Source organism: uncultured Mailhella sp. (genome assembly GCF_963931295.1).
Lineage (GTDB): Bacteria > Desulfobacterota > Desulfovibrionia > Desulfovibrionales > Desulfovibrionaceae > Mailhella.
Map to the genome: position 1 here is coordinate 284,855 of NZ_OZ007001.1, position 57,671 is coordinate 342,525.

The 57,671-nt window shown below is 58.0% G+C and carries 33 protein-coding genes and 1 tRNA gene (2 of these 34 running past the window's edge); 15 read left to right on the forward strand and 19 right to left on the reverse strand.

What is annotated here, in order from left to right:
• From ABGT79_RS01275 to ABGT79_RS01330, 12 genes are all read right to left on the reverse strand, one after another.
• Positions 1-207, reverse strand: the 5' end (the start) of a protein-coding gene (locus tag ABGT79_RS01275; RefSeq protein ID WP_346664643.1) for a DUF3737 family protein. 678 nt of this gene lie to the left of the window's left edge; only the first 207 of its 885 coding nucleotides appear in the window; its start codon is at positions 205-207; the stop codon falls past the left edge of the window.
• A 386-nt stretch (positions 208-593) separates the two neighbouring features.
• Positions 594-1,751, reverse strand: a complete 1,158-nt coding sequence (locus ABGT79_RS01280) for a glycosyltransferase (RefSeq protein ID WP_346664644.1) — start codon at positions 1,749-1,751, stop codon at positions 594-596.
• 514 nt (positions 1,752-2,265) lie between these two features.
• A complete protein-coding gene (locus tag ABGT79_RS01285; protein ID WP_346664645.1) occupies positions 2,266-14,349 on the reverse strand; it encodes a VCBS domain-containing protein in 12,084 nt (4,027 codons plus the stop codon).
• Between the two features lie 1,380 nt (positions 14,350-15,729).
• On the reverse strand, positions 15,730-16,761 hold the full coding sequence (locus ABGT79_RS01290; RefSeq protein ID WP_346664646.1) for a hypothetical protein: 1,032 nt from the start codon (positions 16,759-16,761) through the stop codon (positions 15,730-15,732).
• Positions 16,754-19,219, reverse strand: a complete 2,466-nt coding sequence (locus tag ABGT79_RS01295) for a glycosyltransferase family 4 protein (RefSeq protein WP_346664647.1) — start codon at positions 19,217-19,219, stop codon at positions 16,754-16,756. Before ABGT79_RS01295 ends, ABGT79_RS01290 begins: the two co-directional genes overlap by 8 nt.
• Before the next feature lie 11 nt (positions 19,220-19,230).
• Positions 19,231-19,557, reverse strand: a complete 327-nt coding sequence (locus ABGT79_RS01300) for a hypothetical protein (protein WP_346664648.1) — start codon at positions 19,555-19,557, stop codon at positions 19,231-19,233.
• 9 nt (positions 19,558-19,566) lie between these two features.
• The gene (locus ABGT79_RS01305) at positions 19,567-20,601 is read right to left on the reverse strand and encodes a WavE lipopolysaccharide synthesis family protein (protein ID WP_346664649.1); all 1,035 of its coding nucleotides are present in this window, start codon (positions 20,599-20,601) and stop codon (positions 19,567-19,569) included.
• The gene (locus tag ABGT79_RS01310) at positions 20,601-21,335 is read right to left on the reverse strand and encodes a sugar phosphate nucleotidyltransferase (protein WP_346664650.1); all 735 of its coding nucleotides are present in this window, start codon (positions 21,333-21,335) and stop codon (positions 20,601-20,603) included. The genes ABGT79_RS01305 and ABGT79_RS01310 overlap by 1 nt, the downstream gene beginning before the upstream one ends.
• Positions 21,332-21,964, reverse strand: a complete 633-nt coding sequence (locus ABGT79_RS01315; protein WP_346664651.1) for an HAD-IA family hydrolase — start codon at positions 21,962-21,964, stop codon at positions 21,332-21,334. The genes ABGT79_RS01310 and ABGT79_RS01315 overlap by 4 nt, the downstream gene beginning before the upstream one ends.
• Positions 21,961-22,581 carry a hypothetical protein gene (locus ABGT79_RS01320; protein WP_346664652.1) on the reverse strand — a complete coding sequence of 207 codons (621 nt, stop codon included), beginning with the start codon at positions 22,579-22,581 and terminating at the stop codon, positions 21,961-21,963. Before ABGT79_RS01320 ends, ABGT79_RS01315 begins: the two co-directional genes overlap by 4 nt.
• Positions 22,578-23,327 carry a glycosyltransferase family 2 protein gene (locus ABGT79_RS01325; RefSeq protein ID WP_346664653.1) on the reverse strand — a complete coding sequence of 250 codons (750 nt, stop codon included), beginning with the start codon at positions 23,325-23,327 and terminating at the stop codon, positions 22,578-22,580. The genes ABGT79_RS01320 and ABGT79_RS01325 overlap by 4 nt, the downstream gene beginning before the upstream one ends.
• 250 nt (positions 23,328-23,577) lie before the next feature.
• Positions 23,578-24,144 carry a hypothetical protein gene (locus ABGT79_RS01330; RefSeq protein WP_346664654.1) on the reverse strand — a complete coding sequence of 189 codons (567 nt, stop codon included), beginning with the start codon at positions 24,142-24,144 and terminating at the stop codon, positions 23,578-23,580.
• A 437-nt stretch (positions 24,145-24,581) separates the two neighbouring features.
• Here ABGT79_RS01330 and ABGT79_RS01335 point away from each other — a divergent pair, with 437 nt between their 5' ends.
• The 8 genes from ABGT79_RS01335 (at position 24,582) to ABGT79_RS01370 (ending at position 36,965) form a co-directional block, all read left to right on the forward strand.
• Positions 24,582-24,836: a hypothetical protein gene (locus ABGT79_RS01335; protein WP_346664655.1), complete on the forward strand. Its 255-nt coding sequence runs from the start codon at positions 24,582-24,584 to the stop codon at positions 24,834-24,836.
• Between the two features lie 349 nt (positions 24,837-25,185).
• Entirely contained in the window at positions 25,186-25,623 is a 438-nt protein-coding gene (locus ABGT79_RS01340) for a hypothetical protein (protein WP_346664656.1), read from the forward strand.
• 25 nt (positions 25,624-25,648) lie between these two features.
• Positions 25,649-26,686 carry a hypothetical protein gene (locus ABGT79_RS01345; protein ID WP_346664657.1) on the forward strand — a complete coding sequence of 346 codons (1,038 nt, stop codon included), beginning with the start codon at positions 25,649-25,651 and terminating at the stop codon, positions 26,684-26,686.
• 181 nt (positions 26,687-26,867) lie between these two features.
• A complete protein-coding gene (locus tag ABGT79_RS01350) occupies positions 26,868-27,302 on the forward strand; it encodes a hypothetical protein (protein ID WP_346664658.1) in 435 nt (144 codons plus the stop codon).
• 15 nt (positions 27,303-27,317) lie between these two features.
• Positions 27,318-28,847: a hypothetical protein gene (locus ABGT79_RS01355; protein ID WP_346664659.1), complete on the forward strand. Its 1,530-nt coding sequence runs from the start codon at positions 27,318-27,320 to the stop codon at positions 28,845-28,847.
• A 121-nt stretch (positions 28,848-28,968) separates the two neighbouring features.
• The gene (locus ABGT79_RS01360; RefSeq protein ID WP_346664660.1) at positions 28,969-29,937 is read left to right on the forward strand and encodes a hypothetical protein; all 969 of its coding nucleotides are present in this window, start codon (positions 28,969-28,971) and stop codon (positions 29,935-29,937) included.
• 11 nt (positions 29,938-29,948) lie between these two features.
• The gene (locus tag ABGT79_RS01365; RefSeq protein ID WP_346664661.1) at positions 29,949-32,918 is read left to right on the forward strand and encodes a DEAD/DEAH box helicase; all 2,970 of its coding nucleotides are present in this window, start codon (positions 29,949-29,951) and stop codon (positions 32,916-32,918) included.
• 9 nt (positions 32,919-32,927) lie between these two features.
• Positions 32,928-36,965, forward strand: coding sequence for a DEAD/DEAH box helicase (locus tag ABGT79_RS01370; protein WP_346664662.1), 4,038 nt, complete (start codon positions 32,928-32,930; stop codon positions 36,963-36,965).
• Between the two features lie 205 nt (positions 36,966-37,170).
• On the opposite strand, the gene tnpA is transcribed toward ABGT79_RS01370, so the two are convergent.
• The 3 genes from tnpA to ABGT79_RS01385 all read right to left on the reverse strand — a co-directional run bounded on the left by tnpA (position 37,171) and on the right by ABGT79_RS01385 (position 40,089).
• Positions 37,171-37,641 carry an IS200/IS605 family transposase gene (gene tnpA, locus ABGT79_RS01375; protein WP_346664663.1) on the reverse strand — a complete coding sequence of 157 codons (471 nt, stop codon included), beginning with the start codon at positions 37,639-37,641 and terminating at the stop codon, positions 37,171-37,173.
• Positions 37,642-37,838: 197 nt separating this feature from the next.
• A tRNA-Asn gene (locus ABGT79_RS01380) sits at positions 37,839-37,914 on the reverse strand.
• A 1,506-nt stretch (positions 37,915-39,420) separates the two neighbouring features.
• Complete coding sequence (locus tag ABGT79_RS01385; protein ID WP_346664664.1) at positions 39,421-40,089, reverse strand: 4Fe-4S binding protein; 669 nt, start codon at positions 40,087-40,089, stop codon at positions 39,421-39,423.
• Positions 40,090-40,554: 465 nt separating this feature from the next.
• Here ABGT79_RS01385 and ABGT79_RS01390 point away from each other — a divergent pair, with 465 nt between their 5' ends.
• Positions 40,555-41,055 (forward strand): HD domain-containing protein, encoded by a 501-nt coding sequence (locus ABGT79_RS01390; RefSeq protein WP_346664665.1) that lies wholly within the window; start codon positions 40,555-40,557, stop codon positions 41,053-41,055.
• 800 nt (positions 41,056-41,855) lie between these two features.
• Here the strand turns inward: ABGT79_RS01390 and ABGT79_RS01395 are convergent.
• The gene (locus tag ABGT79_RS01395; RefSeq protein WP_346664666.1) at positions 41,856-42,050 is read right to left on the reverse strand and encodes a hypothetical protein; all 195 of its coding nucleotides are present in this window, start codon (positions 42,048-42,050) and stop codon (positions 41,856-41,858) included.
• A gap of 134 nt (positions 42,051-42,184) precedes the next feature.
• Between ABGT79_RS01395 and dctP the strand changes: the two genes are divergently transcribed.
• From dctP to ABGT79_RS01425, 6 genes are all read left to right on the forward strand, one after another.
• A complete protein-coding gene (dctP, locus tag ABGT79_RS01400) occupies positions 42,185-43,276 on the forward strand; it encodes a TRAP transporter substrate-binding protein DctP (protein ID WP_346664667.1) in 1,092 nt (363 codons plus the stop codon).
• 196 nt (positions 43,277-43,472) lie between these two features.
• Complete coding sequence (locus tag ABGT79_RS01405; protein ID WP_346664668.1) at positions 43,473-44,087, forward strand: TRAP transporter small permease; 615 nt, start codon at positions 43,473-43,475, stop codon at positions 44,085-44,087.
• Between the two features lie 10 nt (positions 44,088-44,097).
• Complete coding sequence (locus ABGT79_RS01410; protein WP_346664669.1) at positions 44,098-45,375, forward strand: TRAP transporter large permease; 1,278 nt, start codon at positions 44,098-44,100, stop codon at positions 45,373-45,375.
• 117 nt (positions 45,376-45,492) lie between these two features.
• On the forward strand, positions 45,493-46,656 hold the full coding sequence (locus ABGT79_RS01415; RefSeq protein WP_346664670.1) for a pyridoxal phosphate-dependent aminotransferase: 1,164 nt from the start codon (positions 45,493-45,495) through the stop codon (positions 46,654-46,656).
• An 18-nt stretch (positions 46,657-46,674) separates the two neighbouring features.
• Positions 46,675-48,051, forward strand: a complete 1,377-nt coding sequence (locus ABGT79_RS01420) for an FAD-linked oxidase C-terminal domain-containing protein (protein WP_346664671.1) — start codon at positions 46,675-46,677, stop codon at positions 48,049-48,051.
• Between the two features lie 2 nt (positions 48,052-48,053).
• Complete coding sequence (locus ABGT79_RS01425; protein WP_346664672.1) at positions 48,054-49,325, forward strand: (Fe-S)-binding protein; 1,272 nt, start codon at positions 48,054-48,056, stop codon at positions 49,323-49,325.
• 717 nt (positions 49,326-50,042) lie between these two features.
• Here the strand turns inward: ABGT79_RS01425 and ABGT79_RS01430 are convergent.
• The 3 genes from ABGT79_RS01430 to ABGT79_RS01440 form a co-directional block, all read right to left on the reverse strand.
• A complete protein-coding gene (locus tag ABGT79_RS01430; RefSeq protein ID WP_346664673.1) occupies positions 50,043-52,046 on the reverse strand; it encodes an alpha-amylase family glycosyl hydrolase in 2,004 nt (667 codons plus the stop codon).
• 1,228 nt (positions 52,047-53,274) lie between these two features.
• Positions 53,275-56,091: a CBS domain-containing protein gene (locus ABGT79_RS01435; protein WP_346664674.1), complete on the reverse strand. Its 2,817-nt coding sequence runs from the start codon at positions 56,089-56,091 to the stop codon at positions 53,275-53,277.
• On the reverse strand, positions 56,081-57,671 hold the 3' portion of the coding sequence (locus ABGT79_RS01440; RefSeq protein WP_346664675.1) for a site-specific tyrosine recombinase. Its footprint extends 8 nt past the window's final position; only the last 1,591 of its 1,599 coding nucleotides appear in the window; its start codon lies off the right edge, out of view; its stop codon occupies positions 56,081-56,083. Before ABGT79_RS01440 ends, ABGT79_RS01435 begins: the two co-directional genes overlap by 11 nt.

Genomic DNA, 57,671 nt, shown 5'->3' on the forward strand with positions numbered 1-57,671 from the left:
GTCGCAGTCGCGTATGGTCAGGCCGCGCACATGCCAGAACGGATAGCGCAGATTGCACAGGCAGCGCTCCGCCACAATGTCTTCGCATTCCTTCACCGCGCTTTCGCCGTCCGCCGGGCCGGTGAACGAGCAATCCCTGATGCGCGCGTGGCAAAGGCCGTACAGCGCCCTTTCTTCGTCAAACGTCTTGCCTTGTATTGTTTCCATATCGGCGATTCTCCCAGAATGTTTCGTTGCCTGCAAAATATCGTCTTCTGCGGCAAAAGAGCAAATACCTATGCATTATAGCTGCCATGCCTGAAAGGCATGACAGGAGCCTTCCGTGTAGGAGCCATGCTCTGCGGGATGCCTGCGCCGCGCACGGCCCGAGGCGCAGAAGCGCGGCAGACAGGACTCCCGCCGCTTCGGAAACGACGCGCCGGACAAGGCCCGCCTTGCGGAAAGATGTGACGCGTCGAGAAAAACGCCGCCCCCGCGACGTCGCGATCCGGAAAAGGCCGAGCAGGAGAAAAAGCACGCTCCCGCACAATCGCTTGCCGCGCCCACGCGGAGAGCCTGCGCCGCCAATCCCTGCGCCGCGCGCATCCGCCGCTCTAGGCTTGCCGCGTCCGCGCAAAGGCCGCAAGCACGAAACGCAGATGCTCATCCAGCACCGAGGCCTCGTTGCAGCGGCGCTCCATGACGCTCCTGCCGCGCCTGCGTATGCGCAGACTCTCTTCCCGCCCGTCCAGCGCGGCGGCGATACGCCGGGCGCGTTCCTCCATGGAGGCGTCCGCGGGAAAGGTCTCCACGGTCTCGCCCGGAACAAACAACGGATTCCGCCCGCCTTCCGGCGTCATGAGCAGGGTTTCGCAGCTCATGGTTTCCAGCATTTCCTGGAGCGGCGGATCTTCGTTTTCGGGGAAAACATGCACGTCGGCGGCGCACAGCAGCGCGCGATAGTCGTTCTTGTCCAGACCGCCGACAAAAAGGAGCCGCTGCCGCAACCGCTCCGGGAGCGCCGCGCCGCGCTCCCGCCAGAGATCGCGCGCCCTCTCGTTGCCGAACGCCAGCGCCGCGCAGCACGAAGGACGGCCTGCCAGCAGCGCAAGCGCGGTCTGCGCGCCTTCGGCCGCGGCGCGCGACGCCCCCTTCATGTGAAACACCACGAGCTCGCGCGCGTTTTCATCGGGAAAGAACTCGCGCAGCTCCCCGTGCCCGGGCGAAAAAAACGTCGTATCCACAAAGGGCGGCAGCACGTGCAGCCGCGGCTGCAGCGGCGCGGCAAAACGCGCCTTCTGCGCCTCGCTGCGCACAAAGCACAGATCGCTCTGCAGCGCCTGATGATTCTGCACGTCGGCGAGCGCGTCGAGGCGGGAGGCAACATCGGCGTCCCGCACGCGCAGCGCGCCGAAATACGAGGTCACGAACGCCTCGGGAAACGCGCGGCGCACAAACAGCGCCGGCCCGTCGAAAAACGTGATGAAGATCATGTCCGGCACGAAGCCGGAGTCGCGGATGTGGCAGAACGTGCGGAACGCCTGCCTGCCGAGCCGGAATGCCTTGCCCCAGGCCGCGAAAAAGGGATCGGATTCCTGCGCGTTTTCCGTTCTGTCGAGCCGGAAGCGGGCATGGGCCACGTTGTCGTCCGCGCCGCCGCTCCTCGCGTGATACGAAAGAAACATGACCCTGTTTTCAGGATCGGCCGCCAGGCGCGCAGGCAGATGACCGAACCTGCCGGGATACATGTTGTCGCAGAACAGAAATCGCATATTTTCTCGCCTTTGCGCCTCGGAACCCGCGCTCCGCGCATCATGCGCCGTTTCGGATTCTTTTTCCAGCGCTTTTGTGCGCCGTCCGGCCCGCATTCTTTTCCGGCTGTTGCGAACAGGCGGGCCCCGGAGCCGCCCGCACGAACGGGGCCGACTCCTCTTCGGTGATGCCGGGATGCTTCATTGTGGAGCCTTCCGCACAGGCGAGGGGCCGGCGTTCGCAGGCAGTGCCGAGCCCGCTCTGCGGCTTCGTCAGGGCCGGATGCGCGCCCGCTCAAGCGCCCGGGCATTCGGAACGCCTCGCCCCGGGAATCGGACGCCGGGCAGAAGGCCCAACGCCGCACGCCCGGAGCCGGAATGCGCCGAAACGCCCCGCGCCGACAACATTCGCGCCGAAACGCCCCGCGCCGTGCCTGCGCCACGCAAAACTTTGCGGAGAGCCGGACGACAACGCGCCGCCTCCCCGCGCAAAAGCCGACCGCCCCTGAACCGGAGCGGTCGGCACGAAGCAGGGCTAGCCCTGCGTATTCTGGAGAATGAACACCTGCTGCTGCACGGCGGCGTCGGCAGCGTCGTCATGCGTCACAGGCGTGAGGCTGGTTTCCAAGGTGAGATCAACGTCCGGCTTGCCGACGTAGTCGAAACTGCCGTCGCCGTTGGCGTGCCACTGATCGGCATTGAGCGTGAGCGTTTCGTTGCCCTGCGCATCGCGGTCAATGGTGACGCCGTAATCCTTCGAGAGCTGATCCATGCTGGTGAGGCTGAGCGCGTCATCGCCCTTGATGAGCACTTCCACGCCGTTCACCATCGGCCCGTCGTGGCCGTCGCGGCCGCTTTCGGTGAGCAGCTCATGCAGCGACAGGGAGTTGTCGTCCGACACGATGAAGTCGATGCCCGACCCGCCGTCGATGAGGTAGTCGCTGGCGTCGTACACCACAATGTCGTTGCCGTCGCCGGCCATCACGGCATCGGAGCCTTCGCCGCCCGCCATATAGTCGTTGCCGTCGCTGCCGGAGAACACGTCGCCCTCGGGAGCGCTGAACAGGAAGCCGTGCTCCGGCGCGCCGGGATCGTTGTCCGCGAGGAGCGAAATCAGGTCCGGCGCGTCGCTCGAAGCATCGTCCGCAGGCGAGGCATCGGGAGCAGCCGCAGCGCTCTCATGCATGGTCGCCTCGGGGATTACCGGATCGGCATGGAGGGAGAACATCTGCGGCGCAGCGTGTTCCGCCGAAGCGTCGGCCACGGCAAAGGCCGGGGCGTCGGGCGTGTTCGGCAGAACGAGGCTGTCGGCGGCGAACGTGTCCTGCCCTTCCGGAACGTCGGGCGCATCCGTCTGCGCGTCGAAGAGCGGCGCATCGAAGGAGGCGTCGAGAACGCCGTTCAGGCCGGAAACCACCATGGCGGCCGTGAGCAGTCCGTTTTCCTGCTCCACGCGGGCCTGTTCCTGTTCGCTGTCGCTGTCGTCGCCGGAGCCTTCCGACTCTTCCGGCAATTCTTCCACGGGCTTATTGAAGGTCACATTCACCGTCGGGGCGAGCTCCGTCTCCGTTTCATGTCCGTCGCTCACGGAAAGCTCAACGGAAAAATCTTCCGTCAGATCTTCGGCAGGCGTGAACGTGTAGGAGAGCGTATTCGTATCGTTTTCTCCCTTGGTGAACGTGAAGACCATCGTGCCTATCTTCACGCCTTCCGCGTTGTACACTTCAACGGGAGAAGAGTTTTCCGACAGCGTCGCCGTATTCACACTCAGGGTCTTGAGGCTTTCTCCCTTGAAGGTCACGGTGTGCGTGTCGGTCACGTCCGCGTCGCTGAACACGAGCGAACCCGTATAAGCGCCGTCTTCGTTCGGAGTCAGGGAAGAAGAAGTCCCTTCCGTATTGATGCTCACCACGTCGTTTTCATTGGTAAGGCCAACAATGTACTCCGTATTCAACGAAGTCGCAGATCCGTTTCCATCATCTACCGACACCGTGAACTTCACGCTGTGGTCACCGACGGGCAGACTGTTCGGATCTACGGGCGTGAACGTGTAGGAGAGCTCGTTATTCTGATTGTTGCTGCCTTCGACAAAGTCGAACTCCATCATGCCTATCAGCACACCTTCCCCGTCGTACACGGGAACGGGCCCGGTCGGCATGGAATCCGCCGCCGTGTTCACACTCAGCGCAGTGCCGTTTTCCGCTCCGTACAGCCCCTCGAAGGTCACGGTGTGCGTGTCGGTCACGTCCGCGTCGCTGAACACGAGCGACCCCGTATAGACGCCGTCTTCGTTCGGAGTCGTGCTGAAGTTGTCCGAGCTGATGTTCACCGCGTCGTTGCTGCCCTTGAGCGTGACGGAAACTGACGTCGTCTTTTCCGAGTCGTTGCCGTCGCTCACCGTGAACGTCAGGTCAAGCTGTGTCGCCTCATCCTTGCCGAGACTTGTGAGGTACTCGCTGCTCGGCTTGAAGGTGTAGGACACCTTGCCGGGCTCTCCGCCGGTGGAGTCATTATTATGAGTAACCTCAAGCGTGCCCAGAACGGTTCCATCTTCCAGCGTGACCTCGCCGTTTTCCACCGTTGCGTCAGCTGTTTTTCCGTCCGGCAGCTTAACCTGCACGGAGGACGACACGGTGTGCGTGTCTTTCACGTCCTTGTCGGTAAAGGTGAACGAGCCTCCGGCCGACTCATCAGCGGAGTCAATGGTAACGTCGGCAAGCTGGCCATCCGCTATCATCACCTCGTCGTTGGCATTGGTGATGGTGAAGTGCTTGTTGCTGTCGTCGCTGTCTCTCCCCGTCGTTTTGGCACTGTCCGTTACCGTCAGGTTAAACGACACATCAACACTCGTTCCCACCTCAAGGCTGTTTTCATACGCATCGTTGAGCATGAACGTGTAGGTGAACTTGTTCCCCTGATTGTTGCCGCCTTCGACAAAGCCGAACTGCATCGTGCCTACCAGAACACCATTCTCGTTGTACACGTCAACGGGCCCGGTCGGCATGGCACCCTCCGCCGTGTTCACACTCAGCGCAGCACCCTCTTTTCCAGCCTCAGAGGCGTACAGATCATCGAAGGTCACGGTGTGCGTGTCGTTGGCGTCGATATCGGAGAACGTGAGTGTGCCGATGTTGCCGGAAACCGCGTTCGAGCTGATTTCCGGCTCCTGATTGGTGCCGGTTATGATGACGGAAAGGGAGGTCTCTACCGTTTTGCCCGTGCTGTCCGTCACGGTCACGGTAAAGAAATCCTTCTGCTCTTCGCCTTCGCTCAGGGTCTGCACATTGCCGGAAGGCTCATAGCGGTACTCGCCCGTTTCGGGATTGAGGTACAGCGTGCCTTTGGGCGTAGTCGCCACGCGCCAGACCTTGCCCCCCATGGTAACCGGGTGAGAACCGTCAAGAGCATAGCTCAGGGTGTCGGTATCGGGATGCTCAGGGTCGGGCCCGGCGTCCCAGCCGGTGGCCTGAATCTTGCCGATAAAACCATCACTTCCACCCCAGCCTTCTCCCACGGGCGCTCCGGTATCCGTCCAGTTGGGCTTGACGCTGCCTTCCACCGTCACTTCCGGCGCGGTTTCGCTGCCGGAAACATGCACGGTGAGCGTTTGTTCCACGGAATTTTCTCTGCCGTTGGAAACCACCACTGTGGCAAGCACATCCTTAACGTCCGTGGGGCGCAGATTCTTGACCGCTTCACTATCGTTGTCGATGGTAAAGGAATACTCGCCCGTCTGGGTGTTGATTCTGAAGGTGCCGTAGTCAGTTTCCAGCACGCTGTAGGTGTTTCCGCCTTCATCGGTCTCTGTCAAGCTACCGCCATCGAAGGAATAGCTCAGCTTGCCTTGATCCACCTTATCCGCGTCCGTCGCTGTGGCCTTGCCTTCCACGGCATTCTCAGCGCCTTCCTTCACGGTAAGCACCGGGGCATCGAGCGAGAGCACGGGAGCGTCATCCGTGCCGTTGATGGTTACCGTGACAGGCGTCGGAACCACTTCGCCGTCGGCATCCGTCACATAAATGGTAAAGGTCTCCGTAAGAGTCTTGCCGCTTTCCAGCTCCTGCACGGCCTGAAGCTGGTTGTTGAGCTGATAGGCGTAGGTTCCGTCGGCACGCACATAGAGCGAACCGTAGTCTCCTTCGGCAATGGGGCCCCAGGCTCCATTCCCGAACGATACGGCGTAGGTCAGCCCTGTGGGGTTCCCATCCGCGTCATGTCTGTCGTCGGTAACGGTCAGCTTTTCAGAGTCGGTGAGAACCGTATCTTCCGTAACGAAAATTGTGTCCGCCGAAGTGATCACAGGCGCTTCGTTGGTGCCCTGAATGGTGATGGCGACTTCCGTGGACGTCGTGGCGTTCAGAGCATCCGAGCCGTCGTTGGCCTCAATGGTCAGATGGAAGGTCGGGTTCTCTCCCTTCAACAACACTTTTGCCGCGTCCGAAGCCGTGAAGCTGTAGGAACCGTTCTCGTGCAGCGTGAACTCGCCCCAGGTAATGGAGGCGTCTTTCCACGTTCCCGTAACGGTATACACGAGATCGCCGTTTTCCTTTTCTTTCGGCTCTCCGACCGAGCAGTTCTCCGAACTGCTGACGCTGTAGCTCAGGTTCTGCTGGACGGTTTCGCCTTCGCCAGTGACTTCCCCAGTGCCCACGTCGCCGGCATCAGGATCGGAAGTGGTGAGCTTGCCGGAATCAGTGCTGTTCTCAGTGTCGGACACCACAAGATCCTCGTGGGCCTCGATGACGGGTCTGTCGTTGAGGCCAGTCACCGTCACCGTGATGGTGCTGGTCTCATCCTTTCCCATTTCGCTCGTCTGCACATGGAAGGTCAGTACCTCCTTCTCGCCTTCATCCATCTGCTGGACTGTCGGACTGCTGTTGTCGAGCACGAAGCGGTAGCCCCATTTTCCCTCATCTCCCCGCTCCAGAATCAGAGAGCCGTAGTCGGTTTGAATTGTATGAGTGCGCCCGTCGTTATCGTCCACCAGCCAGATGGCGGAAGGAACAACGTCTACCTGGTTACCATTCTCATCCAGAATCGGCTCCCACTTGCTTTCCACGAAAGGCGGAGGCGTGAGATCTATGGGGTTGCCCTCGGCATCATGAACAGGTTGGCCCTCAGCATCGGTTTCGAAGTACTTGCCGTCGTCTTCATCCACATCGACAGGGGTCTGATCATCACCGAGAACCGGGGCCTGACCGCCGCCATCTCCGCTGTGATAGTACACGTCAAAATGAATGGTTTCCTCGTGCGTTTTGCCGTAGGGGTCGGCCACAATAATCGTGAACGACTCCTGTCCCAGCCATTCGCCGTCCGTTCCCTGATACGCATCGCTCAACGTATCCACGGTATAGGAGAATTCGCCGGTTTGCGCATTGATGGTCAGATAGCCGTATTCGCCCTTCACCGTCTGCAACGTGGAGGTATTCTGTTCCTGATCGGGGTCCGCCGCTCCGTTCGCCACGTAGTAGCGGAGTTCCGATGTGTCGTTGTCCTTGTCGTTGCCGATGACCGTACCGCCGACGGAATCCCAGCCCCTGACGTTCAGCACGGAACCGTCAACGCCATCGGTAATGGCGCCGTCGAAATTCTCGACAATATCATAATTCTCGTCCACGTCAGGACGGGGATTCCAGAACAGATCATACGGCGCGTCGTCTTCGCCATTGATGGTAACCGTGATCTTGCCCGACGTCTCCTCGTCGCCTGCTGTACCGCGAACGATGAACTCTTCGGTCTCGCTCTCGCCCTTGTTGAGAGCCTGCAGAACCTTTTCTCGGGCGGCCTCGTCGGTTATCTCATACTTGTAGGAAAGACCGTTCCCGTCCTTCGTAAGCGTGAGCGTTCCGTAATCCCCCTCAATGGTCCAATACGGATTTTCGTCGTCGTCAAGTTTGGCATTCGCGTCCGTCAGCTCCACCGTCTTGCCGCCGAACGACACGGAGGTGAACATCTTCTCGCTGTTGTCAACGTCGGAAATCGTTATTGTATGCTCTCCACCGCTGACGGCCTCTTTTGCATCTTCGTTGGTTTCCAGAGTCACGCTGTTGATGGAAGCCGTGTCGTTTGCGCCTTCAATCTTGAAGACCAGCTCCTTTTCTTCGGAAATGGCGCCGTGCTCGTCCTTCACCACAACCGTGAAGGACGTCTGGCCAAACTCACCAGCCGGAAGGTACTGCACGGCCTTGTTGTTGAGCGTGAAGGTGTATTCGCCCGTCGACTCGTCCAGCGTGAGGAAGCCGTAGTCATTGGAAGCGGATGCGAGATAACGATAGGAGTTTTCCCCATCGGCAACCTTGATGAGGTAGGTAAGCGACGTCGGAGCACTGTCCACATCGTCGCCGACCAGAGATCCGCTGACTTGCTGAACGCCGTCTTCCTGAACGCCGGAGACGATGAATTTTCCATTCTCGTCAGGAGAAACAGTCTGGCCGCCAACCCGCACGCCATCAAGCGTGGGAGCGTCGTTGGTGCCCTGCACGGAAATAATAAGCTGCCGATCCGCGCCGTTGGCACCTCCGTGCGCGGCATCGTACGCGCCCTCGGCGTGAATGGTAAAGTTTTCGTTCTTTATCTCGCCCTGTTTGAGGGCATTGGTGGCCTCGTTGCCGTTGTCCAGCTGATAGAAGTACTGGCCGGTGTTGTTGTTGAGATAGAGCGTGCCGTAGGTGCCCTGAACCACCGTGACATCGGCGTCAGCGGTCCAGTTGTTCCCTCCAAACTTGTCATTGATGGCAGTCTGAACAGCGGAGTCCAGAGAGGAAAACGATTTCGTCTCCGCGTCTTCGTGACCGTTGACGGAATACTGCACTTCCTGAGCATTCCCGTTATTGTCATGATCTATGGCCACGGCCTCAAGTTTGCCGGAAACGGAAGGAATACCCTTGACCTCACCATTTTCGTCTCCGGCCGGAGCAGGAGGCGTAACGCCCGCTTCCGTTACCACGCCCACGGACGCACTGCCTCTGAACACCGCCGACGAGGCTTCGCCCTCAATGCTGATGGTCACGTCCTTGATGTCGTACGCGCCCTTGTCGTCCCGCACCACCACGTGGAAGGTGAGCTCCTTCACCTCATCCTTGCGCAGCGCAGCCAGCTCAGGATTTTCCTTATTCAGGTAAAACGTGTAGGTGCCGTCCGACGCCATGGTTACCGTACCCCAGTTGCCCAGCGAGATGCTGTTCGTCATCTGAACAGACTGGGGATTTTGAGCGTCGACAAGCTGGTCGTACACCGCATCGGAAAGCAGACCGTAGGTAAGAGTATCGGTGGTGTCGATATCCGTCGCCGTCACCCTGGCGGAATCACTGCTGCCCGATTCCGCAACGCTCAGATTCATATCCTCGGAAGCGGTAATCACGGGCGCATCGTTGGTGGCGGCAAGCGTAATCTCCACGCTCACGCTGTTGGCGCTGGTGGAGGTATGACTGTCCTCTGCCTTGAAGTTAACGGTAAAGGAAAACCTGGTGCCTTCCGCATACTTTTGCAGAGGATTGCCGTCCCCGCGCTCCAGGTCAAAGGCATATCTGCCCGTTTCGGGATTCAGCACAAGCGTGCCGACCTTTTCCCCGTCAAGCAGGACGGTGACGGTATTGGAACCCTCGCTCGTGCTGAAAGAAATCTTGTTGCTGGTACTTGTTGTATTTGAAATGAAGAATGTGGTGGAATCTCCGGCGTCGGGATCAGAGGCCTTGAGATTGCCGGACACCGTGCCGGACGTCGTATAGTCGTTCATTTCCGCAGGATTGAGCGTAGAAGCACCGCCGGTAGTAACAACGTCCGCGTCATCTTCACGCCCCACGCCGGAAGCATACAACGTGTCTTGCTTCTTTGCGGTGCTGTCGTCGGCAAAGGAAACCGTGGGCCGGTCGTTGGTGCCGGTAATGGTGAGCTCCACATGACTGGTTGCTCCGCCTGCCGTGAAGTCCAGCTTGATTTCGACTTCATCCCCCTGATCCAGCCGTTCGAGGAAGCTGCTGTTGTCGGCGGCGGTATTGCTGAGCTTATTGTTCGGGTCAAGGGCGAAGTCGTAGAAAACGTCGCCGTTGTCCTTTCTGGAGAGCGTCAGCTCGCCCACCACGTCGCCGTCGTCTTCCGTACTCCACGAAAAACTCCACGTTCCGTCGCTGTTCTCTGCGGCCACAAGGTAGAGCACCGTTGAAGAGCTTCCCACAATGCCTACCGTGACGCCAGACGCGAGCGCAATAGAGCCCACCGTGCCTTCAGACGTTCCATCTGCCTGCACGAGGTTGACGTCGGTTTTACCTATGGTCAGCGTTACGGTGTCGTTGAGGTCCACATCGGTGAAGAGAACGTTGTCCGGTGCAGCCGTGCCGTTATCCGTGGAAACATGCTCATTGGGATCATCGTCGCCGTACTTCGCGACAAGGCTCTCATCATCACCCACCACGCCTTCTTCGCGGAGGCTCTGGGAAATGTCCGCGCCGCCGGTAATGCCGTTGTCCTCATCGCGCAGGGTGATGGTGATGGTCTGCGTATCCCACGAACCGTGGGCGTCCTGCACCTTTACCGTAAAGGTTTCGGTGACGTATTCATCGCCGCCTATCTTGGAAGTGTCATTCGCCTCGTAGGTATAGGAGCCGTCGGCGTACACCTTCAGCGTGCCGTAGGCGGTGGTCACCTGCGTGAAGCTGCCGTCGTTGTCGCTGCCGGAGGTAACCTCCCCACGCTGACTGCTGACAAGGTTGTTGTAGTTGAAACCGGAGCCGTAAGAAGCATAGCCGCCGTTCGCATCGACATTGCCCGCATCGGTGCCGGCAAGCCCGGTCACGGTAAAGGTCAGGCCATTCACGGCGGCAATGTCGCTTCCTGCGCCGTTGTCGGCGTCGGCATCCGTGGCTGTGAGCGTGCCGGAAACGCTGTTCGGCACGTTATCCACGCCGCCGGTCTCATCCGTCGCCACGAGGTCGCCCACACTGGTGACTTCCGTGGTAAACACCGGCTTGTCGTTGGTGCCCTGAATATGGATGGTCAGCGTGGCATCGTCCGAGGTATATCCGCGATCGTTCTGCGTGCCGTCGTTGGCCGTGAGGTTGAGGGTAATATCGAACGACTCCCCTTCCTTCAGGGAATCCACGAGGTTGGAGCCTTCGTTCAGCGTGAAGTTCCAGCTTCCCGTCTTTCCAGCGGAAAAGTTCAGCGTGAGCGTGCCGTAGTAGTCTTCATTCTCGGCGAGCCCGGCCGCGGTCACAAGCTCTCCGTCCGCGTTCAAATACAGGGTGAGCGTGCCGCCTGTGCCGAGGCTGAACCCATTTCCACCGAACGAGGTGGAACTCACCTGCGCATCTTCCGTATTGTCATGCGTTTCGGAATTGTCCGTATGCTGCACGTTGCCGGTGACGGTCAGGGTAAGCGCAGCACTGTCCGTATCCGTAAGCGTAATGGTGCCGGAAGCGGTATCGTTTCCCGGAACAGTGCTGTTGGCGTTTTCTCCGTCTGCCGGGAAGTGCCCCGCAACGCCTGCTTCCTTCACACTGCCTTCATCAGTAATATCTTCGTTCGTGCCGAAGGAAATATCCGGTCTGTCTTTGGTGGTGAGGGTGATGTTCTTGCTTACGCTGTCGCCGTCGGCGTCGGTAACGGTAACGGTGAAGGTGTAGGAAGGCGTGCCGGAAGATTGGACATCCCCTTCCGGCCTCGTGTAGTGCAGTTCGTAGCCGTTCTCGCCGTGTTCAATGCTCACGGCATTTCCCTGTCCCGCTTCGGGCGTGAACACATAGCCATGAGTTCCGCTGCTCACCGTGAAGGCATAGGTCTGCCCGCCCACGGCTACCGTCACCTTGGCGGGAGTCGTGCCGTTCGCCATATCCGCGCCGGTGTGGAAGTCTTCCAGACTGACCACAAGGGGGCCCGTGCTTTCATTGAGCATTGCTTCGGCACCGGTGCTGTTCGAGAGCCCGGTGAGCACCGGGCCGTCGTCATGCACCGTCACCGTCAACGCACCGGTAGCCGTGTCGCCGGTAGCATCCGTCACCGTAATGCCGATGCTGTCGGAAAGAAAGTCGTTTGCGCCTATGTTGGCCCCATCGTTGTAAGCCCCACCCTGAGGGTGAGCCTGCTCCCCGTTCAAGTCATAGGAGTAAATAATCTTCCACGAACCGTCGTCCTGCTGCTCGGCTCTCTTCACCTCCACGGTGACGCCGTTCACCATAAACGTGTTGGGGAGCGTGGAATCTTGCATGTTTTTAGAGGACAGCCAACTATTACTGAACGTTACACAGTTGATCAGGCTCACGGTAACGGTCGGAGCGTTCTCCCCTGAGCCGTACGTCAGCGTAACCGTGCCGTCTTCCCCGTGCAGATCCACGATGAAGAAGGCTTCTTCGCTCGAGGCCGCATGACCATCGCCATGACCACCCTGTTCGACCGAACCGCTGCCGTCGGACAGCAGCGCCTCATCCACAATAATGGCGCTGGAATTCGAGTCGGGCGCGGTAAGGTGCAGAGTCTTCGAGTCGGTATCGCCGTCGGCGTCCGTGGCCGTCACCTTAATATCGGCGTTGATGCCGTTTTCCTTGATTTTGAAAACGAAGTTGCCATCGTTTCCGCGGGAAACGATGATGTTGCCGTCGGAGCTTGTCCATTGCTGGCCTGCGGCAAGGTCGTTCAGATCGGTGTTGTTGTTCGTCCACGTTATGAGGTTTCCGGCGGCATCATACGCGTTCACGGCAAGATGCGAACCCGCATCGGTATCGTTGTCCGCGCCGAAGGAAACGGAAACCGTGTTGAAATACTCGTGGTCCTTATACACTGTTGCCACAGGCGTGACCACCGGGCCGTCGTCATGCACGGAAACGTCGATGTGCCCATAGGCGTAGTCGTCGGTATCGTCCTTCACCGTAATGTCGATGGTGCCGTCAAGAACGTCGCCTGCGCCGATGAGTTCATCGCTCCCGTGATCCTGCCCCGTCGCAAGGTTGTAGGTGTAGTTCACGGTCCACTCGCCGGAGGCCGCATCATACACGGCTCCCGTCACCGTCACGGTGACGCCGTTCACGATCAACTCAGCATTGCCGGAAGGCGCAACCTCTTGCCGGCCCTGCTCAAGTCGCAGGGTAACGGTTTGCGCGCTCTCATCCTTGCCGTACGTCAGCGTAACGTCGCCGCTTTCTCCCTTGAAGTTCACGGTGAAGGAACCTTCGCCCGAGGCCGTGTGGGCGGCGTTGTCCGAATGCTCGGCATTGCCCTTGCCCGGAATCAGCGCTTCATCCACGGTAATGGCGTTGGAATTCGCGTCGGGATTCTCGAACGTAACGACGGGCTGCGTATCGCCCGTCACGGTCACGGTGAGGGTGGCGCTTGAGGAATCGCCGTCCGCATCGGTGATGGTGTAGTCAAAGCTCACGCTCACGCTCACGCCTTCATCGAGACCGGCGTTCTTGAGCGCATCAAACTTGAATTTGCCGTCGGCATGCAGCGTGGCCGTGCCGTAGTCGGTTGTCACAGTCCACGTTTCGGTCTCGGCGTCGTAGGACGCCTTCTCTCCCCACGAATCAAGATTCCAGACCAGTCCGTTCGTCGGTGCGGCGGCATCCGCGCCGTAGTCGTCCCTGCCTATGGCGACAAAGCCTTCCGTCGTGCCCGACGTGTCGACTTCGCCCGTCACCACGTTGCCGGACACGATTTCGTTTTCCTCAAGACCTGAGGCGTCGTCAGCGGCAAGGGGCACGTCGTCTTCGATCACCACGGTGATGAGTCCGGCGCCGGTGTCGCCGTCGGTGTCGGTCACGGTGACGTGGAAGTTGTGCGCTATGCTGTCCTTGCCCTCGCCCTTGTGCTCCGTCGTGGCCTGCGTGAGCACATAGTCGTATTCCAGGCGTCCCGTTGCCGCGCTGTAGCGGAAATTCGTCAGATAGCCCTCGTCGGTGTTCACCCGGGCATCGGCATGCAGCACCGGCGGTTCACCCTCGTACACCGTCACCCCGTCGATGACGATGCTCGCCACGCCGTCCTTCGCCTGCACCAGAAGAGAACCGTGATCCACGGACTGCGAGCCCGCGCCGTCCAGCTCCGATTCCTTCACGTTCAGAACGTCGCGCCCGGTCACGGTCTGATCCCAGCCGGGCTGGTCCGGATACGTCGGATCATCGATGACCGGAATGGAAGGATCAGGCACCTCGCCCGATTCCCCGATCAGCGTGACGCCGAAATCCACATGGCCGCCTCCGCCGCCGTCGAGATCGGAATCCCGTCCGCCGTCGTTCCAGCCGATGTCGAGGCCGCCCAGACGATCAAGGCCGCCCAGAAGCTCGGAGTTCACATAGGAATGAAAGCGGTTGCCGTTGCTCTGCGCGCCCGCGTTTCCGCCGGGACCCGCCGCAGGCATGAGATCGGGCTCGTTCATGGCCGTGAAGAAGTCTTCGCCGGAAATCTCCGCGCCTTCCACTTCAAACGACGGCATGTTCTTGCTCGAATACGCCGTGTAGAAGTTTTCCAGCTGCAGCGTCGCGCCGTCTTCAAAGGTGATGACCAGATTGTCGCCGGAACGCGACAACGTCGCTTCATCGGTGGGAAAATCGAAAATGAATCGGGCCTCGGGCGCGCAGGTGATGTTCTGAACTTCTCCCGCTCCGGGTCTCATGAGACGTATATCGGCCATGGCTCTCTCCTGAAGGAATCTCGTCGGCGTTAACGCGCAAAAGCCCCGAACCGGATATTCCCGGCCCAGGGCTCAATCTCAAAAACTGTCGGCAGTCGGCGCGAAAAACAAAAACGACATAAAAAAATTCCTGCTAAATCAATGGGTTGCTTATTTGAAAACGAACGCGCAACACGTCCTTTTCTCACAAGTTCCACTACCAGCAGGAACACGCGGCAAACACCTTTCAGCCGCTGCAATCAGCATAACCATTCCCGCCCGCAAGTCAAGGGAAAGCGCAGGGACGGGCGGCGGGAGCCTGTCTGCCTGAAGATTTTGCCGAGCCGGTCGATTTTTTCTGAGGGAAAGGCCGGCAAGTCTGCTCAGGGACGGACGAAATATGATCACGAAAATATCGTTGACCTCGATTCCGGCAGCTGACCACGTCAGAAAAAGGCGTCAACAAAGTCCTGTATAAAATTATTTGCATCATTGCTGCATATTCATGACAAACCAATGCTGCAACAACATATAACTATCACTTTAAATAATGAATAAAGTCAATGCGCATTAAATCATCGGATGAATGAACCCGTTCATAAGCGCGTATATATACAGACTGACGTTCAGCTGATCACTGTCATTACTGACAATAGTTGTATCGACAAGACAAGTTTTTATCATTTAATATCCGCTCAAACTCCTTGCATGTGGCAAGGAACCAGTCCCAACGCCTCTTCATCGATACCCGAGTGATCAGCCTGACAGGCGGCGCGCAGGGAATGCATGACGGCGTCCGCCTGGCAAAAGACGAATTCCCCTTCACCGACGGCTTGATGTTCTTCGTCGAAGACCCTGTCGGAGACGGAACAACTCGATGCAGGAGAAGAACCTTGAATTCAGAACCTGACCGCCCCCGTTTCACATGCGATGCCGGAGACAAGCGCTCGTGCAAGGAAAATGGCAACGCTCTTTACCTTCCGGAGCAACGCAGGGGCAACGTGCAGATTGCGTGAAAAAACGGTGGATGCCGTTTTACCGTCAATCGCCGCGGCATCCGAGGCTAAGTTTGGAGACGGCTCTGCCCCGGAGTCCCCAAAAGCATGCGACAGCCCCACACCTCTGACAGGAGTTCGAGCTGTCAACAGGTGGAAAAACGGCACGGCTTGACCTGAAATTCAAGAACGGCATGGGAAAATTCCTTCCCCGAGAATCCTTGTGCCCTGCCGGGGGTATATCATGCCGACTGAAACATGCGGTAAAAACAACATTTCCAAGTAGCGCAGAGCGATCCCAAGCCACCGGAACGGGTTTCTTTTACAAGCCGTCCCCTTTCTTCCGAGCCGATATGTTCCGCAATACCTGCAAGAAAAGAGCACATGATGACGCCATAACAAAAGACTACGCCTGACAGTTCCTGTACTTATCTATTTTTCTCTTCAGTTTGTCACAGTATTTTCTGTAAATAAAATACGGCATGCCTCTCAAAAGCGTCATCAGCAGTTTATAGGTCGCATATTTGAATCTGGGCTTATGGGTGCAAAGGGCCTCGCGGGAGAGGGAAAAGATCAGAAGGCTTTTTTCGATGTAGAACCTATCCTTTACGGTCGGTCTTTCTCCATTGACCTCATGCCGGGCAAGACATGAGGCGTGCTCCTTCGGAGCTCCTGCGAACGGCCTCATATTATACGTATAGGGAAGTATGAGGCTGCCTCTGGGATAGAAGGGAGTCCTTTTTTTGTTCCAGCGGAAGGAGATATCCCAACTATTGACCACATACATGAACTTCCGCAGCGCCTGAAGACTGTCTTCGGGAGTTTCTTTTATACTGTAGCCGCAGGCTTTCAAATATTCCCTGAAAAGATAGGATTCAGGAACAAGGGGCAGGCTTTTCATGCTTTCGGGTTCTGCCCTGAATTGCAGTTGCAGGTCCAGCATATGCCCCAAATGCGTTCTTTGCATCAGAGGACAGGAATAATACTTTTTCAGCAGTTCCCAAGAGGAGAAAAGAAACATATCCGAAGGATGATAGAGTCTGTCCTTTCTCGTAAAGCAATTCGTAGTGACAATTTTTCCACTCAATGCAATGGGCGCCAGCCTGGCGACTGCATTGAAGTCGACGCACTGATCGTTGCGCAACTTGAATACCAGACTGTCTTCCGGGCAGGCGGCAAGACCGGCAGATACCATATGAATCTGCCGGTTGATGTTGAAGAATCCGGGATTGATGAGGTCAGGCACGCAGACCAGAGTGAAGCGGATGTTTTGAAATTGCCTTTCAAGAATTTGTCTGTATTCCGCCTCGTCAGCGGCATAGCCGACAACAACTATTTTTTTAAACGAAAAGGCACATTGTCTGATCTGACGCACAATTTCGTCAATCCATTGACCTTCCAGCGGACCGTGAATCAGCAACGAAAACGCATTATTCATGATAAAGCTCCTGCAAATCGAGATTCAGGCCTCTGCGTGTACGCCGGGGAGCAAGAGAAAAACGGGGAAGAATGGACACGGCAGGGGAAATGATGGCGGAAAGCCGTCTTTTCTGAATCAAGGCTATGGCGGCCCGCTCTTCTGCGGATTTGCGCATGAAGTTGCCGACGACTTCGGCCAGACTGCCTTCCACGAAGGGATCGAAAAGCATTTCGGGCAGCAGATAGTCCGCGCATCCGCTGTAGCGTGAAGCAATGACCGGAATTTCGCGCATGGCAGTTTCAATCATGGCCATGGGCTGATTTTCAAACACGGACGGCATGACGGTGAGGTCTGTGACGGCCATGAACGGCTCCTGCTGGGACTGCGACAGAAAATCATAAAGCAAGACATGGTCTTTGAGATCTTCGGGAAGAGACCGCCACACCTCTTCCCTGTAGTCCTCGCCCGTATGGGGATTGCAGGTGCTGCCGCCGGCAAGAAAGAGTCGAATGTTCTCCGGCGATGCCTGCATAAGAGATAAAAACGCCTTCACCAGCAGCTTTTGATTCTTGCGTCCTTCAAAACGAGTTACAAGAGTAATATTAAAAGAATCATTATAATGATATAAATCATATTTTCCAGCAAGTTCCTTCTGCAGCTCACTTTTATTTTTTATTTTTGTCATAAACGGATTCATGAAAAAAAGAACTTTGTCTTTAAGCCGATATTGCTTTTTAACATATTTCCCAAGGAATTTTGAAGGAGCAATGCATACGTCGCTTGTCTCCATCTGTATTTTTTCCCAGGCAACATTCTGCATAAGACTTGACGATGCATATTCATACGGCAACCCTGAAGACCATTCATAACATTCCCTTGAGGCCGTATGATTGTTCGTGACAAGCAGAGTATTTTTAAAAGTATCCTGCCCCGATGCCTTGTTCATGGTACAGTTCATGCCAAGAGCGGCATATTCTGCAAATTCTATATATTGAGGCTGTATGTCGGCGCATATGGAAAAAACTTTTCCTCTCTGTTCGGAAATATTTCCGCTTATATGATGCATAGCAAAATTTTTAAATCTCAAAAGATCACATGCTTCATCTACGGTCGGAGATATGACATGAACATTTATATTCGTATTTTCTACTAAGTATTTACATATATTATATAAATATGACGCTATTCCTCCATGTCCCTTATACAGGCCGAATTCATGCGCCACAAAGACGACGTCTCTGGCGTCCACGTCTCTCCTGAATACGGAAGGATTGCAGCTGACGGAGGCGGCGACAAGCTCGACAATATCCTTATCGTCGTCCTTTATGCGAGGAACGACGCCGTGCGGCGGTTCACCGGACGCAGGAGAGCACGGAAGTCCGCAGGCGCTCATGAACGCGGCAAAATTATCATAGCGGGCCGCAAAGCCGGCATTGAACGCCGTGTAGTCGGTCTGTTCGTAGAGCTCATAGAGATCTTCGGGGTTACGGTCGAAGGTTCTGGCAGGAATGGAGAAGAACTCGCCAAGTTCCCTGACTCGCGAGTCCAGCGCATCCAGATACGCTGGAATGCCGGCCAGTATGGGGAGAATATTGCCATGAATTCTGCATCCGAAGGAAAAGTTGATCTTCCTGCGCTTCAAATCTTCGAACCATGCAGGAATGTCGCCATACAGGGCTATTCTGTCTTGTCTGTACATGGAGAGCCAGAGCTCCGAGGGATCGGACAGATATTGAAGCTCTTTCCAGGTCAGCTTGTCGGGAGCGTACAGCAGGCGATAGAATTCTTCCTGACAGACGAAATAGGAGCCCGGATATTCCCGGAAATGCCGGTGGAACGCCCTGTCGTTCCATGCTCGAAATCCGTTCACGGCGACTCTGAGCTCCTCTCTGGCGAGCTTCGGCTTTTCCATGCGCAGGCCTCTGCCCCTGAGAAAGATGGAAGGACAGCCGATGACCGTGTAATCAGAGTCTTGGAAGCCCAGCGCCCGCACGACGCTTTCAGTGAAATAGCCTCTGAGCCCCAGCGTTCCTCCGGTATTCAGAATGCTCCTGACGAAGGCTGTGGCCTGATCTCGAATTTCATCAACAAAACCGAGGGAAAAGGAGGCGTCGGACTGCGCTCCGGCACCTATGGCGTATACCGGGATGCGAAGCTTTTCTATGTTGTCGCGCCAGAATGTGAGTCCGGCATCAACAGCATAGTTGGCAAATACATTGGCCGGAGAAAAAACCATGGCATCGTATTCTGCGCTGATGGCATCTGCTCTTGCCCGAAAAGCGGAAAAATCCGCAAAAAAATCCGTATCTATATCTACCTGGCAGTCTTCTCCCCGGAGCAGATTCTGCAGCGTGTACTGGAATACGTTGTTTCCGCTGTTTCCGCCAAGCATCAGCATGGCGTCATCGGGATCAACGGAATAGTCAAATGTTTTACTCTGGTCTCTGTTCAGGCAGAGAAGTATTCGCTTGTGCATATATGCTCCTGTTACTTGAGAACATATTTATCGTTGGGCACCCCTGGAATTTTCACCACAACGTTTACAGTGCCGTTTTCAAGACATTCAAAGTCTGTGGATTCACACGGTTCCATAACAATGATATCATTTTTTCCGTATTCCTTGCCGTTCATCTTCACTTTGCCAGATATTATAACGGTATATTCGGTAGCAATTCTGTGATAATGAGCTGCCTCACAATCGCCTTTCTGGTAAGTTTTAACTGCAATTTCAACATCCTGTGTCCTTAGAAGACTGGGGCGGAAGTCACCTATGAACCATCCTTTCGTCATGTCGCTGAGTTTTGCGATCTTCATGTCATCCCATCAAAAAAAGATAATTCTGTATAAAAAAATTACTGTACGGAATAAAACAACTGCAATGTAATACAATATGCCTAAAGACTGTCCCAGGACTTCAAATATTCTATTTTTATGTCTTCTTATACGAAAAACATGAAACTTTATATTATCAAGAGCATCTTCTATTCCCAACAGTTCACGCCATACAAGTTTTCTCGAAACAGGATAAAAGCAGTCACAATATTTTTTATAAAAAATGAGAAAATTACGATATGACTGCACTTTTGAATCGCTGTATATTGAGGGATATTTTGCACAGGAAATAGTAAACTGTTTTCCATAATCGAGAATAACGAAATTATTCAAAAGAATGTGCTGAGAGCGCAGCGCCAGATCTTCACTGTAATCTCTCTGACTCCGTATCCCGGCAGGAACGCCGAGCTTTGCCATGCAGGCAATGAGAAAATATTGCTCGGGGAAAAATCTCGTCCATGTGCCATCCGGATATTCCCTGCAAAAATATTGTGAAAAGTCCGGTTCCTTTACCGGAGGAACATCCCAGAGAAGGAGCATGTCCTCCTTCAGACCAAAACTCGTCCAGTCTGAAGGGTGGTAGAGATACGCCTGCTTTTTCCAGAAAGGCGGGCGCGTATAGAAAGAGCAGACAAGCAGGCGTCTGGAAAACAGAGAGAACGCTTTTTCCCGTTGGGGAAAGCGCGTCCAGAAGTCCAGAAAGCCGCTGCCGGTGAGCCTGGTGTCGGACCGAAGTTTAAGAACGAACTTACGGGTAGCTCTTCGTATGCCTTCGCGGGTCGATACGAGCTGGCGGTTCAGATTCTGCACTATCCCGCTTCGCGTGCATATGCATCCGCCGGGATCATCGTTCAAAATAACGACGTCGGCATCCAGCCCGTCGACATCGGCCCCTTTCCAGGTGGAAAGAATAAGCTCAGACGCAGGCAGAAAACGTCGGACGGAACGCAGGACCTCCGGCGTATGAGCGGAAAGAGCTCCTTGGATAACGACAGAAATATCCTTATCCAGAGGTCGCTGTGCCATTATACGCTCTCCAGTGCATTTTCCAGCTTTTTCAAATAGCTTGCGAGTTGCATTTCCGTCTTCATGGGATGGAAAAACTGGTTGTCAATATGATGAACAGTTATCTTTTTTTGCTTCAAAATCATTTCATTCAAAGTCTGACTGATATAAAATTTATCATTAATGGCATTATCTTTACGTATAACATCTTTGGCACAAGCTACAAAATCACTGCCTTTCGAAAAATAATAGATACTTGCCAAGGCATTCCTGCTGATCGGCTTTTTCTCTGAAAATTCACAAACTGTTCCATTCTCATCTGTTTTTACAAAGGAGTAGCGTGGATGGACGGAACGAAATGTCACAATTCCGGCATCACACTGCTGTTCACGAAAATTCTGCAGAATTTCTCGCAGCGGCTGATCAACACAGTCGTCAACAGAACAAAGAACAAGTTCCTCGTTGTTGTCGATATAGGAGCAGGCAAGCAACGCTGAGCAGATGGCTCCTTTCGTCTGCCCGCACATAGGCACTATGACGGCGTTGTCTGTCAGCGCTCTGGCGATGAAATCCACATGATACTGTTCTATGTCATGCTTTCTGACGCAGAAGATGACATGTTCCGGAGCTGCGTCCTGAACGTAATTTATTTGATTTTCCAGAATCAGATGATTATGAACTTCCGCCATATAAATAGGGTAGTCGCTGCCTGGCCGGGAATCATTTTTCCCCCCCATGAGAAAGACGATGTTCATGATGCCCCCTCCTCCACTTCATGAATTCTTGTCATGATGTTCTCATACGTGACGTCGTCAACGGTTTTCACAGGAAGAACATATCCGCCGGAATCTATCGCCGCTCTGATGCCGTTTTCGTTGTCTTCAACTATGACACACTCTTCAGGGCGTACCCCCAGACGCTCCATAGCTGTCAGATAAATTTCAGGAGAAGGCTTTGCGTGTCTGACGTCCTGATTGCTGAGAATAAGATCGAAGTACTGAATAAGCTTGGCCTTTTCCATCATGAGACGCACCGTCTGCCGTATGGAATTGGAACCGACAGCCAGCTTGTATCCTTCCGCCTTCAGCCTGGAGAGGGCATATTCATGATTGAAACGGGGCTTGCAGAATCTGTGGATAAGCCCGATGGTATATTGCTGCTTCATTTCGTTGATGAAGCCATGCAAAGATTCCGGCAATCCTTTCTCAACGGTAAGTTTATTGAGCTTTACTCTTGTAGGCAGTCCATCATAGCTTGTGAGGTGCTCAAATCTGTTTATTTCATACCCGAAAATTCCGAGAGCCTGATTAAGAGCCTCATAGTGCCATTCTTTAGCCTCGATAAGAACACCGTCCATATCAAAAAGCACAGCTTTTATTTTCATGCAAAGAACTCCCTGGCCTTGTCAGGCATATCCGTGCAGAGCATGAGCCTGCCGTCTCGAAGACCTCGGCACGAGCGTATGACTTCCCAGTGCGCAAACGGATTTCGTTTATGCAGGTCAGGAGAAACAATGCATATCTGTTTGCCGCTCTCCAGCAGACCATCGATAAGATCAGCTCCGTACCATTCGGAAAAAAAAGCATCCAGCCATATGCCACAGCACTTATCAAGGAGCACCGGGGCAGGCACGATATCGCTGAGGCCAGTGAAGACATTCGCCCCATATGTCGTCTGAACAACAAGATCAGGAATCGACATGTCGAAAGTAAAATAGCATGTCTGCCGATACTTGTTCAGCATCTCCAGAAGCGGTTCGACAAGTCCATCGGCCTTGATGTTGATGGCCAGGGGAAGATTGCGTCCATCCATGATTTTCAAAACGTCCTCGAACAGCATCTCATCACCGGAGGGCATGTCATGAGAAACAACAAGCGTACCACAAAGGTCTCGAACATCGGTTTCCGTGCCGAATCCAGCAGAAAAAGAGCGTTGAAAGGCCGCTGCGCTGTTTCTTTCCGCAAGAGTATTCCACCAGCCGCGATGAGAAAGTATGTTCATCTTATGACCTTCCGTGAGATGGGGTGCGAAATAAAAAATTCGAGGTCTTCAGGAATGCCAAGTCCGTACATGCCGGAATACTCTCTGCCCACAGGATATATGCCTATACGTTTTCCTTCCTTGATAAGATAATTATAGCATGGACAAGTATAGAACTCTCCATTAATGCGAACATTGTCTGCAATCATTTTTTCTGCAGCACGCACCATGTCGTATCCATGCGAAAAGTTGAATATTCCTACTGTAGCATCTTCGGAGATAACCTTTTTTTCAGCAGTTTCCACAACCAGTCCTCTTTCATCGGTACGGGCATATGACCATTTGGGATCTGTTGATTTCATGGTCATAATCATGCCATCAAGATTTCGGGACTGCATGGCGTCAAGATATTCATTGATGTCGATATCAATGTACTGATCGGTATTGGCACTCATCAGTGGATCTTCGTCATTGAAAAAGGCTCGCGCGCACAGTGCCGTGCAAACCTGTCCCTCCGTGATGCCGTCGACGGCAATGATCACGGGGTTTCTTGTGTAGGAACGAAGTCTGCGTTCAACATCATATGTTTCCAGATGCTTTTTCTGGCAGATGAAGATGAATCGGTGATCACAGCGTGGGGTAAGATTGTCTATCACCACCTTAATCATGGGAACTCCATGAATAGGAATAAAAGGCTTAGGAATGGTATACCCGGCCTTTGAGAACCTGCTCCCTCTGCCTGCCATAGGAAGTACGATATTCAGCATACCTTCTCCTGATAATATGTACCATTATACTTTTATAAAAATGAAACCCACGTCATAATTACGATGCAAAAATAAAAAAGCTATCTGTATTATTTATAAAATTTTATTATTAATAAATCATTAAATTTATTTTAAAGCATACTTTCGTATATACCATGTATAAATCTACGTTTATAACTTACAACAGTTTATAAAAACTTATTTCTTTTGGACACTCATAAAATCAAACTCTGCAAACCCGAGTTGCAGCTCATGAAGGCGAAATTCCGTTTTCCTCCGGCATTGGCGCAGGAGATTCCAGGCATAAAAAACAGACGTGAGAGGATTCCCGACGACGAGGCAAGAGCCGCGGCGCGTCTTTGCGCCGGGGAAGACGACGAACAACTCCGGCAGCTTCCTGACTCAGCGGAATGAATCCGTTCCGGCCGGCATGGACCGTTCTCGCGGCAGGAGCGGCGCGTCGCAGATGCACCTCCTGCCGGCGGGCATGGAGAATTTCCGACTTGCCGGCTCCGGCCGGCAGCAGATGAACGGCCTGCGCGCCGGGACGGCCGGCATATTCTTCCAGCAGACAAATCAACTTCAATGCCTCTTCGTGTGTAAGCATTCCGGTGTTTTTTGCGGCGCATTTCTGCGCACGACCATATGGTGGAACGCCGTGCTGCTGAGCGCGCCCGTGCGCACGGCAAAGTCCACAATATGCTTTGTCGGCCAGCACGAACGACGGCGCGAACTGGGTGACAGTCCGTTGTTTTAAAGCATAAAGCCATGCACCAAGCGTTTTTTCAGGTACTTCTGTTATAAAGACAGCCTCCAAGATACGGCAGTATATGCCTGGTCAGATATTGTTCGTCCGTCTTCCAGCTCCGCTTATATTTTTGTACGCAGGGAAGATATTTCCTTTTGACGAAGTTATCGAACAGACACAGTTGATTGATATCATTCCCGTCAGTCACGACAATGATATTTTTCCTGCCTGTCATGCGCGATTCCTCAACCGGGCATCCCAGACGTGTGCCTTCTGACTGCTAGAGACCGAATCAGCATCGACGTTGCTTCGTTGCCGGAATTTTCGGATGTTCCCAGCTGCAGGACCGAACAAAACTGACATCATCAGGATTGTAAAAAAGCGCCTCAGATCATGCGTGGGACGGAAAGTCAGCAAAAACAAACGATATGTTGAACGCTGCTCTGCAAAGGACACAAACGGACGCCTCACATCGTCCATCCTCGGATTGCCCCAAAACGCCCGGCATGAACGAAAGCCGCTGCCGCTCTGTACGACGCGAAGAGGAAGGAAAAGAAATCGTAATCGCAGGGAAAACGCCGGAAAAAGACAACGCGCGGGGGAAGAAAGGCGGCAACCGGCGTCAGATGAGGCCTGCGGCAACAAAAATGACGAAAAACAGGCCTGTCTTGTCCCGCCACCGGCAAGGAAAAACGCAGCTTACAAGACAGCTCGCCGTTTTGCAGAGAGGCCGATGGAAACATGACGATGCCGACCAATAATTATTTGACAGTAAAAACAGTTCCAGCGGATTGGCATCATCGAAAAATCAGGGAGACGGCAGGGAGAACATTCGTGATCAAGTCAGGCCCCTGGAAAACGGGTGGATTGCCCGGCTCCGCAAGGGCCTGTCACCTGCTCGCGCATTAAGGGCGCCTGCCTGAACTTCTCAGGCCCCCTCGCCGGCTTGAGCCGTCATGTCGGCTCAAGCCGGGCTGCCGTGTGCCGAGCCGCACGGCGCGAGAAACGTGCCGTGCGCATGACAATACTCTGGAATCCCGCATGTCGCCCTTCATGACGCACATGCCGAAACAATAGTTCCCACAGCCCGGCCGCTCTGAACGCGCGCGTATGCTGCGCCATGTCGAATCAGCGAGGCGTCGAGGTCATCTTTGCCCCTCGTTTTCCTTCAGATTTTCTTTTCAAACGTTGCGGCGCGCCGTTGAAAACAGCACAGCCTTTACGCGGAGCAGAAACGAGACTCCGGCGAATTTCTCCTTCCATGTCGCCGGCAAGCGCTCCTCCACCATTCACCGCACAGCACTCCTTTCCGCTGTTTCACGTTTTGAAAAAATTTTTTCAGACCATGGTGAAATCTGCCCGAAAAACAAAACTACTCAAAGTAAGACAAACTTTTCAAACCGGCTCGCGAAGGGCCGCTTTTTGGAGACAACCATGTTTCCCCCCATTTTTCATCTGCCCGACATACTCCGCACCCCGCCCATTCCTCGCCGTCTGCCCGGCGACCCCATCATAATCATGCGGATTCTTCGTCTGCTTTGCCGCTGAACCCTTTCACATCAGGAGAACACTCATGAAAAAAGCCCGGGAAAAAGCCAATACCTGCTCCGCCGCCTTCGAACACTACCTCGACTCCGTGGGATGCGAGTCGCTGGATCGCGCAGGCAACAACATGCAGCTCAAGGGGGTGATTCACGAAATTCTCTTTCGGGACAAGCTGAATCTGAACCCGGTCAACATGTGGAACGGCAAAAGGGCCATGCTCACCAGAAACCCTCATGCCCATGCCGTCGATGTTGTTCAGATGCAGAACGGGAAGAACGTGGGGCGCTATCAGCTCAAGGACTGTACCAGCCCTGCCGGCATCAGAGACACGCTGACAAAAGTTCGCACAAAAAAGTACCACAGCACGAAGCTCATGGGCACGCGGGAAACCGTCGCAGGGTACAACAAAAGCAAAACAACAACGGATCAGCCCATGGAATCCACCAACATTTCCAGCAGCAGAACCACCCGCGTGGCGGACAATGCCGGCGTGCAATGCAAAAACAAGGATCTGCTGTGGAGCAACCTCCAGGACATCGGAGCCTGTTCTGCTCAGAGCGCCGCGCTGGGAGCCGCACTCTCCGGCATGTCCGCTCTGGCGACCGGTATGAAGCGCTGCGCCCGGGGAGAAATCAGCAAGGCGGAGGTGATCGGCAACGTCGTCATTGAAAGCGGCAGAGGGGCCGTGAATGCGGGAGGCACCACGGCGGCCGCCCTTGCGCTGAAGGAGGGGGCAAAGGCCCTGGGACAACGCCTCGGCGGCGAAAGTCTCAAAAAGCTCGCCGGCGGCAACGCCGCCACGGCAGCCGCCTTTGCCGCTGTGGAAATCGGGCAGGAGGCCGTCCGATGCCTGCAGGGCAAATCAACGCCGAAAGATCTGGCCAAGACCTCTCTTTCCGCAACATCTTCCGCCGCGGGCGGATACGGCGGCACGCTTGCGGGCATGGCCCTGGGAACGGCCCTGTGTCCCGGAATCGGCACGGCGCTCTTCGGACTTGCGGGCGCCCTGAGCGGAGGACTCGGAGGAAGAGTGCTCGGCCACGCCATCGGCAGACTTTTTGATTGATGCAGTCGTGCGGGATGCGTGCGCACGCATCCCGCACGACTGCGTCAATCAGCGATTTTCCGGCATGAATTCGGCTGTTTTTCCTTGCCTTTTTTATCTCTTTACCAAAAGTCAAAAATTCCTATACTGTTGCATAAGATCATATCACTATTGCCCAACACGGCATTACGGGAGCATTACCTTGAAAATACAACCATTTTCTTCTCATTATCCGAAACAGCCGGCGCCTCTTCCCAGACATGTGCAGACGGGCATGTACTTTATTCGTGCCAACAACCAGAAACTGAAGCAGGCCACGCAGGGAGGCTTCCCCCAGAATCTTCCGGAATGGAAAATGAATCACCACCATCCCGTATATATCACCCGCAGCCTGGGAAACTCGATCTTCTCTGTTTGCCCCTGCTCTACAAAAAACTGGCAGAATCTGCCGGAACGAAGATTCATAGAACAGAACACCTGCACGTCCACAGGAAATATTTTCGTTGCCCGGACCTACCTCAGTGAGGAGCACTCCTTTCCTGTGACGGACATGAACGACATTGCCGAACTTTCAGGCCCTGCCGGCACACCCAAAATCGCTTTCTGGGGTCTCGTTGCCCCGGAAGACGTCATCTGATGAAGGATACGGATCATGACCAGAGTCTCCACTGCAAAGGCAAGGCCTTCCGCAACGATACCTTCACCGGAAGATCGCGGCTGCAACAGCGAGGTGTTTGCGGCCCGGCCCCCCCGCAACAAGCCCTGCGACCGATGGGTAAAAGAAATAGTGAACCAGATCGGCCCGAAAACCGAATCCGCACAGAACCTTTTTTACGCAGATCTCCTGGACTTTCTCTGGAAGGGCGACGGCTTCTCCCGCCTGAAGGCCGACACGAGCGCCGAAAGCGTGAAGGAGAAATTCAGGCAGTTCAGACACAACAGATACAGGCAGAAGGCGCCGAACGGTTCCCTGCTGAACATGCTCCACCGCTTTTCCCAGGCGCTGCAGGAGCAGAAGGACAACGACGGCAGCCTCGCCTTCTCATGGGACAAGCACAAGAGCTTCGCCTTTGCCCTGAACGCATCTTCCCCCATGCCCACGCAGGAAGAAGAATCCGTCATGCTCGACATCTGCAGCACGGGCCGGTTCCGGCCCGGCCTCGACGCCGCCTCCGTGTACCGGGCAAGCGAAACAGGCAATTACAAGACAGGAAGAAGAAAACACGGTCCCCGCAACCGGGAACTGCTGACCTTCGCCCGGGAGCTGGCTGAATTTCTGGCCAAGGAATCCGGACGGGAACGGTTCATTACCAAAAAAGTTCTCAGGCAGGCGCTTGTCGTCTGCTACCCGAATCTGAAATACCCGCTGGACGCGCTCGAGTCGGCGATGGGGCCTGACGGCGAAGACGCCTCCGCGCCGGCTTACGGGCAAGCCGATCCTCTTGCCGAGCGCGCCTGTTTTTCTCCGGAAACGGATTTTTCTCAAGAGCTCATAAGCGACACCTCCAGAGCCATGGACTTTTTCATCAGTCTTCTCTCACCGGAAGACAAGCTCTATTTATGGAGTCTGGGCGTGAACGACGGAGGACTGACGGAGCAGGATATTCAGCGCACGCTGGACGAATGCCGTCTTGCGCTGGAAAAGGACGATGAAAACCGCCGCGAGCTGAAACGTGCTTCCGAAAAGTCTGCCGATCTCATCTGCGGTTCCGACACGCGCGAGGAAGAAGTCCGCAAAGACAGACTGAAAGGAGAAGTGCTGCCCCCTCCCCGGAGAAAACTCCTTGAAGATTCCGTAAAGATTCTGGAATCGGGACAGATTCAGGGCAAGATGTCGAAATGCACGCTGAAGCATCTGCTCGGCCTCTCCTCGCAAAACCGCATTTCCGAGCAGCAGGAGCAGGCCTTTCTGCTCTTCCGCAAATTTCTCTGCCTGTCCGGGACGGCCGACCGGGGAAAATCGTTGCCGAGCGAATGCGCACGCTGTCCGGAACGCTGCCGGCTCAACATGTCCTGGGAGAAAAAACTCGAACGCATCCGGCTTGCCTTTGCTCAGAACAACAATCCTCTGCCTCGTCATGTTCCGGAAAACGAAAACATAGCGGAGCACTATCGCACCCTGTGCTGGACCATGCTCACAAAGAAACTTTCAAGCCGTCCGGTTACGGATGCCCTTCTTTGATCATCTGAAGGAATTCAACATGCAGGAACACCATCTCCCTCTTTCGGAATACCTTGTCTGCGCCGGAAGGCACAGATTGTGCCCTCCCCCTTCCGTACTCGCCGCCTTTCCAGACGACGAGATGCTGAAAAAACACATTGAAGCGTGTCCCCTCTGCCGCAAGAGGCTCGACGAGCTGGACAGCGAACTTCTGTGGGAGCATCTGGCCGACCTGATCGGGGGCTCCCCCAAAAAGGAGCATGTTCATCCTTCCCCGGGACAGGTATGGTCCGTTTCCCGCGAGAAGAACGGCTGGGCCGGCTCCATGCCCCGTTACTACAACGCGCCGGACGTGCTCATTCTCAAAATCTTTCCCTACAACGTGGTAAGGGTGGCTCAGGTAAGCGGCTTTTCCGCTCTGGCCACGCCCGACGACGTTTTTCTGGATGCCGAACGGTCGGTTTTCGCGGAATCGTGGAACATCTACTCTCTGCCCGTTTCCTGGCTCGACCGCCTGCGCTTCACGGCTCTTCCCGGCGCGGTCGTGCTGACGCGGGAAATATCCCGCGGCCCCATGACGAACCTCGATAAAAGCGATCCCAGGGCGCAGTTCCGTCTGCTGGAAGTGCGGCACAGCATGTATTTTTCCATGAACGCCATCCACGAGGTGGCGGAACTGGCCGAAAGCACGGAAAAATCTGCTTCCGGCGGCGCTGCGCCCCGCAGCGTCGGGCAGCTGCACTGCTCAAGGCGTCCCGCCGAAACGCAGTTTCCCGAAGAGCTGAGCTATGCCGCCGCAAACGGCTCGCAGATCTTCCAGTGGAAAAACCTGCTTTTCGTGGAGGAAAAAGCCGGAAAGGTCACCATCACTTCGCACTATTCCAAGGCCCTCGGCGTGCAGATGGTGGACGAACAGGGCTTTCTCATTCCCGTCAGAGCGCCTCATGCGGGCTCTGCTGCCCGAAAGACGGGCCTTGAGCTTCCCGAATTCGCCTCTTCCGACAGCGATGTAGCCAGCTTTGCCGTCATTCCTCCCCGGGAAAAGCTGACGTTCCGTCTTGAAGGGAACGCCTCCCCTTCGGCCATTCAGGTCTTTGTACTCAAAAAGTAAGGTCTCCGACGATGCCCGCCTTCAGCTTCCGCAGCATTCTTTGCTTTGCCGGCGTCGGGCAGTCCATGCCGGAGCAGAGCTCAGAAGCACTGGACAGCCCGCTTGACGAACGTTCTCTTCCCGCTCTGGTCTTTCGCACACCGGGCGTGCTTCTGCCGGACGAAAGGGGAGAGACGCCGAATCTCCTTCTTTCCGGCATGCCCGGCAGCGGAAAAACGCAGCTTGCGCTTGCCCTCATCATGGAAAGAGCCCTGCGCGACAAGGGCACGGTTTTCTACGCGGCTCCCACCCGGCCGCTGGCTCAGGAAAACTGGATCCGGCTGCGCCGACTGTGCCGCGGCATGATTCCGGAAAGCGACATCATACTTTCCACAGGCGACAAAGCCGCCGACGACTGGAAGGTGTACAAAGGGCGCGCCGCCATATGCTGCACCATTTTTGAAAAGCTTCTCTCCATGCTCATGAGCGACTGGACCTTGAAGGACCGCAGCCCCCTCATCGTGGTGGACGAAGCGCACATGTTCAATCTGAAGGAGCGGGGCGTAAAACTCGACACCCTTCTCGCCTCGCTGTCCCAGGCCCGCGCACGGGTTGTCGTGCTTACCGTGGAAAGCGGAGAAACTCTGAAGCTGCTCAGCCGCATTCTCACCCGCAAAGACGGACTGCAGGACATTCCCCCGCTGACGCTTTCGGGCAAATGCCGCGCCCTGCCTCTCGAACACCGGCTCGCGTTCTACGGCAGAACGAGAACGGACGAATTTCTCTGTGAAGAAGCGCGGCTCCATCTTTTCGAGAAAAGCTCGCCGCTTCTTCCAGAAGAAAAGGATCTGAGCCGCATGGACGAGACCGTGCGGGGACTCATAGACAAGGCCCGGAAACTCCCTCTGGACGAAGACGCGCCCTTCATGCCCCTGGATGCGGACTGCATTCGACGCTACGCCGACAGCGGCCGCAGTCTTCTCGTGGTGCACACGAACAAGAAAATCCTTCTCAACGTCATTCCCAACCTTTGCAGAACAAGGGAGAAGCTGCCGCCCTCCAGACAACCGAAAGCATTCCTGAGCGACCTGGAACGCCTCGAAATGCAGGGCGTCATTTCGCAACGCCATCGCAGGCAGCTTGCGGAATGGGCGGAAAAAGGCATCTTTCTGCACAGCGGAGACCTGCATTTCGATCTGAGAAGCGCCGTTGAACAGGTTTTTCGGGAAGAGGACACCCGAGGCTGCATTCTGCTTGCCACGACAACCATGGCCTACGGCGTGAACCTGCGGATAGACGTCGTGCTTCTGACCACGCTTTCCTATCAGGTGTGGGAAGGGGGGGCCGTGTTCATGGACGGCATCGACATGCACAACATCATGGGCAGGGCGGGCAGATTCCCCGGCTCTACCGGCCTTGCAGTTCTCGCTCTTCCCGCCCGGAGATACGCATCTCTCAACGACGACGTCGTCCGGGAAAAGCTTCTGGACTGCTATCGGACCCGGTCCACGCGCGTGCTTTCTCCCAATCCCGTGGAAAACGCCTGCGCACGCGATGCGGAGGTGCAGGCCATGTATCTGTGCGCGCTCAGAACTGCGGCTCTGGAACAGGGAGACGCGGAAAGCTTCGTCTCCGCTCTTACGGTAGCCCGGAGGCTCATGGGCACCGTGCACGGCATGAAGGCGCAATCTCTCCCCGACAAAAAGAGCTTTCAGCTTCATGTCGGCCGCATGCTCGACGAATTGTGCGGCCTTGCCTGCAAGGGCATAGCGCTTGCGGAACGAAGAAATGCTCCTTCCTCCGAAGCGACCTACAGAATAACGCAGGCCGGATGCGCGCTGCTGGATTCCGGTTCTCCCCTGGAAGACGCCGAGGCCATGGCCGAATGGCTGAGTCTCGTGCGCAACTATTTCAGGGAAAAAAGCGTCCGGACCGGAAGCCCGCTCATATGGATGACGGCGCTTCTGGCCTGTCCTTCCGTACAGCAGCTCATAAACGGCATATACGGCAGACGCGTTCCCCGCTACGACAAGGAAAATTTCTTCTCGGCTCTTGAAGAGAATCTGCATCTGCCCGGAGCTTCCGGGGAAGAAATCACCGGGCTCCGCCGGCAGTTCGACACGGCTCTCGGCCAGCTGCTCGCCGTTCTGTCCCGAAACGACACCCCTCAGGAGAAAGGCGCGCGCAGGTCCAGAACAAGAATGACGCTGCTTGCCGTCATGGCCTGGGCGGCCGGCCGTAGTCTCGACATCGTGGAGGAAAGAATGTGGCCGGCGGTCAAGGTCGGTTACCCAGGAGCGGAAGGTCCCTTCTTCTCGCCGCGGCTTTCCGAACGCTTCACCTGGCGGGCGCTGCTTCTCGTGCGCTTTTTCGGAGGAACGGAACTTCTTTCGGATGAAGAGGCCGTATGTGCGGCCGTTCTGGAACGCCGCCTGCGCTGCGGCCTTCCCGACAGAGCCATTCCCTACTTCAACGGCGGACTCAGCGTTTCCCGCAGCGCCGCGAACAAGGGGGCGCAGACGGCGCCTCCGCATGAGCTGCTGATTCTCCGGCCTGTCAGCGGCGGAAACGACAAGCAGCAGAAAGCACGAAGACAGCTGCAGAGCATAGTGCACAACTACTGCCGCAACCAGATCTGCCAGCTCTGCTCCTGGACAGCAAGCCATGTCGGCAGCTGCGGCGATGCCGGCGCCATATGGGAAGCCGCGAACAGCGTTCTTCGGCCCTCGCCCGACATGTCGCGCGCTCTTGCCCTGCTGCACGAGCTTCTGCCTTCAAAAAACTGGAGCGAGGAACTGAACGCTCCGTCTTCCCGGGGCGACTTCAGCTTCTTTTGCTCCTGCCTGCTCATGGCGGTGCTCATGAAAAACGGATGGTGCCGTCCGGATGAAGCCGTTCCCGAGACTCTTGAAGACGTGCATGCACTGCTGATCGAAAAGAACATTCCCTGGCGGGAAACAGCCGCCCTCGCACTTCTTTACATTCCATCTTCCCGCAACTGAGGGGTGACCATGGCCATTCGCATAGCAAGAACAGGATTTCCCGTACTGAGCGAGTCTGCCGACAAGGAGGATTTCTGCTGCTGGCTGGAGCTTGAACAGGATTCCGACTTTTCCAAGAACACGATAAGACTGAAAACTTCCGAAGATGAGCTCATCCCTCTCGATCCCGACCACCCTTTTTTGTACGAAACCGTCGATTCCATCCTCGCGCGGCTGCAGAAGGACAGAATTTCTCCCCATACCCGGCTCACACTCCACATCGACGTAGAACAGGACGTTGAGGCGTCTCCCAAAAGCGGTTTTCCACAGCTCGGCATCAAGCCCGCATCGGCGGCTGCTGCGCTGGAGGTGGCGGCGGAAACCCGCTCCCTTTCCTACTCCACCAGTTACGACGACTGGAGCATGCTTATTTCCGCCTGTACGGACTCGCGCAGCAATCTTCTCCCGCTGAACGACCCGGAGGCGGTGGAAAGAAAAGTCGCCCTGTGCAGGAGGGAAAAAACTACCTTTATTCTTCTTCACAGCAGCGATATACGCAACCTTGAAGGCCATGACCGGGAAACGGGAAACGGGAAGGATCTCTCATCCCCGGAGTCTCTGGAAAAGGCTCTGCAGGAAGGACGCTTCATTTTTCCCATTCCCGAGCAGCACGGCAAATTCGTACGCCACGGAGAAGAAACAGGGGAACGATGGAGCCGGGGTCTTGCCGAACTGATGAACTTTAGGCTGAGACCTCTTTACGAAATCGCTCCGGAACCGGCTCCTTCCGTCGCCGACACGGCGTGCGAAAATGCCGACAAGAATACGCCGGCAGCTTTTTTTCTGATGGCCGCCGCCGACTGCGAGGAAATCAGAAAGGAAATCCTTCAGGGCGGCGAACAAACGGAACTGTTCAGGTCTGCCCTGCCGGAAAACAGTCTCGGCCGCGCCGACGCCCTGCCCGACAGGGAACAGCTGTTTCTCGACAGCATGCAGGACGATCGTCTGCTGCCCAATGTCATCATCACCGGCCCCACTGGTTCCGGCAAGACGCTGCTGGCCCAGGGACTCATGGTAAACACGCTCATTTCCGGCAGAAAAGCGCTGTATATCGGCCCGACAAGGGCACTTGTGGAAGAAGTTTTCCAAAAACTGAAACGTCTGCTTCCCGGACACGACGTCATTCTCTCCACGGGAGAAGAAAGCGAACAGGACTGGAGGTTCGGCGCGGCCTGCTTCGACATTGCCTGCATCGTCAACGAGAAGGCCAACGTCATTCTTTCCATGAACCGCCACATGCTGACGAAACTCGGCATGGTTGTGCTGGACGAAGTGCATATGCTCGGCAGCGAACAGCGGGGAGGTCCTCTGGACATGCTGCTGGCCAAGCTGAAAACATGTCAGAACGACGACGCTCCCTTCCTCCGCATTGCGGCCGTCACCACGGAACTTGTGGAAGACCGGAAGGATGTCCCCTCCCTCGACTCCTATCTGTCGCGGACTCTGGACGACAAAGAACTTCCGGCCATGACCGTTTCCGGTCGCTCGCGTCCTCAGAAGGTATGTCACGTGGCCCTGCTGTACGGAAGAACTTCCACGCCCACAGAGGTTCCTCTGGTGGAGTTCTCCACGCAGTCCGACAGAATGCTCAGCTTCGAACACTGTTCAACATTGCTCAACCATCTGAAGGCCCAGGCAAAAAAATTCAAAGACGACAATGCCCACCAGCCTCAGAGCATCCATACCATCGCCCAGTGGATTGACGACCGGTCGAAAGACAGAAAACGCCTTCTTGTCGTCGGCAACAGCAAAAACAAGCTGGTAAACCTGGCGAACGAACTGTTCGACCTGAGAAGGCACGGTCTCTGCGATCCATCACAGAATAAGGAAGACGGCAACAGCAAGGCGGCCGAAGACATACATATCTGCTGCACCAATTATGACATTCCCGGCGACTACGGAAAGAAAAGAATGGAATGGGCCGAGTTCGGCGTTTACATGCACGACAGCGACATGCCCCGCGCCTTGCGCCAGGTAACGGAAAAACTATTCAAAAACGACGCCGCCTGCTCGCTGACGCCTGTAGCCTTCTGCACCGAAACCCTGAGCTACGGCGTCAATCTGCATGCCGACGAGCTCATGCTCCTGGACTTGGAATTTCCTCGGGAAAAGCACGGCGGTGAAGAACTCCGCCCCCTTACGGAAAACGAGTATCACAACATTCTCGGCCGGATAGGACGTTTTAAAACCAGCAACAAGTCCCCGGAAGCCTGCATCATGATCGACTGCTGCACAAAAACATCGCATCTGGACAAGCTGGTATCCTACTACAGGGAACAGTCGCCGCTGCGCAGCATGGCGCTGAAAAAGGAAGATCTCCGCAAGCTGTCCGACGACATGCTCGACGAATTGGACGACATCAGTTTCGAGAGCTTCCGCACCGTCATGGACGCTCTCCGCATGGCCGAACAGCGCAGAAAATCTCCCGTTCGCGCCAAAGAAGTGTTCAACGTTCTCCGGAGCACCTTCTTTTTCCATAACATTAAAAACAACGAGGAGCAGAAAAAACGCCTGCTGAACTTCGTTGAAAAAGTTCTTGATCTGGCCTGCAACATGACCTTTGAACCAGACCTTCGACTGGCGAAAAAGGACTCATCCGTCAACGGAAAAGATGTGTACTCTCTTCTGGAACAGGGGGAGGCCCTCATCGACACGGGCATGAGCTGGGAGAGCGTGAATCCCATGGCCCACTGGATAGCGAAACTCAACGCCGTACTGAAAAAAAACCAGCTCCGCGAAGCGCCGGCCGAACTGCTTCTGCCCGCATTTCTGTCCTGTCGCGAAGTGCTCAAGAGCATGGTGAGCTGCCTGAAGGAATTTCAAAAAATCCACATCGGCAAAGACAGGGCAGACGCATGGAAGGAAGAACGACGAAAGGACTTCCGATCCGCCATGGCACGCGTGCTTTCCTCCCAGGGGGCCGACGTGCGCAATGCCGTGACGGAAGATCTCGTGACCGCCATATCTTCTTTCGTGCAGGAGGAAGGCCGCAGCATTCAGACGGAAATCAAATCCGAACTGAACCTGAGCAACGATCAGACCGACTACCTGGCCGAGCCTTTCTTCCTGAGCGCCCTGCTCATCACGCTGTGCTGGCTGGAAGGACGGCACAACGACATTACGAAGTACACGAAGGACACCATACGAAACCTCTCGAAAACCTCGCTTCACGTTTCCGCACAGAAAATTGAACGCATGTCATGGGCCGCACAGATGTGCAGTCGTTTTTTCCCCGCCTCCAGCGAATATTTTCCGGAAGGAACATCCCTCAGTCCTGCGCTTGCCGCCCAGCTGCCGAGCCTTGCCGTGCGCTTGCGCAAAGGAGTTCCGCTGTCGGCCCTGCCTTTTACCTACGGAGGTCTGCTTTCCCCAAAACAGATACGCCGACTGAGAAAAAACAACGTCACTCCCGAGGAAATCCTGGAACGGGCCTCTTACCCGGGCGACATCAAGGAATCGGATTACCCGCCTTTTTCTCAGCTGCAGTATGCCGTGGGCCGATTCTACAAGGAGCAGTACAGCCTGCTGCAGCACAAGCTCGTGGGCGACGGAAAACAGGATCTGGCCGAACTTCTGTGGCCTCTCCTTTTAAAGAAAAGTTCCCCGACCAAAGACAGCTGCCAAAAGCTGGCTGAAATATGCGGGTGTCTGAACAGGCAGGACTGCCCGGACATCGACCAGGCACTGCTGGTGAATGCGTACGGACTCAACGTGCTGCTCTGCCCGCCTCTGCTGACGGAAAACAAAAACGGATATGACGTCCGCTGCTTCATCCCCATGCACCCCCTCGGATACAGTACGAAACGCGGCCCTGTTTTCACTCCCGGAGGACTCTTTGCCTTCTGCCGTCTCGGCAGCCGTCTGAAAAGTCGTGCCTGGGAGACGTTGCTGGAAGAAGGAAAGGAACACGTTCTTTCCTCCAGTGTCGTTCTTCGCTGGGCCGGCTTCACGCAGCACGTCGACATCAGCATTGATGTGCTGGCCGTCATGGAGCCGTACGGCTGCTGAACCGTCCGGTTGCAAAAGTTGCCGTTCCACCTTCCGCGAACGTTTTGTCCGGAGAAAAACAAATAAATCAGACTCACTGTAAAACGGGTGGATTGCCCTGCTCCGCAAGGTCTTGTTACTTAATCGCGCCTTAAGGGCGCCTGCCTGAACTTCTCAGGTCGGCGCCCTGTCTTTTTCACCTGTTCAAGCCCCCATGCACGTTGACTCACAGTATGCTCCCAAAGAATTTTCTCCGCTTTGAGGCTGAACGCATCCCTATATTCCCTGTCCTCTTATCGAGCATGATATCTTCTCTATCCTGCTCCCGTATATATTTCCTGATTGTGGCTTCGTTCAAACCTGCGGTGCTGACGTAATATCCCACGCTCCAGAATCTCCGATTGCCATACCGGTATTTCAGCTGGGAAAATTCATCAAAAATCATCAGTGAACTTTTACCCTTTATATACCACATAACGGATGATATCGCATACTTTGGCGGCATCATGACAAGCATATGGTCTATCCTCATATGCCCATCAATGCTTTCAATTCCCTTACAATTGATCTGTCGTATTATTTCTTCTGTTTCTTCACGGTATTGCCCGCAAATCACTTTTCTCCTGTACTTGGGAGTGAAGACAATGCGGCACCTGCACAGCCATTTCGCATGTGCCGGATGTTGTTCTTTCGCCATAAAAAAACACCTTTTCGATGTGGACGGGAGCCTGAACAACTCCGTCTTGTCGAAAAGGTGTTTTTTTAGGTATAACCGTTTTGTGTTCCACCCGCTTAGCGGGTGGTTTTCTGTTTCGGTCGCTTCCGCTCCCTCAACTGCCTGAAGGCCTTAACGAAAAAGCCCTCACGATGTTCATCGCAAGGGCTTGATTTCTATGGCTCCCCGAGACGGACTTGAACCGCCAACCTAGTGATTAACAGTCACCCGCTCTGCCTATTGAGCTATCGGGGAACGAAGCAACTCGTCGTTGCAGGGATGTAGTTAGTCGTTTTGGGGTCAGGCGTCAAGCATTTTTTTTGCGCTTTCAACATTTTTTCCGACAAAGGGCGTGCAAACGCGGCAGTTTTGCGACATCGGAAGCGTTTTGCGTGACTTCAAGCCTGATCCCACGGTTTCACCGCTCACTCCCCTGCCTTGCTCACGACTCTCGAAGACCGGACAGGATGCGAGCACCGCAAGCGAGCGCGACATTCGAGCGCATCGGCGTCTGCCATGTCCCGTCTGCGCAAGACACGCTGTACGAACTGCATTGCTTGCACGACGGCGGCTGCGCTTAACGCCGGAAGTGAATTCCGGCTGCGCGCCTGCCGTCGGCCGGGCTCCTGACGTCGCCCGGGGCCCCAGTGCGTTGAAAAACGGCCTTCCGACTGCACTCCCCCACCCTCGCTCTTGGCTTCGGGCATAATCTTCCCGTTCACCCCGTCCTGCCGAACCGGCGAAGCCGGGAGGCAGAATCAGGGGGGCGCGGGGGGAATTATTTCTGACCTTGCAGCGTCCCAACGACTGCGCAATCCCGTCTGCGTCGGACACGCTGTACGATCTGCGGAGCTTGCACGACGGCGGCTGCGCTTAACGCCGGAAATGAATTCCGGCTGCGCGCCTGCCGTCGGCCGGGCTCCTGACGTCGCCCGGGGCCCCAGAGCGTTGAAAAACGGCCTTCCGACTGCACTCCCCCCCCTCGCTCTTGGCTTCGGGCATAATCTTCCCGTTCACCCCGTCCTGCCGAACCGGCGAAGCCGGGAGGCAGAAACAGGGGGGCGCGGGGGGAATTATTTCTGACCTTGCAGACTTCCGAAAACCGCACAGCCCCGTCTGCGCAAGACACGCTGTACGATCTGCAGAGCTTGCACGACGGCGGCTGCGCTTAACGCCGGAAGTGAATTCCGGCTGCGCGCCTGCCGTCGGCCGGGCTCCTGACGTCGCCCGGGGCCCCAGAGCATCGAAAAACGGCCTTCCGACGGAACTCCCTCCCCTCGCCCTTGGCTTCGGGCATAATCTTCCCGTTCACCCCGTCCTGCCGAACCGGCGAAGCCGGGAGGCAGAAACAGGGGGGCGCGGGGGGAATTATTTCTGACCTTGCAGCGTCCCAACGACTGCGCAATCCCGTCTGCGTCGGACACGCTGTACGATCTGCGGAGCTTGCACGACGGCGGCTGCGCTTAACGCCGGAAGTGAATTCCGGCTGCGCGCCTGCCGTCGGCCGGGCTCCTGACGTCGCCCGGGGCCCCAGAGCGTCGAAAAACGGCCTTCCGACGGCACTCCCCCCCCCTCGCTCTTGGCTTCGGGCATAATCTTCCCGTTCACCCCGTCCTGCCGAACCGGCGAAGCCGGGAGGCAGAAACAGGGGGGCGCGGGGGGAATTATTTCCCCCGCATGCCTTTTCTGCCTTTTCTGCCTTTCCTGCCTTTCTCGGGGCAGCGCCCCGAGGGCTCTTGCCGTCCCCTTCCACTTCCTCTTCTACAGCAGGGGACGGAGTTTCGGAGCGGCGGGGAGGATGTTGCCGTTGCGGGCAATGGTGACGACTTCGCAGGGGATGTTGCGTCCGCAGGCGGCGACGGCCTTTTGGACGGCGAGTTCCATGCCGCCGCAGCAGGGGACGTCCATGCGGACGACGGTAATGCTGCGCACGGAGTTCTGACGCAGGATTTCTCCAAGTTTTTCCGCGTAGTTGACGGCGTCGAGCTTAGGGCAGCCGATGAGGGTGACGCGGCCGCGCATGAAGCGGCGGTGGAAGTCGGCGAAGGCGTAGGCGGTGCAGTCGGCGGCGATGAGCAGGTCGGCGTTCTGGAAATAGGGCGCGGAGAGGGGCGCAAGTTTGATCTGCACGGGCCAGAAGCGCAGTTCCGACGTTTCTTCGCCCGCGGGTTCGACGTGCAGGGTGCGTCCGGACTGTTCCAGATGGGCTTTCACGGCGCTTTCGTCGTAGGCGTCGGCCTCGCGGAAGTCGAAGGAAATGGCTCCGGCAGGACAGGCGGGCAGGCAGTCGCCGAGGCCGTCGCAGTAGTCGTCGCGCACGAGACGGGCCTTGCCGTCCTGCATGACGATGGCTCCTTCGTGGCAGGCGGAGGCGCACAGGCCGCAGCCGGTGCAGGCGTCTTCATTGATATGGATGATTCTTCTGAGCATAATTTTCTCCTGATGAACTGATGAAGCGCTTGCGGGGAGCGCCTGTGAACGTGACCGCGCGACCGAATGCCGCGCGCGAAGAATTTCGACGAAGTCCAGAACGCGAAACAGCATGCGAACCGCGCCCGGAACGAACCTTCCCGGCCTGCGGGAGTCCGCCCGTCAAAGATAATCCCGAACATGCGCCGCGCAAGGATATTTTTCTGTGATCCCGGGCATTGACGCCGCAAAGCCGGGGTCGTACACCAGAGCGAAATTCGCCCGACGCCGGAAAAAAGGCGTCACGTTTTGCCGAAACGGCCCTCCGGACATGTCCGGACGCCCCGGCGACGCCGGCAACAGACGCGACTTGCGTCCGTTCGCCGCGCCCGTTCCGTGCCGCCCCAGGAAACGCTTCCGCCCCGACCATCGAGACGCATCCCGCTTCCCCGGCGGCGCAACAGTTCTCACGCAGGAGTATTTGCCATGGATGCCACGGACCGCATCTTTCTTGCCATGATCGACTACTTTGCCAATGATCCCAAAAGGATCCAGCACCTGACCAAGGTACACGCCTTCGCCCGGCTCATCGGACGCGAAGAGCAGCTCGACGCCCGCACGCAGTTCGTGCTCGAATCCGCGGCCCTCGTTCACGATATCGGCATCCGCCCGGCCGAAACCAAGTTCGGAAGCTGCTCCGGCGCGCTCCAGGAACAGGAAGGCCCCGCCGAAGCCCGCCGCCTGCTCGAAAACCTCGATATCGACCCCGACGTCGTCAACCGCGTCTGCTTCCTCGTGGGACACCACCATACCTACACCGATATCCACGACCCCGACTACCAGATCCTCGTTGAGGCCGACTTCCTCGTCAACCTCTACGAAGACAACGAAAGCAAACACGCCGCCTCCGCCGCCCTCCGCCGCATCTTCCGCACCCCCTCCGGATCAAGAATCTGCAAAACCATGTTCGGACTCGAAGAAGAATAGTTGGAATGGAAGGGAGACAGGCCAGAGCAACGGGGCTCCGCCCCGGGAAAGGCAGGAAAGACAGGAAAGGCATGCGGGGGAAATAATCCCCCCCGCGCCCCCCTGTTTCCGCCGAAGGCTGCGCCCTCGGCGGGGCGGGAGTGGGCAGGCAAGGCGAGTTGCCGAAGCGATGTCTGACATGGGCAGACTGCGGTCGCCGGAGTGCTCGGCAGGCGCTGTTTTGTCTGCGGTCTCAGTGCAGGTGTGTCCTGCCGGACCCACCTGCGGCGGCCGACTCCTGTCCGGCCCCCGCCGGACAGTCGCATCAAAGGATGGGATTTCCAGATTTTCTGGGAAAAACATCAAGGGCCGCGAAGGTAAAATCCAAAACGCCCTTTCAACGCTCTGGAGCCCGCGACCTGCCTTCAGGCGGTCGCGCCGACGAGCATAAGCAGGCGGGATTCACTCCCGCCGTTAAACGCAATGCCCGTCGTACAAATTCCGCAGGCCGCACGGCGTATCTTGCACAAACGGGCAGTTGCGGCACTCGGAAAAAGGAAAATGTCGGTCGCGCCGAGGGGCATAAGCAGGCGGGATTCACTTCCGGCGTTAAACGCAGCCGCCGTCGTACAAGTCCCGCAGTCTGTACAGTGTGTCTTGCGCAAACGGGACAAGGCAAACGCCGAAGCGCCCGAGATGCGGGCAGACCGGGCATCCCCCCTCGCACAGAATAGCCCGCTATTTCAAGGCGGCGTTGCCCTCCTGTTCCAGACATTCCCCCCTCTCGCGCAGAATGCCCCTGTCCCCGCGGCTCCCCTTCCTCAGCCCGAATGCACGGCGCGTCGTCGCAGGAACTTTTCACGGCGCGTTTTTCCGGCTTGTTCCGCCATCCCCAAGGGGGCGCTTTTTGCGTCAAACACAGCCCCGGTTCTGCCAAAAATGTCACCTCGGACGGCCATTTTTGTCGACAAGCGTGAAAAATTTTGAATATTTTTAAAAAAGTCTTTTTCTTTCAACTAGTTGTGTTTTGTATCATTATTGACAAAATCATCCATCAGGAATAACGTGCTCACAGCAGTCTTTCCGTTGCGCCACAACGACCGGAAAGCGTTCTCTCCCCATCAACAGCAAGTTTCAGAGGTGCGTTCCCTTGAAAAAGTCTCTTGCAGTTCTCATGTCTCTGGCCATGCTTCTCGCCGGCTCCGTCGCCGCTGAGGCCAAAATCACCCTCAAGGTGGCCAACTCCGGCCCCGACACCCCGGAAAACCGCACCGTCTGCGCGGCCGACGTCTATACCGACATGGTCCGCAAAGCCACCAACGGCGAAGTCGAACTCGTGTTCTATCACGCGAGCAAGCTCGGCGGCGAAGCCGAAGCCCTAGAAGGCATTCAGATGGGCACCATCGACATGGGCACCCTCACGAGCGGCCCTGCCGCCAACTTCGTGCCCCAGACCATGGTGTTCGACATTCCCTACCTCATTCAGAGCAGCCCCGCGGGCTGGGAATTTCTGAAGTCCGACTTCGTGAAGAAGCTTTCCGACGAATTCTGCAAGAGAACCGGCGTGCGCATTCTCGCCGTGGCCGAACACGGCTTCCGTCACTTCACCGCCAAGGGCGTGGAACTGAAGAGCCCCGCCGACATGAAGGATCTCAAGATCCGCGTGATGGAAAACCCCGCCCACATGGCCATGACCCGCGGCCTCGGCGCTTCCCCCACTCCCATTTCCTACAGCGAGCTCTACATGGCCCTGCAGCAGGGCGTGGTGGACGGCATGGAATGCCCCATCGCCAACATTCACGACTCCAAGTTCTACGAAGTGCTGGACAGCCTCGTGCTTGACGGTCATCTCTACGGCCCGCTGCTCATCTTCATCAACGAAGACAAGTTCCAGAGCCTGACCCCCGCCCAGCAGGAAGCCCTCTACAAGGGCGCGCAGGCCTTCTGCATCGTGCACGCCGGCATCACCGCCGCAAGCGACGCCGCCGCCCTCAAGGACATGGCCGACAAGGGCATGAAGATTCATCAGCCCACCCCCGAAGAACAGAAGATGTTCCGCGAAGCCGCCCAGCCCGCCGCCCTCAAGATCATTGCCGACCGCGTCGGTCAGCAGTGGGTCGACGACGCCATCAAGGCCGCGAACGAGGCCGAAGCCAAGGTCGCCGGCCACGAACAGCAGCTCATGGATGAATGCATCCGCGAAGCTCAGGAAATGGTGAAGATCGCCCGTTCCGGCAAGTAGGCGCTTCCGCCCCGCAGCCAGTGTTCCCGGGAAAGGCTTTTTCTGCGGAATGAGCCTTTCCCAGTTGTTTTGTCCCGAAACATCCGCACGGTCTTTTGACGGTGGCATCGTCCCCGACTTTTTCCTGTGCGGGCCTTAACCGAAGCGCCTGTCCGGCGCTTCCTTCCTTTTGAGGTTTACCCTAATGAAAAATGTCATGACGTTGATCTCCCTTCAGGTCAACAGGCTGACCAATGTTCTCATGAAGGTCAGTCTGTGGCTGGGCATCGCCCTCTGCATTATTATGGTCGTGGCCACGCTGGGGCAGGTTTTCTGCCGCGTTACGCATCTGTTCACCTTTGAAACCAGCGAGGAAATCGCCCGGTTCAGCATGTGCTGGATGGCCATGCTCGGCAGCGCCGCCGCCCTGCGTCAGGGCAGGCATCTCGGCGTCCGCATTCTCGTCGAACATCTGCCTTCCGGCGTGTACGACAAATATCTCGCCCCGATCATTCAGCTTGTCATGCTGGCGTTCTTCCTGCTCGTCACGGTCAAGGGCTGGGCCTTTGCCATGCGCGGCGCCATGCAGGTTTCTCCTGCGCTTCAGCTTCCCATGATCTATCCGTACCTCTGCCTGCCCGTGGGCGGCGCCCTCATGGCCCTTTCCATGATCGCCGACATGCTCCAGGATCGCTTCCCCACCAGCGCCGGCTCCAACGCCAGCATCGCAAGCACCGTTATGGAAGACATCTCCGAAGTCGCCGCCACCTGCGAAAATTCTCAGGAAGCCCCCGTCTTCGATCCCCTCTCTCAGAACCGCGACAGCAAGTAGGGATCTCGTCATGCTCATGCTCATTTTTCTCGTCTTTCTGGTCTCGCTGTTCCTCGGCGTGCCGGTCGCCCTCTGCCTCGCCTTCACCACGGTGGCGGGCCTCATGCTTCACGACACCTCCCTGCTCGTGGTCGTGCAGCGCATGTTCCAGGGCTTCAACTCCTTCTCCCTTCTCGCCGTGCCCTTCTTCGTGCTCGCCGGCGATCTCATGAACAAGTGCGGCATCACCCAGCGCCTCATCGACTTCTCCTACATGCTGGTCGGCCGCATTCCCGGCGGTCTCGCCCATTCCAACATCGCCGCCTCCATGTTCCTCGGCGGCATCAGCGGCTCCGCCGTCGCCGACGCCGCCGCCATCGGCTCCATCATGGTTCCCGGCATGATCAAGAACGGCTACAATCCCGGCTTCAGCGCCGCCGTCACCGCCGCCGCCTCCACCATGGGTCCCATCATTCCGCCCTCCATCCTCATGGTCATCATGGGCGTCACCACCGGCATGAGCATCGGCGGACTCTTCATGGCAGGCATCGTGCCCGGCCTCATGCTCGGCCTCGGCATGATGGCCTACAGCTACTTCGTCGCCATCCGCGAAAACTATCCCCGCGATCCCAATCCCCTCACCATCAAGCGCTTCTGCCGCGAATTCTGGAAGGCGCTCCCCGCCCTCATGGCCCCCACCATCATCATGGGCGGCATCATGTTCGGCATCTTCACCTCCACCGAAGCCGCCGCCGTCGCCGTGCTCTACGCCCTGCTGCTCGGCATCTGCCACCGCACCCTCCGCATGAAGGACCTCATCGAGGTGCTCGGCTCCAGCGTGCTCACCACCGCGGTGCTCCTGCTCATCATCGGCACCGCCAACGCCTTCGCCTGGCTCCTCGCCGCCGAACAGATTCCCAATCAGCTCGCCGCCCTCATTCAGTCCGTCACCAGCAACAAGCTCATCATCCTGCTTCTGCTCAACATCCTGCTGCTCTTCGTCGGCATGTTCATGGAAGGCGGCGCGGCCATCATCATTCTGGCCCCCACTCTCCTCAACGTGGCCACGCAGGTGGGCATCGAACCTTTGCACTTCGGCATGATCATGGTGCTCAACATGGCCGTCGGCCTGCTCACCCCGCCGCTCGGCGTATGTCTGTTCGTCATCTGCGGCGTCACAAAGCTCGACCTCTCCTACGTCATCCGCTCGGTGCTGCCGTTCATTGCCGTGGAACTCGCCGTGCTGCTGCTCGTCACCTACGTGCCCGCCTTCTGTCTCACCATCCCTCGCATGCTGGGATACCTGTAACCTCAAGCCTTTTCTGATCTCCCTCTGCCCGGGCCCGGGAATATTCCCGCGTCCGGGCGCGGGCGTTTTCTTTCGCCTTCAACGGGAAGCCTTACGCTTCCTCAACCGGTATCTGTCATGAACACGAAACTCAGTTCCCACGTCACGCCGCTGCGCTTCAGCGTCATCCGCAGCATGCTCGAAAAGGCTTCCGCCTATCACGACGTCATTTCCCTCAGCATCGGCGAGCCCGACTTCGACACCCCCGCCTTCGTGTGCGAGGCCGCCATGAAAGACGCCGAACACGGCTACACCCATTACGCCGCCTCCTCCGGCGACGCCGATCTGCGCGCCGCCCTGCTCGACGCCGAACGCGCCAAGTCCGGCCTGCCCTGGCAAGAGGAACATCTGCTCATCACCTCCGGCGCCATGCACGGCCTGCTCGCCGTGATGCGCACCCTGCTCGACGAAGGCGACGAAGTGCTCACCCCCGCGCCCTGCTTCTCCGACTATCAGGGCCACTGCGCCCTCGCGGGCGGCAGACTCGTGCCCGTGGCCACCAGCTTCGAGAACGGCTTCATTCCCACCCTCGACGACATGGAAGCCGCCCTCACTCCGAAAACGCGCGCCCTGCTCATCAACTCGCCCTGCAATCCTTCGGGCGTGGTCTTCGACGCCGCCACCCTCGACATGCTCGCCGATTTCGCCGTGCGCCACGATCTTGTGGTGATTTCCGACGAGGTGTACGACAGCATCGTGTTTCAGGGAAAGGCCGAAAGCATTGCCACGCGTCCGGGCATGTTCGAGCGCACGGTGGTGCTCAATTCCTTTTCCAAGGCCTTTGCCATGACCGGATGGCGCGTGGGCTACGCCCTCGGCCCCTCCTGGATCATGAAGGAAATGATTAAAGTGCTGAGCTACTCCGTGGCGAGCACCGGCACGCCGAATCAGCGCGCCGCCCTGGCCGCGCTCAAGGGCCCGCGCGCGCCCTTCGACGCCTTCCGCGACGCCTATCGCCGCCGCACGCATCTGGCCGCCGAACGCCTCAACGCCATGCCCGGCGTGCGCTGCCTCGAACCTGCCGGAACTTTTTATCTGTTCCCGCACATCGAGGCCGCGGAACAGGATTCCCTGGCCTTTGCCCTCGATCTGCTCGACAAGGAACAGGTCATCGTGGTGCCGGGCTTCCCCTTCGGGCCGGAAAAAACCGTGAAGGGCTGCGTGCGCCTCGCCTGCACCGTGGACGAAAACAGGCTCTCCGAAGCCATGGACCGCATCGAACGTTACCTGAAGACGCGCTAGCACAAGAGGAGAAAAGCTATGAGTCTGCCTTCCGGCATTGCCGGCGAGCTGAAAAATATTCTCGGTTCCGAGGGCTTTCTGGAAAGCGAAGAGGATCTGCGTTCCTTCGCCTACGATCTTTTCGCCAATCACAAGCCCGACGCCGTGGCCCTGCCCGCCTCGGTGGAAGAAGTTTCGGCCGTCATGCGGCTGTGCAATCAGCATCACGTGCCTGTGTATCCGCGCGGTTCCGGCACCAGTCTGGCCGGCTCTCCGGTGCCGGTCATGGGCGGGCTCGTGCTGTGCAGCTCGCGCATGAACAAGGTGCTTGAGGTGTCCGTCACCGATCGCCTCGCCCGCGTGCAGGCCGGCTGCGTCACCGCCGAGCTGCAGAAGGCCGCCGCCGAAAAGGGCCTCATGTATCCGCCGAACCCCACCTCCTGCCTCTATTCCACCATAGGCGGCAACGTGTCCACCAACGCGGGCGGCGCAAGCGGAGCCAAGTACGGCGTCACCCGCGACTACCTGCTCGGCCTCACCGTGGTGCTGCCCGGCGGCGAAATCGTGCGCATGGGCAACCGCTGTCAGAAGGACGTCACGGGCTTCGATCTGCCCCGCCTCATCTGCGGATCCGAAGGCCTGCTCGGCTTCATCGCCGAAGTCACGGTGAAGCTCATTCCGCTGCCCGAAAGCATCCGCACGGCGCTCGCCTATTTCGACGACGCTGCCGAAGCCGGTTCCGTGGTCACGGACATTGTGGGTCACCGCATTCTGCCCTGCACGCTCGAACTCATGGACGGCGTGTTCCTGAAAACCGTGGCCGAAGTGTACGGCGTGCCCTGCCCCGAAGGCGCGGGCGCGGCCCTGCTCATCGAGGTGGACGGCCCCGACATGGTGCTCGAAGGACAGATGAAGACCATCGAGAAGATCTGCGGCGACCATCACGCCATCGGCATGGAATTCGCGGCCACGGAAGAAGAACGCGACACCCTCTGGAAGGCGCGTCGCGGCGGCACGGCGGCGCTGGTGCGCCAGGCCGACCGCCTGGTCACGCTGGACTACGCCGTGCCCGTGTCGCTGCTGCCCAGGGCGCTCAAGCTCATGGAAAAGCTCGCGAACGAGCATCACTGCAACGTGGTGACCATCGCGCACGCGGCCGACGGCAATCTGCATCCCATGGTGCTCTACAGCCCGGGCGTGCCTGCGGAAGACGCCGCCTATCGCGCCTTCTGCGACGCCTCCACCCGCGCCGTGCTCGAACTCGGCGGCACCGTGAGCGGCGAACACGGCATCGGTCTGGAAAAGAAGCAGTACATGCCCATGCAGCTCGGCGACGAACAAATGCGCATCATGCGGGGCATCTGCCGCCTGTTCGATCCCTACGGCATCATGAATCCCGGCAAGCTGGAGCGATAGTCATGAACGGCCCCACCTGTGAATACTGCGGCCGCTGCCTGAGCGTGTGCCCCAGTTACAAGCATTATCTCGTGGAAACCTTCGGCCCGCGGGCGCGCATCGATCTGGCCCGCGCCGTGGCATCCGGCGAACTCAATCCCGGCGAACGCTACCACGAATCCATCAAGAGCTGCATGCAGTGCCTCTCCTGCACGGAAATCTGCGGCAAGGGCGTGGACGGCGCACAGATCATTCTCGACGCCCGCCTCGCCGAAGGCGACGGCAAGCTCACCATGAAGCGCCGCCTGGAAAAAATGGTGACCTGCGCGCTTCTGCCCCGGCGCGAGCTCACGCGCAAGGTGGTGCGCGCCTGTTCGTTCTTCCAGTGGCTGTTCCCGCTGGATCGGCGCGGCAGCATTCGCCATCTGCCCGACGCCCTGTGCGGCGCGGCGGGCAAGCGCAGCATGCCGAACCTCGCTTCCAAGTCGCTGTACGACCTTCTGCCCGAACGCATCATGCCGCCGGACAACGTCACGCAGATCGGCGAAGTGGCGCTGTTCACGGGCTGCTTCGGCGGCCTCGTGAACGTGGAAGCCTCGCTGCGCCTCGTGAACGCCCTCACCGCGCGCGGCTACACCGTGTTTCTGCCCCGCGCCCAGTCGTGCTGCGGCGCGCCCGCCCAGCTCAGCGGCTTCGGCGAAGCCTTTGAAAAGGCGCAGGCCCACAACGCGGAAGTGTTCGCCGCCTGCGGCTCCATGCCGGTGCTCACCCTGTGCGCCACCTGCCACCGCACCCTCTCGCGCGAATACACCCTGGCCGGAAAGGAACTCGCCGGCCGCATCGTGGACGCCGCCGTGTTCCTGCGCCGCCACGACGCCCGCTTCGGCTTCGATTCCCCCCTGCCGCCGCTGCCCGCCGCGGCCCTCCTGCGCCAGAAGGAACGCCCCGTGAGCGCCGGCGATCCGCTCGTCGTCGCCGTTCACGATCCCTGCCACTTCCGCCTCGACAATCAGGTGAAACACGCCATCCGTGAGGAACTCGCGTCCAGGCCCTGGATAAAGCTCGTGGAACTCCCCGACCCCGGCGCCTGCTGCGGCGGCGGAGGCATCTCCAGCCTCAAAAACCCAGACATCGCCGACGAACTCGGCGAGGCCAGAGCTAAAGCCGTCATCGAAAGCGGCGCCGACGTCGTCACCGCCCAGTGCCCCGGCTGCGTCCTCCAGCTCAACAACCACCTGAAACGCCTCAAGGCAACCGCCAGAGCCTGCCATACCCTCGAACTCATCGGGAAGTAATTGAATGGAAGGGGGACAGGCAAGAGCAACGGGGCGCTGCCCCGGATTGATTGGAAGGGAGACAGACCGGAGCCAACGGGGCGCTGCCCCGTACCCCGCCGGGGGAAATAATTCCCCCCGGTCCCCCCTGATTCCGCCTCCGGCTTCGCCGTTCGGCGGGTCGATTGGCCGGCCTGGCGTGGTTTCGGCTGCATCTTCAGTGCGGACGGTTGACCGGCTCCCGCCGCTCAACCGAAAGAGCTTGCACGACGGCGGCGGGTTTAACGCCGGAAGTGAATTCCGGCTACGCGCCTTCCGTCGGCCGGGCTCCTCAAGTCGCCCGGGGCCCCAGAGCGTTGAAAGAGAGCCGCTCGGCTACCACCGCTCAACCGTAAAAAAAGACAAGGAGTCGGGATGTTCTCCCGGCTCCTTTAACTATCTTGAAATCCTTCCTTATTCACATCGGTTCCGGCAAAAGCCGGAATCGATGTCGGCCACCGCAGGTGGGTCCGTGAGGACACACCTGCACTGCGTCCGCAGACAGAACAGAGGCTGCCAAGCACTCCCAAACCTCGCAGCCTGCCCCTGCCAGACATCGCTTCGGAACTCGCCCTGCCTTCCCGTCAACGCCTGCTGAAGCAGCGTTAGCTGCGAAGCAGAAACAGGGGGGGCGCGGGGGGAATTATTTCCCCCGCATGCCTTTCCTGTCTTTCCTGCCTTTTCTGCCTTTCCTCTCTTCTACTGTCGTTCGAGGACGAGCATGGTGAGCGGGGGGAGGTAGAGGGTAATGTCCTGCAGGTCGATGCCGGTAGAGGCGTCGCTGAAGTGTTCGGTGGGGGGCTTATGGGGGACGAGGTTGCCGCAGCCGCCGAAGCGGGGTTCATCGGAGGACATGAGTTCGACGTACTTGCCAGGTTCCACGCGGAAGCGGAAGTCCGGTTCCGGGCGGGTTTCGTGGAAGTTGAAGGCGAAGAGCAGTTTGCCGCGCGAGAAGGCGAGCAGGCGCTTGTCTTCATGGATGAAGCGAAATTCCGGGCCCTTTGCGAAGTCGCGGCGATGCTTGTCCACAATTTCCTTCATCTGCGCCTTGTCCCAGCGGGCGAGGGCCGCGTAGAACGACACCTGATCTTCGGCGAGCTGCCACTGACGGTGAGCGTGTTCCTGATCATCGAGCCACTCGGGGTGGCCGAATTCCGCACCCATGAAGTTCAGGTAGCCCGCGTCGGCGGACATGAGGGTGATGCCGCGCATGAGCCTGTAGAGAGCCACGCCGCGGGTTTCGTTCCATGTGGCGTTGAAGGGACTCATGCGGGTGTACATGGCATCGCCCACAAGACGCCAGATCATGGCGTCGTCGCCGTTGATGCACTGATCGTGACATTCCACGTAACTGATCGTTCGGTCGTAGGGGCGGTGATTGGTCATTTCATACCACAGCCTGCCCATCGCCGAAGGCGTTTTCACGTACTTGCCCCAGAAGTCCGGCAGGCCCATGGCAAAGCGGTAGTCGAAGCCGAGTCCGCCCTGATCCGGCGAACAGGTGAGTCCGGGCATGCCGCTGAACTCTTCCGCAATGGTCACGGCGGAAGGATTCAGCTTGTGAACCAGCTCGTTGGCAAGGCACAGGTACAGCTCGCCCGCCGCGTTGGTGCGCCTTTTGCCGTCCGGCCCGTAAAAGCAGCGCCCCACATGCTCAAAACTGTCGCCGATGCCGTGATCGGTGTAGAGCATGTTGCCTACCGCGTCGAACCTGAATCCGTCCACATGAAACTCTTCCATCCAGTAACGGCAGTTCGACAGCAGAAAACGCCGCGTCATGTCCTTGCTGAAGTCAAACGACGGCGTGCCCCACTGATTGGAGCGCTCATCGAAGAAATACGAACTGGTGTCGTAGCGGGCAATGCCCTGCTCCGTATTGGCGCAGGCGTGCGCGTGCGTGATGTCCAGAATGACAGAAAGCCCCAGATGATGCGCCTCATCCACCAGACGGCAGAACCCGTCCGGCGTGCCGTAGCGCGACGACGGCGCAAAATAACTGCTTACCTGATACCCGAAGGACTTGTACAGCGGATGCTCGGGAACCCCCATGAGCTGCACCGCCGTGTAGCCGTCGGACTTGATGCGCGGCAGCATGTCGCGGATAAAGTCGTCGTAACTGCCCACCGAGCCCGGCGTGTGCTTGCGCGCATCCTGCGACATGCCGATGTGCGCTTCGTAAATGCGCGGAAACTTCGGACGCACCGGCCTGTCGTAGCGGAACAGATACGGCGTCTGCGGATCCCATACCCGCGCGCACCACATGTCGGGATTGTCCTTCTGCTGCTCCACCCAGCAGGCGAACGCCGGAACCCTGCGCACTACCCCGCTCTCGCCCGTGCCCTCCACGTGCAACTCATAGTAGTCGCCGTGAAAAAGCGCGTCCTTCGGCAGATACATGCGCCATAAGCCGCCGCCAACGTTCACCAGCTCGTATTCCGGACGCCGCTCAAAATTCGTGCGGCTCGTCGCCAGCCATACCCGCGTCGCCTGCGGCATGTACTCCGCTACACGCCAGCAGTCCCGCCCCTCGGGATCCAAACCGCGATGCAATCCCAGCCGCTGATGTAAATCCGCATACAGCTTCAGCGATCCATGCCCCCGTCGAAGACGGGCCATCTCTTCCTGAAAACGCTGCGTCCTCTCCTTCAAAAAGGAGCGATATCCCGAAAGCTCATTGTCAGTCAAAGGATTCAAAGGCGACATTCCTTACCCCCAAAAGCTCCATTATACCGTTCCACTCCCCTCCACCATAACGGATTCCCCCCTTAAAAGAAAGGGTGAAGGGAAGGAGGGGGAGAGAGAAGAGAGATGCGGGGGAAAGGGGACACCCTTTTGAAAAAGGGTTGTCCCCTTTCCCCCGCACCCCCTTTCCCCTTCCTGAAACTTTTAATTTTGGGGGATGAACAAGGGGGGAATGGCAACATATCGCCACATGTGCAGAACAACGCGATTTCCCAAAGCTCCACCGAAACCTGTTCAGATTCATAAATCCCAAGTATGAAGAACCAATAAAAGGCTCTGGAAATCGCTTCCTTTGACACGACTGCCCGGCGCAGGCCGGACAGGAGTCGGCCACCGCAGGTGGGCGCAGCAGCGCACACCTGCACTGCGTCCGCAGACCGAACAGCGCCTGCCAAGCCCCCCGGCGTCCGCAGTCTCCTGCTGCACTCCTCAAGTCGCCCGCGTTCCCCCGATCGCTGAGAGGCAGCCTTCCGGCTTTTCCTCCCCCTTCGCCCTTCTTTCTGTCCATAATCTTCCCGTTCACCCCGCCCCGCCGAACCGGCGAAGCCGGGAGGCAGAACCAGGGGGGCGCGGGGGGAATTATTTCTGACCTTGCAGTGTCCCGAAGAACTCGCAGGCAGTTTGCACAAGACACACTGTACGGCCTGCGGAACTTGCACGACGGCGGCTGCGCTTAACGCCGGAAGTGAATTCCGGCTGCGCGCCTGCCGTCGGCCGGGCTCCTGACGTCACCCGGGGCCCCAGTGCGTTGAAAAACGGCCTTCCTACTGCCCCCCTTCGCCCACAGCTTCGGGCATAATCTTCCCGTTCACCCTGTCCTGCCGAACCGGCGAAGCCGGGAGGCAGAAACAGGGGGGCGCGGGGGGAATTATTTCTGACCTTGCAGTGTCCCGAAGAACTCGCAAACAGTTTGCACAAGACACACTGTACGGCCTGCGGAACTTGCACGACGGCGGCTGCGCTTAACGCCGGAAGTGAATTCCGGCTACGCGCCTGCCGTCGGCCGGGCTCCTGACGTCGCCCGGGGCCCCCGAGCGTTGAAAAACGGCCTTCCGGCGGCACTCCCCCCTTCGCCCACAGCTTCGGGCATAATCTTCCCGTTCACCCTGTCCTGCCGAACCGGCGAAGCCGGGAGGCAGAAACAGGGGGGCGCGGGGGGAATTATTTCCCCCGCATGCCTTTTCTGCCTTTACTTCTCTTCGGCTTTGGCAGCGGCGGCCTCTTCGGCGACGTATTGGACGGCGAGGCGGGCGGCGAGGGCGAGCTGGTCGTCGCGGGGCATGGATTCGTCGTCGAGTTTGGCGGCGAGCACGTCGTTCAGAATACGGCCTATCATGGGTCCGGGCTGGATGCCCATGCGTTTGAGGTCGTCGCCGTTGATATCGGGCTTCATCTGTCGGCCCATGTAGATGTAGCGGGTCAGTTTTTCATGCTGTTCAGGATTGTTTTCCTGGGCGAGGAGGTAGAGCAGGGTTTCGAGGGGGGCGCGGCCGAGCATGCGGTGCAGATCGCTGATGGGGCCCTTTTTCTTTTCCCACTGGGTCATGCCTGCGCGGGCGGCCATGATGGCCGAGCGCACCTGCATGGTCTGTCGTTTTCTCTTGTCGGAGAACTGGAGTCTGGCGAGCAGGGATTCCACTTCCGGGGCGGGGGCGCGGCGGCAGAGCGCAATGACCATGAGCATGAGCAGGTCGGGTTCTTCGGGCAGGTACATGCGCATGTACCATTCGAGCACGCGGCGCACGCGGTCGGCCATGTCGCGTTTTTCGTCGTTCATGGCGAGCAGCGGATGCACTTCGGCAAGCAGGCCGAGTTCGTCCATGCGGCGGAATCCGAGATAGGGATTGCGTTCCTCCATCATGAGTTCGAGTTCATGGCAGATGCGCGAGCCCGACAGGTGATGAATGAGGTGCAGATCGTCTATGGCGTTGCGCATGAAGCGTTCGCACTGGGCGCCCATGCGGAATCCGTAGCGCTGCTCGAAGCGCACGGCCCGGAACATGCGCGTGGGGTCTTCCACGAAGCTCAGGGCGTGCAGGGTGCGGATGCGCTTGTTGCGGATGTCTTCCTGACCGTCGAAGAAGTCCACGAGCTGACCGAACACCTGCGGATTGAGGCGCACCGCCATGGCGTTGATGGAAAAGTCGCGGCGATAGAGGTCCATCTTGATGGAGCCGCGTTCCACCTGCGGCAGGGCTCCGGGTTCGGAATAGAATTCGAGGCGCGCGGTGGCGATGTCCACCTTGATTTCCGTGGTGTCGGCAAGGTGCGTGCGGCGATGCCTCTCCACGTCGGCGCAGAGGCTTTCGGCGGGAAACACGAGCATGGCGGTCATGAATTCGCGGTGCTCGCGCACGCGGCCCTTGAGCCGTATGGCCAGATTGTGCGCAAAGGCCATGGCGTCTCCCTCGATGACGAGGTCGATGTCGATATCCGGCCACTTGAGGCCTTTGCCGTCCATGACGAGATCGCGCACGAAGCCGCCCACCACGTACACCGACGCGCCGACGTCGTGTCCGATTTCGCCGGCCATGCGCAGAAAGTCGAGACAGGGAGCCGAAAGGCGCTTGCGCATCACGGAAACGAGATTGCGTTCCTTGCGGGCCTTGCGGCTCACCGGCGGAATGTGCGCGCCGTTTTCGCCCATGAACAGGCGGATGATGTCGGTTCGGGTGACCACGCCCACCACGGAGCGCGTGAGAAGTTCGGCTTCGCGATCTTCGTCGTCGAGGCCCTGCGGATCGGGGCCGTCCACCACGGGAATGAGCCGCTGCTGACCGCCCACCATGATGTCCACGAGTTCCTGAATGCCGGCGCTCTGCGGCACCACGTTGAAGGAACGCTGCATGTACATGCCCACCGCGATGTTCGCAAGCCCGTGACCGCAGGCCTTGGCGGCGGTTTCCTGCGAGAGAATGCCTATGCAGCGCTGCGTGCCGTCGGCAAAAATGGGCACGGCCTTGAGTCCGTAGCGTATCATGAGCGACTGCGCCTCGCCGATGGTGAGCCTCTCCGATGCGCCGAGGGCGGGGCTTGTCATGAGCTTGCCTGCGTTTTCGTCGGCGTTCACGATGAGCGAAGCCTGCATTTTGAGAAAGTCGCGCACCTGGGGGAGCGTCATGTCCTTCACGGAGGCGGAAGCGGCATAGTAGTGTCCGCCGCCGCCGAGCCTGCGGCAGATTTCTCCCACGTCCACGAGGGGGGTGCGGCTGCGACCCACGACCTGCACCTTGTCTTCCATGGACGCAATGGCAAAGAGCACCGAGCAGTCTTCGATTTCCATGATGCGGGGAGCGAGGGTGGCGAAGTCGTCGAGAAAGGTTTCGCTCTGCATGGACGATATGGCCATGACCACCCCGCCGCCGATGTCGCGCGCCTGGGTGTTTTCAAGCATGGCCGACAGGGCCTTGAGCTGTTCGCGGCCCATCACGCGCGTGATGAGACGGCTCACCACGGCGAGATCCGCGCCCCGCGAAAGCAGCCATGCGGCGGCCTCAAAGTCGCGCGGGGTGGTGGAACTGTACACGAAGGACCCCGTGTCGCCGTAGATGCCGCCCGCAAGCGAGGTGGCGATTTCGCAGGTCAGATTGATGTTGCGGCGGCGGATTTCTTCCACCAGAAACGTGCTCACCGCGCCGACGGCGTCATCCATCATGAGGGCGGCGGGGAGGCGGTCGTCGCCCTCGTCGTCGCTCAGGGGATGATGATCCCACACGTGGATTTCCAGATCCTTGCGTTCGAGGAGCTTTTTCACCTGGGGCAGACGGCTGGCGAGATGCGTATCCACCACGACGAGGCGCTTCACCTGCGTGATGTCGAGTTCGCGCTGACTCACGCACGGATACAGCGGTTCGACCACTTCGTCGTAAAATTCCTGCACCTGCCTCTCCTGACTGCCGGGGAAAAGGAGCACGGCGTCGGGATAGAGCGCGAGCGCGCCGACCAGCGCGGCAAGGGCGTCGTTGTCGGCGTTGGCGTGGCAGGTGACGACGGTATCAACGTTCATGGGAATCATCCTTTGAGTTTTCCTCGCTGGGGAGGGATGCGTCGCGCGGGACGGAAGCATGGTAAGCGGCGGGGGACGGAGCGGAATCCGACGCCGCAGCGATGAAGGAGGAAGCGGCAGAAGAATCTGCGCCTGCAAAAGATGCCGCGGAAGACGCGGCGGGGGATGCGCCGGAGGCCAGGTCGGGAGAGGTTACCCCCACGGCAGAAACATCAGAGTCGGCAATTCCGGCTTCGGAAGAGGCCGCCCGGCCTTTCGCAAAGGTTGCGCCGGAAATCGACGACCGCGCCCCGGCGGAAGAGGCCGAATCGGGAACGGCGCCCGCGTCTGAGGAAGAGCAGGAGCCCGTGAACACGGCATCCGCGCCGTCGGCAGAAAGTTCGGCAGTCCCCGCCATCTCGGCAGCGCCGGAAGAATCTGCATCCGCGGAAGCGCTCCCCTCCCCGTCTTCGCCGGGATCCGCGCCTGCGGCATGATACGCGTTGCGCGGATGACAGCGGCGGTACACGTCTTCCAGAAGATCGGACCGCACGTGCGTGTAAAGTTCCGTGGCCGCCAGATCGCTGTGACCGAGCAGCATCTGCACGGTGCGAAGATCGGCCCCGCCTTCCAGAAGATGCGTGGCAAACGTGTGCCGCATGGTGTGCGGCGAAATGTCGCGCCCGATGCGGGCTTCCAGGGCGTAGCGGCGGATGAGCTTCCATACCGCCTGCCGCGTGAGCCCCATGCCCGACCGGTTCAGAAACACCACGCTTTCCTGGGGCATGAACTCCGGGCGCACCGAACGCAGATAGTCGTCCATTACCGCCACGGCCCGCGCGTGCATCGGCACCAGACGCTCCTTGCGCCCCTTGCCGAATACCCGCACCACGCCGCTTTGCAGATCAATGTCCAAGGGTCGCAGATGCACGAGTTCCGACACCCGCAGCCCCGACGCGTACATGAGTTCAAGCATGGCGTGATCGCGCCGCCCGAGCTTGGTGCGCGTGTCCGGCGAGTCAATGAGCGCCAGCACTTCCTGACGCGTCAGCACGTTGGGCAAAACACGCGGCAGCTTGGGCCCGTCCAGCAGCTCGGCGGGATTGCCTTCCATGAGCCCCAGATCCACGCACCAGCCGAGAAAGCCCCGCAGGCACGAAAGCCGCCGCGCCAGCGTGCGCTTGCCGTCGCCCCGACGCCGCAGCCATACCACAAAAAGCAGAAGCTGCTCGTCGTCCAGACGCGAAAGCGCCTGCTTCGCCGTGCAGTCGCCAAGCCCGCTCTCCTCCAGAAACGACGACAGCGAGGCAATGTCCTGCCGATACGAATCCACCGTCATCGGCGAAAGCCCCCGCACCGCAAGAAGCTCGTCCAGCCAGCGCTCCCCCAGCGCCCTCAGACTGTCCGACGGAGCCCGCCGTGCCGCAGAAAGCGCCGTAGGCTTCTTCTCCTTCTCCTGCGAAACGCCGTCCGGCGCGTCAATCACCGCCTGCGCCTCCAGCAGCGCAGACCCTTCCGCCGCCGAATCAGCGCGTACCTTGCGCGGCCGCCCCCTGCCGCGCTTCACCGCCGCAGGCCACGGCTCCAGTCCCGCCTTCTCT

Coding starts and splice junctions, on each gene's coding strand:
- ABGT79_RS01280 (WP_346664644.1), bottom strand. CDS start 1,751: ATGCGATTTCTGTTCTGCGACAACATGTATCCCGGCAGGTTCGGTCAT.
- ABGT79_RS01285 (WP_346664645.1), bottom strand. CDS start 14,349: ATGGCCGATATACGTCTCATGAGACCCGGAGCGGGAGAAGTTCAGAAC.
- ABGT79_RS01290 (WP_346664646.1), bottom strand. CDS start 16,761: ATGAATAATGCGTTTTCGTTGCTGATTCACGGTCCGCTGGAAGGTCAA.
- ABGT79_RS01295 (WP_346664647.1), bottom strand. CDS start 19,219: ATGCACAAGCGAATACTTCTCTGCCTGAACAGAGACCAGAGTAAAACA.
- ABGT79_RS01300 (WP_346664648.1), bottom strand. CDS start 19,557: ATGAAGATCGCAAAACTCAGCGACATGACGAAAGGATGGTTCATAGGT.
- ABGT79_RS01305 (WP_346664649.1), bottom strand. CDS start 20,601: ATGGCACAGCGACCTCTGGATAAGGATATTTCTGTCGTTATCCAAGGA.
- ABGT79_RS01310 (WP_346664650.1), bottom strand. CDS start 21,335: ATGAACATCGTCTTTCTCATGGGGGGGAAAAATGATTCCCGGCCAGGC.
- ABGT79_RS01315 (WP_346664651.1), bottom strand. CDS start 21,964: ATGAAAATAAAAGCTGTGCTTTTTGATATGGACGGTGTTCTTATCGAG.
- ABGT79_RS01320 (WP_346664652.1), bottom strand. CDS start 22,581: ATGAACATACTTTCTCATCGCGGCTGGTGGAATACTCTTGCGGAAAGA.
- ABGT79_RS01325 (WP_346664653.1), bottom strand. CDS start 23,327: ATGCTGAATATCGTACTTCCTATGGCAGGCAGAGGGAGCAGGTTCTCA.
- ABGT79_RS01335 (WP_346664655.1), top strand. CDS start 24,582: ATGAACGAAAGCCGCTGCCGCTCTGTACGACGCGAAGAGGAAGGAAAA.
- ABGT79_RS01340 (WP_346664656.1), top strand. CDS start 25,186: ATGCTGCGCCATGTCGAATCAGCGAGGCGTCGAGGTCATCTTTGCCCC.
- ABGT79_RS01345 (WP_346664657.1), top strand. CDS start 25,649: ATGAAAAAAGCCCGGGAAAAAGCCAATACCTGCTCCGCCGCCTTCGAA.
- ABGT79_RS01355 (WP_346664659.1), top strand. CDS start 27,318: ATGACCAGAGTCTCCACTGCAAAGGCAAGGCCTTCCGCAACGATACCT.
- ABGT79_RS01360 (WP_346664660.1), top strand. CDS start 28,969: ATGCTGAAAAAACACATTGAAGCGTGTCCCCTCTGCCGCAAGAGGCTC.
- ABGT79_RS01365 (WP_346664661.1), top strand. CDS start 29,949: ATGCCCGCCTTCAGCTTCCGCAGCATTCTTTGCTTTGCCGGCGTCGGG.
- ABGT79_RS01370 (WP_346664662.1), top strand. CDS start 32,928: ATGGCCATTCGCATAGCAAGAACAGGATTTCCCGTACTGAGCGAGTCT.
- tnpA (WP_346664663.1), bottom strand. CDS start 37,641: ATGGCGAAAGAACAACATCCGGCACATGCGAAATGGCTGTGCAGGTGC.
- ABGT79_RS01385 (WP_346664664.1), bottom strand. CDS start 40,089: ATGCTCAGAAGAATCATCCATATCAATGAAGACGCCTGCACCGGCTGC.
- ABGT79_RS01390 (WP_346664665.1), top strand. CDS start 40,555: ATGGATGCCACGGACCGCATCTTTCTTGCCATGATCGACTACTTTGCC.
- ABGT79_RS01405 (WP_346664668.1), top strand. CDS start 43,473: ATGACGTTGATCTCCCTTCAGGTCAACAGGCTGACCAATGTTCTCATG.
- ABGT79_RS01410 (WP_346664669.1), top strand. CDS start 44,098: ATGCTCATGCTCATTTTTCTCGTCTTTCTGGTCTCGCTGTTCCTCGGC.
- ABGT79_RS01415 (WP_346664670.1), top strand. CDS start 45,493: ATGAACACGAAACTCAGTTCCCACGTCACGCCGCTGCGCTTCAGCGTC.
- ABGT79_RS01420 (WP_346664671.1), top strand. CDS start 46,675: ATGAGTCTGCCTTCCGGCATTGCCGGCGAGCTGAAAAATATTCTCGGT.
- ABGT79_RS01425 (WP_346664672.1), top strand. CDS start 48,054: ATGAACGGCCCCACCTGTGAATACTGCGGCCGCTGCCTGAGCGTGTGC.
- ABGT79_RS01430 (WP_346664673.1), bottom strand. CDS start 52,046: ATGTCGCCTTTGAATCCTTTGACTGACAATGAGCTTTCGGGATATCGC.
- ABGT79_RS01435 (WP_346664674.1), bottom strand. CDS start 56,091: ATGAACGTTGATACCGTCGTCACCTGCCACGCCAACGCCGACAACGAC.